The 55118-nt window shown below is 71.8% G+C and carries 54 protein-coding genes and 1 pseudogene (1 of these 55 cut by a window edge); 28 read left to right on the top strand and 27 right to left on the bottom strand.

The genetic code is table 11. From position 1 onward, the window contains the following. On the bottom strand, window positions 1-1066 hold the 5' portion of the coding sequence (locus ACH4DZ_RS06710; RefSeq protein WP_398285850.1) for a glycoside hydrolase family 43 protein. The gene continues 50 nt to the left of window position 1, outside the view; only the first 1066 of its 1116 coding nucleotides appear in the window; it begins with the start codon at window positions 1064-1066; its stop codon lies beyond the left edge, outside the window. 125 nt (window positions 1067-1191) lie between these two features. Between ACH4DZ_RS06710 and ACH4DZ_RS06705 the strand changes: the two genes are divergently transcribed. Then, on the top strand, window positions 1192-1752 hold the full coding sequence (locus ACH4DZ_RS06705) for a GNAT family N-acetyltransferase (protein WP_398285849.1): 561 nt from the start codon (window positions 1192-1194) through the stop codon (window positions 1750-1752). 6 nt (window positions 1753-1758) lie between these two features. On the opposite strand, the gene ACH4DZ_RS06700 is transcribed toward ACH4DZ_RS06705, so the two are convergent. Next, entirely contained in the window at window positions 1759-1953 is a 195-nt protein-coding gene (locus tag ACH4DZ_RS06700) for a DUF397 domain-containing protein (protein WP_398285848.1), read from the bottom strand. A 3-nt stretch (window positions 1954-1956) separates the two neighbouring features. Then, window positions 1957-2835, bottom strand: a complete 879-nt coding sequence (locus tag ACH4DZ_RS06695; protein WP_398285847.1) for a helix-turn-helix domain-containing protein — start codon at window positions 2833-2835, stop codon at window positions 1957-1959. 271 nt (window positions 2836-3106) lie between these two features. Between ACH4DZ_RS06695 and ACH4DZ_RS06690 the strand changes: the two are divergent. Further along, window positions 3107-3436: pseudogene (locus tag ACH4DZ_RS06690) on the top strand (ATP-binding protein); the annotation flags it as partial. 63 nt (window positions 3437-3499) lie between these two features. Then, window positions 3500-3715: a hypothetical protein gene (locus ACH4DZ_RS06685; protein WP_398285846.1), complete on the top strand. Its 216-nt coding sequence runs from the start codon at window positions 3500-3502 to the stop codon at window positions 3713-3715. 193 nt (window positions 3716-3908) lie between these two features. On the opposite strand, the gene ACH4DZ_RS06680 is transcribed toward ACH4DZ_RS06685, so the two are convergent. Continuing rightward, window positions 3909-4499: a Uma2 family endonuclease gene (locus tag ACH4DZ_RS06680; protein WP_398285845.1), complete on the bottom strand. Its 591-nt coding sequence runs from the start codon at window positions 4497-4499 to the stop codon at window positions 3909-3911. Between the two features lie 236 nt (window positions 4500-4735). Further along, window positions 4736-5815, bottom strand: a complete 1080-nt coding sequence (locus ACH4DZ_RS06675) for a mechanosensitive ion channel family protein (protein ID WP_398285844.1) — start codon at window positions 5813-5815, stop codon at window positions 4736-4738. Between the two features lie 282 nt (window positions 5816-6097). On the opposite strand from ACH4DZ_RS06675, the gene ACH4DZ_RS06670 reads away from it, so the two are divergent. Next, the gene (locus ACH4DZ_RS06670) at window positions 6098-6634 is read left to right on the top strand and encodes an HNH endonuclease (RefSeq protein WP_107016193.1); all 537 of its coding nucleotides are present in this window, start codon (window positions 6098-6100) and stop codon (window positions 6632-6634) included. A gap of 83 nt (window positions 6635-6717) precedes the next feature. On the opposite strand, the gene ACH4DZ_RS06665 is transcribed toward ACH4DZ_RS06670, so the two are convergent. The 3 genes from ACH4DZ_RS06665 to ACH4DZ_RS06655 are packed head-to-tail and all read right to left on the bottom strand — an operon-like array spanning window position 6718 to window position 9391. Then, window positions 6718-8073: an FtsX-like permease family protein gene (locus tag ACH4DZ_RS06665; protein WP_398285843.1), complete on the bottom strand. Its 1356-nt coding sequence runs from the start codon at window positions 8071-8073 to the stop codon at window positions 6718-6720. Further along, entirely contained in the window at window positions 8070-8789 is a 720-nt protein-coding gene (locus ACH4DZ_RS06660; RefSeq protein ID WP_398286217.1) for an ABC transporter ATP-binding protein, read from the bottom strand. Before ACH4DZ_RS06660 ends, ACH4DZ_RS06665 begins: the two co-directional genes overlap by 4 nt. A gap of 32 nt (window positions 8790-8821) precedes the next feature. Then, complete coding sequence (locus ACH4DZ_RS06655) at window positions 8822-9391, bottom strand: PadR family transcriptional regulator (protein ID WP_398285842.1); 570 nt, start codon at window positions 9389-9391, stop codon at window positions 8822-8824. Between the two features lie 215 nt (window positions 9392-9606). On the opposite strand from ACH4DZ_RS06655, the gene ACH4DZ_RS06650 reads away from it, so the two are divergent. The 5 genes from ACH4DZ_RS06650 (at window position 9607) to ACH4DZ_RS06630 (ending at window position 15215) form a co-directional block, all read left to right on the top strand. Beyond that, entirely contained in the window at window positions 9607-9876 is a 270-nt protein-coding gene (locus ACH4DZ_RS06650) for a hypothetical protein (RefSeq protein ID WP_398285841.1), read from the top strand. Continuing rightward, window positions 9876-12335 carry a 4-alpha-glucanotransferase gene (gene malQ / locus ACH4DZ_RS06645; RefSeq protein ID WP_398285840.1) on the top strand — a complete coding sequence of 820 codons (2460 nt, stop codon included), beginning with the start codon at window positions 9876-9878 and terminating at the stop codon, window positions 12333-12335. The genes ACH4DZ_RS06650 and malQ overlap by 1 nt, the downstream gene beginning before the upstream one ends. Window positions 12336-12412: 77 nt before the next feature. After that, window positions 12413-12709 carry a hypothetical protein gene (locus ACH4DZ_RS06640; protein ID WP_398285839.1) on the top strand — a complete coding sequence of 99 codons (297 nt, stop codon included), beginning with the start codon at window positions 12413-12415 and terminating at the stop codon, window positions 12707-12709. 205 nt (window positions 12710-12914) lie between these two features. Continuing rightward, window positions 12915-14387, top strand: coding sequence for an FAD-dependent monooxygenase (locus ACH4DZ_RS06635; protein WP_398285838.1), 1473 nt, complete (start codon window positions 12915-12917; stop codon window positions 14385-14387). 222 nt (window positions 14388-14609) lie between these two features. Further along, window positions 14610-15215, top strand: a complete 606-nt coding sequence (locus ACH4DZ_RS06630; protein WP_398285837.1) for a response regulator — start codon at window positions 14610-14612, stop codon at window positions 15213-15215. A 13-nt stretch (window positions 15216-15228) separates the two neighbouring features. On the opposite strand, the gene ACH4DZ_RS06625 is transcribed toward ACH4DZ_RS06630, so the two are convergent. The 3 genes from ACH4DZ_RS06625 to ACH4DZ_RS06615 form a co-directional block, all read right to left on the bottom strand. After that, window positions 15229-16473: a sensor histidine kinase gene (locus ACH4DZ_RS06625; RefSeq protein ID WP_398285836.1), complete on the bottom strand. Its 1245-nt coding sequence runs from the start codon at window positions 16471-16473 to the stop codon at window positions 15229-15231. A 281-nt stretch (window positions 16474-16754) separates the two neighbouring features. Then, window positions 16755-19022 (bottom strand): TOMM precursor leader peptide-binding protein, encoded by a 2268-nt coding sequence (locus tag ACH4DZ_RS06620; protein WP_398285835.1) that lies wholly within the window; start codon window positions 19020-19022, stop codon window positions 16755-16757. Further along, complete coding sequence (locus ACH4DZ_RS06615; RefSeq protein WP_210882549.1) at window positions 19019-19198, bottom strand: hypothetical protein; 180 nt, start codon at window positions 19196-19198, stop codon at window positions 19019-19021. The genes ACH4DZ_RS06620 and ACH4DZ_RS06615 overlap by 4 nt, the downstream gene beginning before the upstream one ends. 265 nt (window positions 19199-19463) lie before the next feature. On the opposite strand from ACH4DZ_RS06615, the gene ACH4DZ_RS06610 reads away from it, so the two are divergent. After that, window positions 19464-20282 carry a BTAD domain-containing putative transcriptional regulator gene (locus ACH4DZ_RS06610; protein WP_398285833.1) on the top strand — a complete coding sequence of 273 codons (819 nt, stop codon included), beginning with the start codon at window positions 19464-19466 and terminating at the stop codon, window positions 20280-20282. An 18-nt stretch (window positions 20283-20300) separates the two neighbouring features. On the opposite strand, the gene rfbH is transcribed toward ACH4DZ_RS06610, so the two are convergent. Then, window positions 20301-21605, bottom strand: a complete 1305-nt coding sequence (rfbH, locus tag ACH4DZ_RS06605) for a lipopolysaccharide biosynthesis protein RfbH (protein WP_398285832.1) — start codon at window positions 21603-21605, stop codon at window positions 20301-20303. 162 nt (window positions 21606-21767) lie between these two features. Between rfbH and ACH4DZ_RS06600 the strand changes: the two genes are divergently transcribed. Beyond that, window positions 21768-22760 carry a Gfo/Idh/MocA family protein gene (locus ACH4DZ_RS06600; RefSeq protein WP_398285831.1) on the top strand — a complete coding sequence of 331 codons (993 nt, stop codon included), beginning with the start codon at window positions 21768-21770 and terminating at the stop codon, window positions 22758-22760. 79 nt (window positions 22761-22839) lie between these two features. Here the strand turns inward: ACH4DZ_RS06600 and rfbB are convergent, their stop codons facing one another. Genes rfbB through ACH4DZ_RS06575 form a run of 5 tightly spaced genes read right to left on the bottom strand, consistent with a single transcriptional unit; the run spans window position 22840 to window position 27877 of the window. Next, entirely contained in the window at window positions 22840-23811 is a 972-nt protein-coding gene (rfbB, locus tag ACH4DZ_RS06595) for a dTDP-glucose 4,6-dehydratase (RefSeq protein ID WP_398285830.1), read from the bottom strand. Beyond that, entirely contained in the window at window positions 23799-25145 is a 1347-nt protein-coding gene (locus ACH4DZ_RS06590) for an activator-dependent family glycosyltransferase (protein WP_398285829.1), read from the bottom strand. Before ACH4DZ_RS06590 ends, rfbB begins: the two co-directional genes overlap by 13 nt. Window positions 25146-25170: 25 nt before the next feature. Next, on the bottom strand, window positions 25171-26532 hold the full coding sequence (locus ACH4DZ_RS06585; protein WP_398285828.1) for a P450-derived glycosyltransferase activator: 1362 nt from the start codon (window positions 26530-26532) through the stop codon (window positions 25171-25173). A 37-nt stretch (window positions 26533-26569) separates the two neighbouring features. Beyond that, a complete protein-coding gene (locus ACH4DZ_RS06580) occupies window positions 26570-27397 on the bottom strand; it encodes an SDR family NAD(P)-dependent oxidoreductase (protein WP_398285827.1) in 828 nt (275 codons plus the stop codon). Window positions 27398-27442: 45 nt separating this feature from the next. Then, window positions 27443-27877 carry a nuclear transport factor 2 family protein gene (locus ACH4DZ_RS06575; RefSeq protein ID WP_398285826.1) on the bottom strand — a complete coding sequence of 145 codons (435 nt, stop codon included), beginning with the start codon at window positions 27875-27877 and terminating at the stop codon, window positions 27443-27445. 237 nt (window positions 27878-28114) lie between these two features. Here ACH4DZ_RS06575 and ACH4DZ_RS06570 point away from each other — a divergent pair, with 237 nt between their 5' ends. Both ACH4DZ_RS06570 and ACH4DZ_RS06565 read left to right on the top strand, forming a co-directional pair. Further along, complete coding sequence (locus ACH4DZ_RS06570; protein ID WP_398285825.1) at window positions 28115-28900, top strand: cyclase family protein; 786 nt, start codon at window positions 28115-28117, stop codon at window positions 28898-28900. Window positions 28901-28976: 76 nt separating this feature from the next. Further along, complete coding sequence (locus ACH4DZ_RS06565) at window positions 28977-29693, top strand: class I SAM-dependent methyltransferase (protein WP_398285824.1); 717 nt, start codon at window positions 28977-28979, stop codon at window positions 29691-29693. Window positions 29694-29723: 30 nt separating this feature from the next. On the opposite strand, the gene rfbA is transcribed toward ACH4DZ_RS06565, so the two are convergent. Next, window positions 29724-30599, bottom strand: coding sequence for a glucose-1-phosphate thymidylyltransferase RfbA (rfbA, locus tag ACH4DZ_RS06560; protein ID WP_398285823.1), 876 nt, complete (start codon window positions 30597-30599; stop codon window positions 29724-29726). 208 nt (window positions 30600-30807) lie between these two features. Between rfbA and ACH4DZ_RS06555 the strand changes: the two genes are divergently transcribed. Continuing rightward, window positions 30808-31917 carry a DegT/DnrJ/EryC1/StrS family aminotransferase gene (locus ACH4DZ_RS06555; protein ID WP_398285822.1) on the top strand — a complete coding sequence of 370 codons (1110 nt, stop codon included), beginning with the start codon at window positions 30808-30810 and terminating at the stop codon, window positions 31915-31917. A 100-nt stretch (window positions 31918-32017) separates the two neighbouring features. Here ACH4DZ_RS06555 and ACH4DZ_RS06550 read toward each other — a convergent pair whose 3' ends face one another. Genes ACH4DZ_RS06550 through ACH4DZ_RS06525 form a run of 6 tightly spaced genes read right to left on the bottom strand, consistent with a single transcriptional unit; the run spans window position 32018 to window position 38564 of the window. Continuing rightward, window positions 32018-33370, bottom strand: a complete 1353-nt coding sequence (locus tag ACH4DZ_RS06550; protein WP_398285821.1) for an NDP-hexose 2,3-dehydratase family protein — start codon at window positions 33368-33370, stop codon at window positions 32018-32020. A 51-nt stretch (window positions 33371-33421) separates the two neighbouring features. After that, window positions 33422-34318, bottom strand: a complete 897-nt coding sequence (locus ACH4DZ_RS06545; protein ID WP_398285820.1) for an NAD-dependent epimerase/dehydratase family protein — start codon at window positions 34316-34318, stop codon at window positions 33422-33424. Window positions 34319-34353: 35 nt separating this feature from the next. After that, complete coding sequence (locus ACH4DZ_RS06540; protein WP_398285819.1) at window positions 34354-34971, bottom strand: dTDP-4-dehydrorhamnose 3,5-epimerase family protein; 618 nt, start codon at window positions 34969-34971, stop codon at window positions 34354-34356. Beyond that, window positions 34972-36294 carry an activator-dependent family glycosyltransferase gene (locus tag ACH4DZ_RS06535; RefSeq protein ID WP_398285818.1) on the bottom strand — a complete coding sequence of 441 codons (1323 nt, stop codon included), beginning with the start codon at window positions 36292-36294 and terminating at the stop codon, window positions 34972-34974. 43 nt (window positions 36295-36337) lie between these two features. Beyond that, window positions 36338-37732, bottom strand: a complete 1395-nt coding sequence (locus tag ACH4DZ_RS06530; protein WP_398285817.1) for an SRPBCC family protein — start codon at window positions 37730-37732, stop codon at window positions 36338-36340. 46 nt (window positions 37733-37778) lie between these two features. Beyond that, entirely contained in the window at window positions 37779-38564 is a 786-nt protein-coding gene (locus ACH4DZ_RS06525) for an SDR family NAD(P)-dependent oxidoreductase (protein ID WP_398285816.1), read from the bottom strand. A gap of 318 nt (window positions 38565-38882) precedes the next feature. Here ACH4DZ_RS06525 and ACH4DZ_RS06520 point away from each other — a divergent pair, with 318 nt between their 5' ends. The 6 genes from ACH4DZ_RS06520 to ACH4DZ_RS06495 are packed head-to-tail and all read left to right on the top strand — an operon-like array spanning window position 38883 to window position 44431. Beyond that, a complete protein-coding gene (locus tag ACH4DZ_RS06520) occupies window positions 38883-39281 on the top strand; it encodes an antibiotic biosynthesis monooxygenase family protein (RefSeq protein WP_398285815.1) in 399 nt (132 codons plus the stop codon). After that, the gene (locus tag ACH4DZ_RS06515; protein ID WP_398285814.1) at window positions 39278-40549 is read left to right on the top strand and encodes a beta-ketoacyl-[acyl-carrier-protein] synthase family protein; all 1272 of its coding nucleotides are present in this window, start codon (window positions 39278-39280) and stop codon (window positions 40547-40549) included. The genes ACH4DZ_RS06520 and ACH4DZ_RS06515 overlap by 4 nt, the downstream gene beginning before the upstream one ends. Beyond that, the gene (locus ACH4DZ_RS06510; RefSeq protein WP_398285813.1) at window positions 40546-41811 is read left to right on the top strand and encodes a ketosynthase chain-length factor; all 1266 of its coding nucleotides are present in this window, start codon (window positions 40546-40548) and stop codon (window positions 41809-41811) included. Before ACH4DZ_RS06515 ends, ACH4DZ_RS06510 begins: the two co-directional genes overlap by 4 nt. A gap of 33 nt (window positions 41812-41844) precedes the next feature. Beyond that, the gene (locus ACH4DZ_RS06505) at window positions 41845-42120 is read left to right on the top strand and encodes an acyl carrier protein (protein ID WP_398285812.1); all 276 of its coding nucleotides are present in this window, start codon (window positions 41845-41847) and stop codon (window positions 42118-42120) included. After that, complete coding sequence (locus ACH4DZ_RS06500; RefSeq protein ID WP_398285811.1) at window positions 42120-43412, top strand: ketoacyl-ACP synthase III family protein; 1293 nt, start codon at window positions 42120-42122, stop codon at window positions 43410-43412. The genes ACH4DZ_RS06505 and ACH4DZ_RS06500 overlap by 1 nt, the downstream gene beginning before the upstream one ends. After that, complete coding sequence (locus ACH4DZ_RS06495) at window positions 43409-44431, top strand: acyltransferase domain-containing protein (RefSeq protein WP_398285810.1); 1023 nt, start codon at window positions 43409-43411, stop codon at window positions 44429-44431. The genes ACH4DZ_RS06500 and ACH4DZ_RS06495 overlap by 4 nt, the downstream gene beginning before the upstream one ends. 331 nt (window positions 44432-44762) lie before the next feature. On the opposite strand, the gene ACH4DZ_RS06490 is transcribed toward ACH4DZ_RS06495, so the two are convergent. Beyond that, on the bottom strand, window positions 44763-45623 hold the full coding sequence (locus ACH4DZ_RS06490) for a class I SAM-dependent methyltransferase (protein ID WP_398285809.1): 861 nt from the start codon (window positions 45621-45623) through the stop codon (window positions 44763-44765). Window positions 45624-45871: 248 nt separating this feature from the next. Between ACH4DZ_RS06490 and ACH4DZ_RS06485 the strand changes: the two genes are divergently transcribed. The 4 genes from ACH4DZ_RS06485 to ACH4DZ_RS06470 all read left to right on the top strand — a co-directional run bounded on the left by ACH4DZ_RS06485 (window position 45872) and on the right by ACH4DZ_RS06470 (window position 49424). Continuing rightward, a complete protein-coding gene (locus tag ACH4DZ_RS06485) occupies window positions 45872-46306 on the top strand; it encodes a SnoaL/DnrD family polyketide biosynthesis methyl ester cyclase (RefSeq protein ID WP_398285808.1) in 435 nt (144 codons plus the stop codon). A 46-nt stretch (window positions 46307-46352) separates the two neighbouring features. Continuing rightward, a complete protein-coding gene (locus tag ACH4DZ_RS06480) occupies window positions 46353-47195 on the top strand; it encodes a BTAD domain-containing putative transcriptional regulator (RefSeq protein ID WP_387334195.1) in 843 nt (280 codons plus the stop codon). 85 nt (window positions 47196-47280) lie between these two features. Further along, the gene (locus tag ACH4DZ_RS06475) at window positions 47281-47727 is read left to right on the top strand and encodes a nitroreductase family deazaflavin-dependent oxidoreductase (RefSeq protein ID WP_398285807.1); all 447 of its coding nucleotides are present in this window, start codon (window positions 47281-47283) and stop codon (window positions 47725-47727) included. A gap of 68 nt (window positions 47728-47795) precedes the next feature. Beyond that, window positions 47796-49424, top strand: a complete 1629-nt coding sequence (locus ACH4DZ_RS06470; RefSeq protein ID WP_398285806.1) for an FAD-binding oxidoreductase — start codon at window positions 47796-47798, stop codon at window positions 49422-49424. A 77-nt stretch (window positions 49425-49501) separates the two neighbouring features. Here the strand turns inward: ACH4DZ_RS06470 and ACH4DZ_RS06465 are convergent, their stop codons facing one another. Both ACH4DZ_RS06465 and ACH4DZ_RS06460 read right to left on the bottom strand, forming a co-directional pair. After that, on the bottom strand, window positions 49502-50215 hold the full coding sequence (locus tag ACH4DZ_RS06465) for a class I SAM-dependent DNA methyltransferase (RefSeq protein ID WP_398285804.1): 714 nt from the start codon (window positions 50213-50215) through the stop codon (window positions 49502-49504). Window positions 50216-50229: 14 nt separating this feature from the next. After that, the gene (locus tag ACH4DZ_RS06460) at window positions 50230-51126 is read right to left on the bottom strand and encodes an NAD(P)H-binding protein (protein WP_398285803.1); all 897 of its coding nucleotides are present in this window, start codon (window positions 51124-51126) and stop codon (window positions 50230-50232) included. Between the two features lie 263 nt (window positions 51127-51389). Between ACH4DZ_RS06460 and ACH4DZ_RS06455 the strand changes: the two genes are divergently transcribed. The 4 genes from ACH4DZ_RS06455 to ACH4DZ_RS06440 all read left to right on the top strand — a co-directional run bounded on the left by ACH4DZ_RS06455 (window position 51390) and on the right by ACH4DZ_RS06440 (window position 54635). Beyond that, entirely contained in the window at window positions 51390-51827 is a 438-nt protein-coding gene (locus ACH4DZ_RS06455) for an ester cyclase (protein ID WP_398285802.1), read from the top strand. A 198-nt stretch (window positions 51828-52025) separates the two neighbouring features. Next, the gene (locus tag ACH4DZ_RS06450) at window positions 52026-52640 is read left to right on the top strand and encodes a PadR family transcriptional regulator (protein WP_398285801.1); all 615 of its coding nucleotides are present in this window, start codon (window positions 52026-52028) and stop codon (window positions 52638-52640) included. A 163-nt stretch (window positions 52641-52803) separates the two neighbouring features. Then, window positions 52804-53784 carry an ATP-binding cassette domain-containing protein gene (locus ACH4DZ_RS06445; protein ID WP_398285800.1) on the top strand — a complete coding sequence of 327 codons (981 nt, stop codon included), beginning with the start codon at window positions 52804-52806 and terminating at the stop codon, window positions 53782-53784. After that, a complete protein-coding gene (locus tag ACH4DZ_RS06440; protein WP_398285799.1) occupies window positions 53781-54635 on the top strand; it encodes an ABC transporter permease in 855 nt (284 codons plus the stop codon). Before ACH4DZ_RS06445 ends, ACH4DZ_RS06440 begins: the two co-directional genes overlap by 4 nt. The last annotated feature ends 483 nt before the right edge of the window (window positions 54636-55118 follow it).

Raw genomic sequence — 55118 nt, 5'->3', positions numbered from 1 at the left:
CGTTGGCGCGGCTGTAGGTGGTGCTGCCCCACCAGACGGCCGTGCCGGTGTACCAGTAGCGGTTGGACCACGAGTAGGGCGTGCCCTTGGCGACGGCGTGGAACATCGTCGGGAAGCGGTTGCCGGACGGCGGCCCCGCGGTGGCGTCGCCGCGCGGCAGGACGAACGTGTGGTGGCCGGGGCCGTCGACGTACAGCGTGGGGTCCCAGCCCGACATCATGGTCGCGGCGTGCGAGCCGAAGAGGCAGCCGTTGCTCTTGTACCAGTCCCACACGTAGGTGGGATCGCCACCGGCCCGCAGCCGCAGGTCGGCGATGCAGTACTGGCTGCTCCAGCTGCCGTTCGCGGAGTACGCGATGTGCATCTGGCCGTTGGGGTCGACGATCGGCTGGGGCGCCTCGTTGATGTACGGGTTGCCCACGACCCGCTCCCAGGACTCGCGGGGCTGCGAGATGACGTACCGGTCGCCGGTGGACGTGGTGGGACCGCTCAGCCGGGCGACGTAGAGGTTCTGCTCGACGTTGGTGTCACCGGCCCAGCCGGACCACACGAACCAGCGTTGGCCGCCGAAGGTGAAGGGCGCCCCGTCGATGGCCCACTTGTCGCCGGGCAGGGCGACCTTGGTGGCGGCGGAGTAGCCGGTCGCCGGGCTGGCCGAGCTGATGTGGTACATCCGGTGGGCGGCGCCGGTGCCGGCGGCGAAGTAGATCCGGTAGGCGCCGTCGTGGTGCACGATCTCCGGCGCCCACACCTCACCGAGGCCGCCGGTGTCCCGCCACACCTGCTGCTTGGGTGCGGCGGCGATGCCCTCCAGGGTGGCCGCGGTCCGCACGGCGATCCCGCCGTCCACGGACTTGGCGGCGACGTAGAGGTCACCGACCTTGATGACGCTGGGGTCGGCGCCGGCGAGGGTGGTACGACCGAGGGTGGAGAACTGGCCGTCGGTGGCCGCGGTGACGGCCTCGGCGGGCCCGGCGGTGCTCGCGGCCTGCCCGAGGGCGAGGAGGAGGGCGGCGGCGAGCCCGAGCGGAATCAGGCGGGCGAGCTGGCTGCGGGTGGGAGACATCAGGTGGGTCCTCCTGATCGTGTCCACGTCAGAGAGCGCTCTCGGATCATCTCCGGGCGGGGGGTGGGCGTCAATATGGCGAACGAGTCCACGCGCTTCGCTGCGCGGGCGGTACGTTGCCCGCCATGAACGAACCACTGTCAGTTGCCTGGCCACCCGCCCCGTTCGGGACCGGGCGGCTCGTGTTCCGTGCGTCCGAGGCCCGGGACCGTGCGGCGTTCATCGAACTGCTCGCCTCGCCCGAGGTGCACACCTACCTCGGCGGCCCCCGGTCGCGCGACGAACTCGAACGCGAGCTGCCCGCGGTTCCCGAGCAGTGGCCCGGCAGCTTCGTCGTGGATCTGGACGGAGTGATGATCGGTCAGATCCTGCTGAGGACAGCGACCGGGAGCCACCGCCCGGCTGCCGAGGGCAAGGCCGATCTCGGCTACCTGTTCCTGCCGCGAGCATGGGGATGCGGGTACGCGGCGGAGGCGTGCGTGGCGGTACTCGACTGGTTCGACGGTGTCCGTCCCGGCGAGCCGGTGGTACTCGCCACGCAGACCGCCAACGCCGGCTCGATGCGCCTCGCGGCGAAACTGGGATTCACTGAGGTGGAACGGTTCCACGCGTGGGACGCCGAGCAGTGGCTCGGCCTACGGCCTTCGTCGAGCGAGCGGCTGCGGCAGGCGGCTCCTGGCGGCTGACGCGGCTCACCGTCGTCGTGCGTCGGCGAGTGCCTCTGCGGCGATGAATCCCGCCCACGCGGCTGGGGAGAGGTGGAGTATCGGGCCGTCGGGGGTCTTGGAGTCGCGGACGGCGACGGTGTGTGGAGTGTTGAGGGCGACTTCTACGCACTCGCCGCCCGAACTGCTGTAGCTGGACTTTATGAAGTTGGACTCGGGCACGGGTCAGATCTCCTGGCGGATGCGTTCGATGAGCTGGGCGGTGTCGTGCTGGGCGAGGCTGAGGCGGGCCGTACGGTCGAAGAAGTTGCTGTACGTGGCGCTCTCGGTCGGGTTCTCCACCCACACCGTAGAAGCGATGGCGTCCACATGGACCACGTCCACGGCTTCCGTCTCCACGAACGAGACGATGTTGAACGGGCCGGTGATGCAGGGGTGGCCGCCCGTACGGAACGGCAGTACCTGGAGTCGTACATTCGGAAGCTGAGCCACCTGCAACAGGTGCTCCAACTGGGCCCGCATCACGTCGGGTCCGCCGACCAGTTGTCGTAGTGCGGCTTCCCAGACGACCGCGTACACATTGAGCGGGTGTTCGCCGTGGAGGCGGGCCTGGCGCCGCATGCGGACCTCGACGATGCGCTCGATGTCGTCCGGGTCCTCCCACACGCCGTCGCTGACAGCGAGCGAGCGCGCGTAGTCCGCTGTCTGGAACAGGCCTGGGACGAGGGAGAGTTGCCAGGTGCGGACGCGGTCCGCCACATCCTCCATGGCGATGTACTCGGCCAGCGCGCCGGCGTTGGGTGAGTGCTGCCACCAGCCCCTGGCCTTGCGCCGCTCGCGGTCCAGCTTCGCCAGTTCCAGCAATCGAGCCGTTGCCTTGCCGTCGTGCTGTCCGTAGAACTCGCACAGCACACGGATGTCCGGGTCGCGCATGGGCACCCAGCCCCGTTCCATCTTCACGATCTTCGTGCCGGTCGCGTTGATGGACATAGCGGCCTGTTGCTGTGTCTTGCCCGCGGCGTCCCGCAGGGACAGCAGTTCGCTACCGAGCCTGCGGCCCAGGACAGTTGACGCCCGGTTGCCCGCGGCTTGAGTTGATCGCATCACGGTCACAGTGTGTCCCGAGTCCGTCACGCCGTGGACGCCCTTCACTCATTCGGGAAGAACTTCCCCAGATCTGTTGCTCCCAGAGCGCACGAGATACTACTTTCCGTGTTCAGTCGCTAACGCAGTGACATCGGATGTTGCATGAGAGGCGTATGCCCATGAATCAGCCCCTCCTCCGCGAGGACTCCCTCGACTACACCCCCTCGCCCACAGCGTCACGCTCGCCCGGCGGCGGGCCGCGCGGCTCGTCGGGGAGTGGGGGCATCCCGACCGCGCCGGGGATGGCGCCGTGGTCGTCTCGGAGTTGATGAGCAACGCCCTGCTGCACGGCAGCCTCCAGGACCGGCTGATCCGCGCGCGGATCTCACTCGGTGCCGTCGCGCTCCGCGTCGAGGTCGGCGACCCGCGAGGGGACCGACTGCCGTGGCCCCGCCCGGCGCAGGACGCCGACCAGTTCGGACGCGGACTGCTGCTCGTCGCGGCCCTGGCCGACCGGTGGGGCGTAGAGGTGCGCGGCGCCGACAAGACCGTGTACGCGGAGTGGGGACTCACCCTCACCCCGGCGGCTGACGATCGCCTCGTGAGCGTGAAGAAGTGACGGAAATGGCGCTAGGCGTGGGCGCGTGCCACAGGGGCGCTCGACGAGCAGAAGGGGCGGCCGATGACCACGCCGTACGCGGACCAGGACGGTCCGCTCATTTCCCGGCCTGAACAGTGGGGCGTCGTCGTCGAGATCGAGCGGTACCCCGCGACCGCGCGCAGTCTGCATGCCGCCGAGCAGGCGCTCAGCGGCCCCGACCCTGCGACTCGTGAGCGGGCGATCCGCGAGGCCGGGGAAATCGTGCGCGCGGCGCACCGTGAGGTCGCGGGTGACTGACTGGCAGTGGGAACTGTTCCAGGACGACCTGCTGGACGGTCTGCCGACGGCGGCATCACCGATGCGCGAGGCGAGTGGATCGCGCTGGTGCAGGTGAACTGGTTCGGCTGAGAGCCTGCCTGATCATGCCGGGCGACACTTGGCGAACCGTGCGGAGTTGCGCGTCGGGCACCGCGTTCGCCGACCGGCTCGGCTACTCCGGCGGCTCCAGGAAAGGGGCCGTCTCCAGTGTCGGGTACGGGGCCGGGAGCGGGAGTGCGCGGCCCAGTTCGACCTTGACCTCGGTGGCGTAGTACGCCTCGGTGGGATCGTCGCCGGGGGTGATCGGGTCGGAGTGGCAGTGGGCCGTCTTCTGATGACGGTTGATCAGGATGTAGAAGGGGACGTCGGCGGAGGCGTAGGTGCGCAGCTTGGGGCCGGTGTCCGTCTCGTGGTTGGTGGAGGTCACCTCGCCGACCAGGGCGATCATGTCGATGGGGTACCAGCCCTTGTGGGCCCTGCGATACGACTCGTCCAGCTCCGTCGCCTTGCGGCGGCGTACATAGAAGTCGGGGATGAGCAGGGCCATGGTGCGGCCGTCCTTGTGGGCTGCCCGGTAGCCGTTGCCCATGCCCACAAGGCGTAGTCCGGCGGCGCGGAGCTGGTAGGTCAGCTCCCCCACGGCGTGGTTGTGGGCGTCGGGCGGTCTCGACGGCACGATGGCCGCCCCTTCGGCGTACTCGGGTCGAATCGGAGTCTCGGATGCCTCCTCGAACGCGATCAGCAGATCGGCAGGGTCCTGCATCGATGCTCCTCCTTCTCCACGCTGCTCCCCGGCCGTGCTCGTTCCGGGTGGTGCCACGGCGGAACCATGAGGCACCCGGGCCCCTGTGACCTGCGAATGCCGCAGGCGTTCACTCGAACGAGCGTGCCGAACCGTTACGGCGGTCGCGCCGGGCCCCAGACGCGTGCGGGGCGGCTCCGGATCGCTTCCGGAACCGCCCCGCACGCGCACGAGCCCGTATGAGAAACCTCTCGCCCCTACTTGGCTCCACTCGACGGAACGACCGCCGGAGGCGTCAGTGGGGACGCCGCCTGCGACTGCGCCGAGCCCGTGTTCGAGTACGCCGACGGGGCCGCCATGCCCGCCGTCGGGTCGGCGGCGGCCTCGTCCGGCGGGGCCGGGAGGCCGCCCACGATGCTGATGTCCGCGCGGTCGAAGGCCTGCTTGATGCGCCAGCGCAGTTCGCGTTCGACGGAGAGGGCCTTGCCCGGCATCGTCTTCGCGCTGACGCGGACCACCATCGAGTCCAGGATGACGCTGTCGAGGCCCAGCACCTCTATCGGGCCCCACAGCCGCTCGTTCCAGGGCTCGTCCTTACTCATCGCCTCGCCGACCTCGGCCAGCACCGAACGGACGCGGTCGAGGTCCTCGTCCGAGCGGACCGTGACGTCGACGCCGGCCGTGGCCCAGCCCTGGGAGAGGTTGCCGATGCGCTTGACCTCGCCGTTGCGGACGTACCAGATCTCGCCGTTGTCGCCCCGGAGCTTGGTGACCCGCAGGCCCACCTCGATGACCTCGCCGGAGGCCACCCCCGCGTCGACCGTGTCCCCTACGCCGTACTGGTCCTCCAGAATCATGAAGACGCCGGAGAGGAAATCCGTCACGAGGTTGCGGGCGCCGAAACCGATCGCCACACCCGCCACACCGGCGGAGGCCAGCAGCGGCGCCAGGTTGATCTGGAACGTGCCCAGGATCATCAGCGCGGCCGTGCCCACTATCAGGAAGGACGCGACCGAGCGGAGGACCGAACCGATGGCCTGGGAGCGCTGACGACGGCGTTCGACATTGACCAGGAGGCCGCCGAGCGCCGTGCCGTCGACCGCCTGGGCCGTTCGGTTCATCCGGTCGATGAACTTCGTGATGGTCCGCCGGACGGCCACTCTCAGCACCACCGCGATGATCACGATGAGCAGCACGCGCAGTCCGATGCTGAGCCAGGTGGACCAGTTCTGCTCCACCCAGCTGGCGGCGTTGGTGGCGCTTTCCTGGGCGTCCTGGAGCGTCGGTGACGTCGGTTCCTCGGTGGGATCGGCGACCGACAGGACGGACAAGAACACGGCAGGTACCTCCAGGCGTAGCGGCCCGCCCGTGGCAGGGGACAAGGGGACATTTGGTGGGATGCCTACGGGCGGAAACACCACACTAACGGGGCACCGTGTGCGGATCGTTGCAATGTTCGAGGGAGAGACTGTGCTCACGTGGGGATGAAGGAGATGTGGTCGAAAACACTCCCAGCCCGTTACCGGGACATGGTGGCGCTTCCACCAGGCATGAGGGGAGACTGACTGCAGATCGTCCCGGCGCGAGCCACGCGCCGCCGGCGTACAAGGAGGCCGTCCGTGCCGCATGTCCTGGTCCTCAACGCGTCGTACGAGCCCCTCGGCGTCGTACCGCTCCGCCGCGCGCTCGTCCTGGTTCTTGAGAACAAGGCAGTTTCTCTGGAGGAATCCGGCGCCTTCATGCACAGTGCCACCGTCACTGTCCCCGCGCCCAGCGTGGTCCGGCTGAAACGGTTCGTGCGGGTCCCTTACCGGGGGCCCGTTCCACTGACCCGCCGGGCGCTGTTCGCCCGGGACGGCGGCCGGTGCATGTACTGCGGTGGCGTCGCAACCAGCGTCGACCACGTCATCCCGCGCAGTCGCGGGGGTCAGCACGTCTGGGACAACGTGGTGGCGTCGTGCCGCCGCTGCAACCACACCAAGGCCGACCGCCACCTGGTCGAGATCGGCTGGCGCCTGCGTCATAAACCGGCCCCGCCATCGGGGCTCGCTTGGCGCATCATCGGAACCGGGCACAGGGACCCGCGTTGGCTGCCCTACCTGCAGCCGTACGGCGCGGAGGACGCGATGGCTCGGATCGACGGCATCTCCGCCTGACGATCCGGGCCTTTGGTTTGCCCCGGAGGACCGGCCCCGGAACCGACCGTTCCGGGGCCCGTTCCCGCGCGGCGCGGCTCCGCCTACGTGAAGCGCAGCTCCGCCGGGCGGACCGTACGGCGCAGCAGCGGCAGGGTCGTGGCCGCGGCCAGCAGACAGGCCGCGTACACGGCCACGGGGACGAGCAGCGGAAGCAGCACCGGTACGACGGCGGCGTCCGTGGCCCTCCCGTACGCGAGGTGCACCGCCGTGCCGCCTGCGCCCGCGAGCAGCATCGCCGGGGCCAGCGGCAGCGCGGTCTCCAGGAGGAGCGCCCGCCCGAGCACCTTGCGCGGTACGCCCGCGGCGGCCTGGGCGGCCAGTCCCCGGCGCCGGGTGGCGAGCGACTCGGCGGTGCCCACGGCGAGTCCGCCCAGGCTGATCAGCAGTGCCAGCAGGACGGCCGCGCCCGCCAGATCGACGCCGGTGGTGTAGAAGGCCACGTCGTAGGCGTCGTGCGGCAGACCCTCCCGCGGGTGGTGCACGGCGTCGAGGAACACCTCGCGTACGCCCGTGAAGCCGACGCCCACGACGGCCACCAGGAGCACCGCGGCGTGGGTGCGCGCGGTGGCCCACGGGTCGCTCCGGAGCCGTTCGGCGGCGAGCAGGACCGCGGGGCTGCCGGTCCGGGCGGCGAGCCGCCCGCCGACGGCACGCGCGGTGAGCCCGGCGACCGCCACGGCCCCCGTACCGGTCAGCGCCACCGCGGCGAACACCAGCGGGGGCAGCGCGGTGGCCCCCGGCCCGGTGTCCCGCATCACGATCAGTAGCGCGGCGAGCCCCACCAGCACCGCCGGTACCACCAGGGCGAGCGTGGCGGTCCGGCCGTGGTCCGGCCGGACCCGGCGCACCCAGCCGAGCGGCGAGGCCACGACCCGGCGCAGCGCGAGCACGCTCACCAGCACGGCGAGGAGCGGCACGGCGAGCGTCACCAGGACGAAACCGGCCCAGGCCGACAGCGGAAGCCCCTGCCGCAGCAGACTCACCATGAGGAGCGCGCAGAACACCGCGGCGACCGCCGCCCCCAGGAGGCAGGCCAGGCCCGACTCCAGGGCCGCGACGCGCCGCACCTGCCGCGGTGTCGCCCCGGCGAGGCGCAGCCCGGCCAGCCTGCGGTCACGGTGCACGGCACCGATACGCGCGCACTGGCCGAGGAAGCCGAGCACCGGCACCCACAGGAGCAGCAGCGTCACGATCACTCCGGCGCGCTGCGAAGGCTGGTTCAGGAGCCCGTGGAAGTACGAGGCGGACACCTGCCCGTCCACCGAGGCGACCGCGACCGCCGCTACCCCGAGGCCGGTGGCGAGAGCGGCCCCCACCGCCGTCAGCGCCACCCGCCACCACTCCCGGCGGTCCGAACCCCGCGTCAGCAGCCAGGCCAGCCCGAGGTCCCCGGTCATCGGGTCACCTCCAGGGCCGCCGCGTCCTCGGAGACGGCCCCGTCGCGCAGCCACACCTCACGGTCCGCGTACGCCGCCACCTGCGCGTCGTGCGTGATCAGCAGCACCGCCGTGCCGGTCTCCCGGGCCGTGTGGACCAGTGCCGTCATCACCTGCTCGCTCGCCAGGGAGTCGAGCGCGCCGGTGGGTTCGTCGGCGAAGACGACCTTCGGTCCTGTCACCAACGCCCGTGCCAACGCCACCCGTTGGGCCTGGCCACCGCTCATCTCGCCGGGCCGCAGCGCCTCCTGGCCGCGTACGCCGAAGCGCTCCAGCCACTCGCCCGCCCGCTCGTGGGCGTCCTTGCGGGAGGCGCCGGCGAGCAGCAGCGGCAGCGCCGCGTTGTCGAGCGCGGTCAGTTCGGGGATCAGCTGCCCGAACTGGAACACCACCCCGAACTCCGTACGCCGCAGTTCGCTCAGCCGCTCCTCCGGCAACTGGTCCACGCGCTGCTCGGCGTAGACGACCGAGCCCTCGTCGGGCCGGACGATCCCGGCGAGGCAGTGGAGCAGCGTGGATTTACCACTGCCGCTCGCGCCCGTGACCGCGAGGATCTCTCCCTCGTACAGCTCGACGGAGGCGCCGCGCAGGGCCCGGGTCCCGCCGTGCGCCTTGGCGAGGCCCCGGGCCGCCAGGACCGGCACGGCCCTGTGCGTACTGCTCCCGTCGCCACCCATGTCGGCACTCACGTCGGCACTCTTGTCGGGACTCATGTCGGGTCGACCTCCGCGGTCAGAGTGGTGAGCCGGGCCGCGGTGGTGGTCATCCAGCGCAGATCGGCGTCGAGGTGGTTGAGTGCGTAGTCGGCCGAGAGGACCGTCGCGAGGTCGGCGCCCGGCGCGGTCTTGACGGCCGTCAGCTCCCTCATCCGGGTCATGTGCGCGGCGCGCTGGGCGATCAGATAGCGGGCCGGGTCGGCGCCGGACGCCAGGCCTGTGGCGGACGCCGGGCCGGCCGTGGCGAGGATCGCGCAGACGACCTTGGCGAAGATCTCGTTCGTCACGAAGGGTGCGGGCGGGGTGATCTCGGCCGCCCAGCCGGTCAGCTCCTTCGTGCCCTCGGCGGTGGACCGGTACAGCGTCCGCTCCGGACCGCCGTCCGAGTCGGTCCCGTCGACCTCGGCGAGACCGTCGCGGACCAGGCGCTGCAACGTCGTGTAGACCTGGCCGTAGGCCAGTGGGCGGGCCTGCGGGAAGCGTTCGTCGTGGCGTCGCTTGAGGTCGTAGCCATGGCTCGGCCCTCCCGCGAGCAGCCCCAGCAGGATGTGACGGGTGCTCATGCGCTCATTATGTACTCAATATATGTAGCGAGTGAATAGTAATTCCGGAGCGCGCTGGTGGTTGCTCAAGGTGTTCGCGTGGGCACTCTTGGTGATCTCGCCGATCCGGGACAGAATGTGAAGAGAAGCACGATGTCCTGGCTCTCACGTCTGCGGGCCCGCCTGCTGGGTAGGGGCTGCCCTGACCCGCCCGCACGACGACCAAGGAGGCCCTCGTGGCCGCATCGGCACAGCTCCTGCTCTCGGCCCTCTCCAAACGCCCGGCGGACGTGCCCGCCGACCCCGGATCCGAATCCCACCCGCTCTACTGCATCTTCAACGCCGGCGCCGAGGGCTCCTGCGCCGAGGCACCGCTCACCAGCGAACCGCCGCTGGCCGCTGCCGCGCCCCTCACCAGTGAACCTCCGCTCGCCGACGCCGCGCCCCTGACGAGTGAGCCGACTCCCCTGGGTGCCGCCGCCGGCCTGGACCCGTCGGGGGTCTGATGCCGCTCTCCCGGCTCGCCGCGCTGTACGGCGTCGCCACGTCCTACAGTCCGTCCCCGGACCGCACGGTCGCGGCCTCGGACGCGGCGGTCGTCGCCGCGCTCACCGCGCTGGGCGTGGCCGCGGGCACGCCGGCCGCAGTCCGCGGCTCCCTCGCGGCGCGCGAGACGGAACTCCGGGAACGGCTGCTGCCGCCGACGGTGGTGTGCTGGACCGGTACCGGGGCCAGGACCGGGGTCGACGCCGGGACCGCACCCGCGTCCCCGGCCGCGACGGACGCTGCGGCTGCGACGGACTCCCCGGCCGCCGGGACCGACGACGGGAACCCGGCCTCCAAGACCGAGACCGAGGCGGCCGAGGCCGAGGCCGAGGCCGTGACCGATGGCGGCGACTCGCGATCCGCCTCCGCGGACAGCGGCCCGACGCCGGTCTCCGCGCCCGCCTCCGCGTCCCCGTCCGCCGACCACGGCCCGGGAGCCGCCTTCGGCGGGGGCGGGGCCGCCGCCGAAGGCGAACCGGCGGACGCCGCTGCCGAAGGCGGCCCGGGAAGCGGCGCGCCGCCCGGCCCCCCGGCCGGCTCCTCGCTCGAAGCCGCCCTCGCCGCCCTGCCCCACGGGACCCGGTTGCGGGTTCGGACCGAGCAGGGGGAGGTCCGGGAATCCGTCGAGCGGCTGCCGCACGGGGTGCACGAGCTGACCGCCACCGCCCCCGACGGACGCACCGCGCGGGCCCATCTCGTCGTCGCCCCGTCGAGGCTGCCCGCGCCTCCGGGGCGTACGTACGGGCTGCTCGTGCAGGTCTACTCGTTGCTGTCCCGGCGCTCCTGGGGCATGGGCGACCTCGGGGACCTCGCCGAACTGACGGCCTGGGCGGGACGCGCGCTCGGGGCCGGATTCGTACAGGTCAACCCGATGCACGCGGCCGTGCCCGGCGCGCCCACCGACCCCTCCCCGTACCGGCCCTCCTCGCGCCGCTACCCCGACCCCGTGTACCTGCGCGTCGAGGACGTCCCGGAGTTCGCCTACGTCGACGAGGACGACCGCGACCGGGTCCGGACGCTCCTGGAGCGGGCCGCCCGGCTACGCGAATCCGTGCTCGACAAGGGCGAAGCCGCGCTGATCGACCGCGACGCCGTGTGGGAGCTGAAGCGCGAGGCCCTTGAGCTGGTGCGGGAGGTGCCGCTCGGGCCCGGCCGCCGGGCCGCCTACTGCGACTTCCTCGCCCAGGAGGGCGAGGCGCTGGAGGACCACGCCACCTGGTACGCCCTCGCGGAGGTGTACGGCTCCGACTGGACGCGGTGGCCGCAGGGCCTGCGCGACCCCCGCTCGGCCGAGACCGCCCGCGCCCGCGCCGAGTTGATGGACCGCGTGGACTTCCACAGCCGGCTCGCCTGGCTGACGGACGCCCAGCTCGCCGCCGCCCAGCGCAGCGCCCGCGACGCCGGCATGGACGTGGGGCTCGTGCACGACCTCGCCGTGGGGGTCCACCCGGGCGGTGCCGACGCCTGGGCGCAGCAGGAGGTCTTCGCGGCCGGCATGTCGGTCGGCGCGCCCCCGGACGCCTTCAGCGTCCAGGGCCAGGACTGGGGGCTGCCGCCCTGGCGCCCGGACCGGCTGGCCGAGTCCGGCTACGCCCCGTACCGCCGCCTCCTGCGCGCCCTCTTCCGGTACGCGGGCGCCCTGCGCATCGACCACGTCATGGGGCTCTTCCGCCTCTGGTGGGTCCCGCAGGGCCGCCCGGCCACCGAGGGCACCTACGTCCGCTACGACGCCGAGGCCATGCTCGCGATCCTCGCCCTGGAGGCCTCCCGCGCCGGCGCCCTGGTGATCGGCGAGGACCTCGGCACCGTGGAACCGGGTGTGCGCGAGACCCTCCAGGAGCACGGCGTGCTCGGCACCTCCGTCCTCTGGTTCGAACGGGACTGGGACGGTACGGGCCTGCCGCTGCCCCCCGAGAGCTGGCGCGCCGACTGCCTCGCCACCGCCACCACCCACGACCTGCCGCCCACCGCGTCGCGCCTCACCGGCGACCACGTCGAACTCCGCGACCGGCTGGGCCTGTTGACCCGCCCGGTGGGGGAGGAGCGGGCCGAGGCGGCGGCGGACGTGGGGGAGTGGCTGGCGCTGCTCGCCCGGCTCGGACTGCTGCAAGGGGGCGCGGGGGGTGTCTCGGAGCAGTCGGAGGAGGCGGAGATCCAGGCCGTGCACCGCTTCCTGCTGCGCACCCCCGCCCGGCTCGTCGGGGTCTGGCTCCCGGACGCCGTCGGCGACCGCCGCCCGCAGAACCTGCCGGGCACCTGGGACCAGTACCCGAACTGGCGCCTGCCCGTCGCGGACGCCGAGGGCCACCCCGTCACCCTGGAGGAACTCGCCGCCTCGCCCCGGCTGCACGCCCTCATCGAGGTGCTGCGCGAAGACCGGGCGGGCCGGGCCACCGGCGACCACGGACCCTCCGCGTGAGGCCCCGGAACCCGTACCGCACCCCGTACGGCACCCCCGGGCGCGCGGCCGCAACAGGAGTTCGCTACGTTTGCACCGTGGACAAGAAGAACGCCCTGCGCGCCGGCGCCCTGGCTGCCGGTACGACGCTGATGATGCTGATGATGTCGTCCCCCGCGCTCGCGCTGACGCGCGACGACGGCGACGACCCCGCGCAGAAGCTGAGCGTCATCGAGACGCTGGGACTCTATGTCGCGGCGCCGATCGGACTGTTCGCGCTGATCGCCGGCCTGGTCTGGGTGCTCGACGGTTCGACGGACCGCGAGCCGAGGCGCAAGCCGGGAGGCAAGGGCCAGGGCAAGATGCAGGGTCCGGACCAGGTACGCGCTTCCTGATCCCGGTCCCCACCGAGTTCCGGAGTCTCTTCGAGGGCACCGCCCACGCACCCGTACGCGACCGATGTCGCCCGGGGGCGAGGACGGTGCCCTCGGCATGTCCGGGGCGGCGCCCTATGGTTGCGGACAGACCTCGGCCGACGAGTGCGGGCAACCAGCCGTCGGCCGACACCCCGACCGGAACCGCCGGCATCAGGAGGCCGCCATGAACGGCAGGAACCGTGAAGCCACCGCCGCCCCCGGCTCCCGCGACGTCATCGTCGTCGGCGCGGGTCCCACCGGGCTGCTGCTCGCCGGTGACCTCGCGACCGCCGGCGTCCCCGTCACCCTCGTCGAGCGGCGGACGCGCGGGATCAGCAACCTCTCCCGTGCCTTCGTCCTGCACGCCCGCACGCTGGAGCAGCTCGACGCGCGGGGCCTCGCCGACGAGCTGGAGGCCAAGGGGCAGACCCTCGACCGGCTGCGGCTCTTCGGCCGGCTGACCGTCGACCTCACCACCCTCCCCTCCCGCTTCAACCACCTGCTCGTACTGCCGCAGTACGAGGTGGAGAAGGCGCTGGAGCGGCGGGCCGTGGAGGCCGGGGTGCGGTTCGAGTACGAGACCGGGGCGACGGGTCTCGTACAGGACGCGGACGGGGTGACCCTGCGGGTGCGCGGGCCCGGCGGGGAGGCCGGGGAGTCGCGGGCCGCGTACGTCGTCGGGACGGACGGGATGCGCAGTGCCGTGCGGGAGGCGGTGGGGCTGCCCTTCCCCGGGCGGTCGGTGATCCGTTCCGTCGTCCTCGCCGACGTCAGGCTCGCCGAGCAGCCCGAGACGCTGCTGACCGTGAACGCGGTCGGGGACGCGTTCGCGTTCCTCGCGCCGTTCGGGGACGGCTACCACCGGGTGATCGGCTGGCACCGGGGCCGCGATGTCGCCGACAGCGAGCCCCTCGGACTCGACGAGGTCAGGGAAATCACCCGGCTCGCGCTCGGCCGTGACTTCGGTATGCACGACGCCCGTTGGATGTCCCGCTTCCACAGCGACGAACGGCAGGCCCCTGCGTACCGGGTGGGCCGCGTGTTCCTCGCCGGGGACGCCGCGCACGTGCACACCCCGGCCGGCGGCCAGGGCATGAACACCGGCCTCCAGGACGCCGCCAATCTGAGCTGGAAGCTGGCGGCGGTGATCGAAGGGCACGCCGGCGCGGGCCTGTTGGACACCTACCAGTCCGAACGCCACCCGGTCGGCAGGTCCGTGCTGCGCAGCAGCGGCGGGATCGTACGGCTCGCGATGGCCAAGCGCCCCTGGACACTGGCGGGACGCGCCCTGCTCACCACGTTCCTCGACCACGCCCGCCCGGCCCGCACCCGCATGGTCGGCCAGGTCACCGGGATCGGCTACGCGTACCCGGCTCCGCGCGGCGCCCACCCCCTGGTCGGCAGGCGCGTCCCGGACGTGGCGCTGCGGGAGGGCCGCCTGTACGAGGCCCTGCGGGACGGCAGGTTCGTCCTCGTCACCCCCGCCACCCGAACCGGCGCCCCCGCCCGCAAGGACCGGCTGGATGTGGTCACTTGGGCGAGCGACCGGCGTACGAGCCTGCTGGTCCGGCCGGACGGATACGCGGCCTGGGCGGCGGAGTCGGCGACCGCCGAGGAGACCGAGGCGGCGCTGACCGGGGCCGTCGGACGGGACTGAACGACCCGCCCACCGTGGCATTACGCCGTTCGCGGGGCCGCTTGAAAGAAGAAATCGGCGGGGTTTACAGGGGTGATTGAATCTGTGACTTCCTTTCGGAAACGGAACCCCGGCGGGAAGTCGACCGAAAGGCAAGGAACTTGGCGCTTCGAAGCCTTGTTCTGGCTTTCCGGATGAGAGTATGAGGCGCGGGCGACCTGTGTGCGGTCGATGTGGGGGGCCATGATAAAGATTCTGATCGCCGAGGACATGGCGATGCTGCGCCGGGCGCTGGCCGAACTTCTGTCGCTGGAAGCGGACTTCGAGGTGGTGGCCGAAGTCGACCGCGGGGACGAGATCGTTCCGAGGGCGCGGGCCCTGCAACCGGACGTGGCCGTGCTCGACATCGGCCTGCCCGGTATGGACGGCATCTCCGCCGCCGCCGCGCTGGGCACCGCCGTGCCCGGCTGCCGGATCCTCATGCTCACGGGCCTCGGCAACCCCAGCACGCTGCGGCGGGCGCTGGCCACCCGCGCCACGGGTTTCCTGCGCAAGGACGCCGACCCCACGCAACTCGTGGGCGCCATCCGCGCGGTGGCCGCCGGCAAGCGGGCCGTCGACCCCCAGCTGGCGGTCGCGGCGCTCGAAGACGTGACACAGCCGCTGGCCCCCCGTGAGCTGGAGGTCCTCCGGCTCGCCGCCGCGGGTGAGGGCACCACGGCGATCGCCCGCCGGCTGTTCCTGTCGCCGGGCACCGTGCGCAACTACCTGAGCAGCGCCGTGGTCAAACTGAGCGCCCGCAACCGCATGGACGCGGTACGGATCGCACGCGAGGGCGGCTGGATCTGACCCGCCCCGCGGCTCAGGCCACCGTCGCCGAGTCGCGCAGCTCGCTCTCCGGAGGGTGCGCCGGGGGGCGGGCGGGCGCGGCGGCGGTGCGCAGGAAGGGCCGCTTGGACTCGTGCGTACCGGCCGGAAGCGGAACGACCGCCGTCAGCGAGAACCACTTGTCGTCCATGATCTTGATGGTGAGCCTGCCTTCGACCGCTTCGATGCGTTCGCGAAGGTTGGTGAGTCCGCTTCCCGGCCGCGTACCGCCGACGGGGCCGGACGGACGCGCCGGAATTCCGTCGTTGGTCACGATCAGCCCGACGGCGCCCGGTTCGCGGCTGAGCTGGACGATGCAGGTCCCGACCCTGCTGTGCCGGAGCATGTTGGTGATCCCCTCGCGCAGGACCGTCGCCAGCGTGGTCTCTATATGGGGCGGCAGGGGCCCGGCGCCGCCACGGAAGACGGCGTGTATGCCCATGTCCTTGAGGGTCGCGAAGACGGTGTCGACCTCCGCGGTCAGTGACATGGCGCGGTAGGTCTGCGAGACGGCCCGTACGTCGGCGAAGGCCCGCTGGGTCGTGTCCAGGATCTCCGTCAGCTCCTGGTGGAGCCGGGCGTGCTTGGAGGGCGGCAGCCGTCGTGCCAGCTCGCACTTGAAGGCGATGGTGGTCAGGCTGATGCCCAGCAGGTCGTGCAGATCGCGGGAGAACCGCAGCCGCTCCGCCTCCAGGGCCATCCGGGTCAGCTCGTTCCGGGAGCGGTGGGCCTCCTGGACGAGGTGGGTCAGCTCGGAGAGTCCGTACACCACCAGGCCGGTCAGCGCGGTCGCCACCGTTCCGTACCAGATCGAACCGCGGCCCAGGCCGGTCTCCAGCACCAGCAGGCCGGCCGACGCCACGGCCGCCGTGTACGCGGGCCACTTCCAGCGGGCGGGAAGCACGAGCAGCGCGGAGCCGGCGAGAAAGCCGGGAGCGGCGAGCCAGGCCTCGGCGTAGACGAGAAACGGAAGATACGTGAGGAGCGCCTGGAACCCGAGGGTCCAGTACTGCCGGCGGGCCAGCCGGGGCGACAGATGGGGAAAGGAATGCGCCAGTTGGAGCCCGTAGACCAGGAGCAGGGCGGTGATGCCCGTACCCAGCCTGAGGGGGGAGGGGTGGCCCTCCACCAGGTAGGTCACGCCGATGCCGAAGAAGGCCACAAGCACTGCGAAGGTGATGGCGATGGAGGTGCCGCGGGCGAGGTGCCTGCTTCGCGCGTCCTCCTGTTCGACGCGCACACCATCATGCAGGGCAGAACCTTGCATCTCTTCCCCCCGGACGAACCGAACGAATAAATGAGTCAGGTTGTGCCGTGCCCACCCTCTCACGACATACCGGGAGGATGAGAAGTCGCCATCGATAGTAATCGATCGAAACAGTTCGGAAGTGAAGCTCGGTGGGGTGGCGTGTGCTTCGGACTCCCTTAGGGAAGGGGACCGTCGGCGAAGTGAAAAGGGTTGTTCGGGCGGGCGAAAACAAGTGGAGGATTTCATTCCGTAAAGAGGAGTACTTCCTTCCGTCACAGATGCAGGGGAAAGGGATTCAGTTCGGCGAAGTCCGTCGGCCGGGCCAGTCGGCCGAGTGCGACCGGTACGTCGAACAGTCGGCCCGGGCCGAATCCCGCCCAGTGCGGGCGCAGACCGGGTACCAGCACCTTGGCGACGGGCAGTTCCACATCGGGACGGGTCTGGTCGAGGACGAGTACGTCGAGGCCGTGCCGGCGCAACAGCTCGACCAGGGCCCCGGCCTGGGCCGCCGCGTCGGCGGGCGGGCGCAGCGCGGCGGGCGGCCGGGCGGACCGGCGGGCGGCGGGCAGCAGATAGGGCTGATTGACGGTCGTGGCGTGCCGGAACCAGGCGAGCGCCTCCGGGTCGTCACCGGTGTAGGCGGATCCCCCGCCGGCCGGCCCGCCCGTCAACGGCGGCAGCATCTGGTTGAGTTCGGTCAGCGCCCGACGCAGCGCGATCCGCGCGTCGAAGTGGGCGCCGAACCCCAGCACGACGTCCTCGGCCGGCTCGCCGATCCGGGCCGAGACGGCCGCGACCACGGGGATCCCGAGATCGGACGTGAGGTCGAGGGCCCACACCGACCTCCCCATGTCCCTGAGCGAGGCCCGGGTCCGGGCGATCCACTCGTCCCGCTGATCGAGGACCACACCGGGCTGCCGCGTGCGGTTGTACCACCACAGGGCGATCGCGTCCCGCTCCACCAGCTCCAGGCAGCCGTGTACGACGGCGTCCTCCAGACTGGTGCCGGCGGCGGCCCCGTTGGAGGTGGCCCGGCAGTAACGGGTCTCCGCGTCCGGGGCGTTGTAGTAGAGCAGGCTCGTGGGCGCCAGCCGCTGCCGCTCCTCGGTCAGTGACCAGACGGGCGTCCAGTCGAGCGGGGCGTCCTCGTCGAAGGGCTCGGTCACCTGGTGGAAGGGACCGTGCGCGCGGTTCCAGTCGGCCCGGTCCGCGAACTGCCGCCGGTCGAAGAGCTGGACGCCGTCCGGATGGACGGCGCGGTCCGCCAGGTCCCGGTAACTGCCGCGCAGGCGCGGCTCGTCGCCCTGAAAGTAACCGCTGTACCGCTCCAGCGCCTCGGCCAGGGCGCTCACCCTGGCGTGGGCCTCGGTGACACCCTTGCCCGAACCGGGGCTGCGCAACGGAGTGTGCAGCGCGGGCGGCGGCTTCGCGGGGTCCCAGGGCGGCTGGGCGCCCGCGTGGAAGCAGTTGAGGAACTCCGGCCCCCGCGGATCCCGGCGGATCTCGCCGACCAGACCGGTGACCGGGTCCACGAGATGCCCGTACCGGTCGAGGACCTCGTCGGGGCCGGCCGTCCGGTGGCCCCCTCCGCCGGTGTCGCGCACCGGCCGCGGGGACAGCACGACGGGGGCCGACACCCGGTCGCGTACGAGCAGGGGGTCGCCGCAGCGGGCGCACTGCGGGCGGCGCCGTACGGGATGGCGGCTGCTCCGCAGCGTGCGCGTGTCGAGCCGCCACAGGGTGCCCTGCTCGGGGTCGCGGTGCCCGGCCAGCCACTTCGCGGCCTCAAGGAGGGCCAGGTGCAGAGCCGCCGCCCGGCCCGTCGGCAGATACGACGGCCGGTGCTCGGCAGGTCCGCTGTGCCCTAGCCGGTGCTGGACGTACGCCTCGCTGCGCCGCCGCAGCCGCAGCCGGTCCGCGAGACAGCTCCAGCACGGGCCCTCGCCGGGGGAGAAGAACGGGCCCACCCACAGATGGGTGCCGCTCGCCCGCACGGGCAGCCAACTGCGGCCCGCGGCACGGTGTTCCGCGTCCAGGGCGCTCAGCCGCGGATCGAGGTAGTCGTGGCACAGCGCCAGCGTCAGGTCGGCGGGCCCGCCCGCGGCCGCGGTCCGCAGTCCGGCCGCCGACACGGCCTCGCGCAGGGTGCCGCCGGCGTCCTCGGTGAGGTCGACCGGGGCCAGCAGCCCGCCCCGGCCGCCACCGGGCCCCGCCGCGAGACCCGTGAGGGCCCAGTAGGCGCGCTCGGGCCCGGCGGGGCCGTCCGGCGGATAGGCGGACAGCAGACCCGCGTCCAGCAGCCTGGTCACGAGCCGTTCCGTGCGGTCGGGTGACAGTCCGGGTGCCGCGTCGGCGACGATCCGGGGCAGGTCGCGGCTGCCGTCGAGCAGCGGGGCGAGCAGCGCGACCTGCTCGCCGCCGAGCGTGGTCACGCGGTCCTCGGTCATCAGGAACACGGGCTCCCCCGGCGCCGATTCGACCCGCAGGTGCGGTGCGAACCCCAGCCGGGGGAGCCCGTCGTCCGGGGTCGGCCGGTTCATCGGGTCTGTCGGCCGCCGTCCGCGGAGGAACCGGCGCCGGCCCCGGGCATCCAGCAGATACAGATGCGGCCGTCGGTGGTGTCACCGGATTCGGGGCCGAATTCAGTGATCACGAGATCGTCGGCGCCCCTCGCGATCGCCGCGTCGCCGTCGAGCAGAGGCGTGATCCGTGACATGTGTGCTCCTAGTTCGGTGTCGGGACTTCGCTGGACGCGCAGGGCCCCGGCCGGGGCCCTGCGCGTTGCCGCCATCCTTACGGGCGTAACAGGTCGATACCAGTGCGTCACGCACAGGGCCCATATGAGAAATACACATCTTGCGCATAGGTTCCTCATATGCCTGGCCGGGCCCCTGGCACTGGTTGATACCGGAAGTAGCCAGCGAGACTCCCTGAGCAAGGAGCTCTTCGCGGTGCTCCGCGGACCACAGGGGGAGAGAAACATGGACATATGGTTGCTGGGACCGCTGACGGCCGAGGTACGGGGCCGGTCGATCGTGCCGACAGCGGCGAAACCACGCCAGATTCTGGCCCTGTTGGCGATTCACGCCAACCGCGTCCTGCCCGTCGGGACGCTGATGGAGGAGATCTGGGGCAGCGAGCCGCCCCAGAGCGCGCTGGCGACCCTGCACACGTACATCCTCCAGCTGCGCCGGCAGCTCACCGCGGCCTACGGCGCCGACGCCGGAGTGTCCGCCAAGGACGTCCTCGTCACCCAGTACGGCGGCTACTGCTGGCAGGCACCCACGGACGCCGTCGACGTACCGCGCTACGAGCGGCTGGTCGCCGCGGGCCGGGTCGCCACGGGTGAGGACCGGCAGGAGAGGGCGTCGGCGTACTTCCGGGAGGCGCTCGCCCTGTGGCGCGGGTCCGCGCTCGTCGACGTGCGCATCGGGCCCGTGCTGAGCATCGAGGTGGCACGGCTGGAGGAGAGCAGGCTCGGTGTGCTGGAGCGGTGTCTGGAGGCGGACCTGAGGCTGGGTCGCCACGCGGAGCTGCTGACCGAGCTGATCGAGCTGACCGGACGCCATCCGCTGCACGAGGGGCTGCACGCCCAGTGCATGACGGCGCTGTACCGGGCGGGCCGCTCCTGGCAGGCACTCGACGTCTACCAGAGGCTGCGCCGCCGGCTGGCGGAGGAGCTGGGACTCTCGCCCTCCCCGCGCCTGCAGCGTCTGCAGCAGGCGGTGCTCTCGGCGGAGCCGTGGCTGGACGTGCCCGGGTGCGGGGAGGACGCGATGCTCGACCGCATGATCGGCTGACCACCGCCCCCGGGCCGCTCAGCCGTTCTTGGTGACGAACTCGACTATGGACTCCCGCATGTAGTCGGTCATCTCCTCGGTGATGCCCGGGTACACCCCGATCCAGAAGCTCTGCTCCGTGATGATGTCGGAGTTGCGCAGGTCTCCCGCCACCCGGTGCGGGGTGCCCAGATACGCCGGGTGCCGGGTGAGGTTGCCGCCGAACAGCCGTCGTGTGCCGATGCGCCGCTCCTCCAGGAAGGCGATCAGGTCGCGGCGGGTGTAGGTGGCGTCGGGCAGCACGGTGAGGACGAAGCCGAACCAGCTCGGGTCGCTGCCGGGGGTCGCGGTGGGCAGCAGCAGACCGGGTACGTCCGCGAGGCCGTCGCGCAGCCGCTGCCAGTTGCGCCGCCGCGCCGCGCCGAACTCCGGGAGTTTCTTCAACTGGCTGAGGGCGAGGGCCCCTTGGAGGTCCGTCGCCTTCAGGTTGTAGCCGATGTGCGAGAAGATGTACTTGTGGTCGTACCCCTTGGGAAGGTCGCCCAGCTGGTAGTCGAAGCGTTTGAGGCAGGTGTTGTCCTCGCCCGGCTCGCACCAGCAGTCCCGGCCCCAGTCGCGGAACGACTCGACGATCCGGGCCAGTTCGAGGTTCCTGGTCAGGACGCAGCCGCCCTCGCCCGTCGTGATGTGGTGGGCGGGGTAGAAGCTGACGGTGGCCAGATCTCCGAAGGTGCCCGTCATCCGTCCCTGGTAGGTCGAGCCCACGGCGTCGCAGTTGTCCTCGATCAGGAACAGCTCGTGGTCGGTGGCCAGTTGCTGGATCTCGGCCACCTCGTAGGGGTTGCCCAGGGTGTGCGCGATCATGATGGCCCGGGTCCGGTCCGAGATCGCGGCCCGGACGCGTTCCGCCGTCGTGTTGTACGTGCCGAGTTCGAGGTCCACGAACACGGGCGTGAGGCCGTTCTGGAAGATCGGGTTCACCGTCGTGGGGAAGCCGCCGGCCACCGTGATCACCTCGTCGCCCGGCAGCAGCCGCTTCTCACCGAGCCGGGGTGAGGTCAGCGCCGACAGGGCCAACAGGTTCGCCGAGGAACCGGAGTTCACCAGGTGCGCCTTGCGTACGCCGATGTGGCGGGCGAACTTGCTCTCGAAACGCCGGGAGTACGACCCGGCCGCGATCCGCAGATCCAGGGCCGCCTCCACCAGAGAGACCCGGTCCTCCTCGTCCAGGACCGCCCCCGAGGAGAGGATCGGTGTCACTCCCGGTACGAAGTTCCCGGGCTCCTGCTGCCGGTGGTACTCGCGAACCTGCTCCAGGACCAGGGCCTTGGTGTCCGACGTCATAGCCGTCCCTCCTGTAAGGATTGCCTCGGGGCCATGCTCGCGCCGCTCGGTAGAGGAGCCATGGAGTCCCCGCGGAAAGGGCCTGCTCCAGCAGGTTTCCAGGGGCTTTCGACCCGCTCCGGCTAGCTTGTCGGGCGACGTATCCCACAGGTGAGGTGGCAGATGCCCGAGGACACTCCACGACCCGGACTCCGCATGGGGGTGCTGGGCTGTGCCGACATCGCGGTGCGCCGGATCCTGCCTGCGATCGTGGAGCACCCGTCGGTACGGCTGGTGGCCGTGGCGAGCCGGGACGGGGCCAGGAGCGCACGGCTCGCGGACCGGTTCGGCTGCGCGGCGGTGACCGGCTACCGGGCGCTCCTCGACCGGGACGACATCGACGCCGTCTATGTGCCGCTGCCCCCGGGCATGCACCACGAGTGGGTCGCCGAGGCGCTCACCGCGGGCAAGCACGTCCTGGTGGAGAAGCCGCTCAGCACCACGTACGAGCAGAGCGCCGAGCTGGTGGCGACGGCTGCCCGGCTCGGTCTGGCGCTCACCGAGAACTTCATGTTCCTGCACCACTCGCAGCACGCGGCGGTACGGGACCTGGCGCGCGGCGAGATCGGTGAACTGCGGGTCTTCTCCAGCTCCTTCGGAGTGCCGCCGCCCGATCCGTCGTCCTTCCGGCACGACGCGCGGCTCGGCGGGGGCGCCCTGCTGGACGTCGGTGTCTATCCGCTGCGCGCCGCCCAGCTCCACCTCGCGGGCGAACTCGACGTCCTCGGTGCCTGTCTGCGCGTCGACGAGGCCACCGGTGTCGACGTCGCCGGCAGCGCGCTGCTCTCCACGGCGGCCGGGGTGACCGCCCAGCTCGACTTCGGCTTCCAGCACTCCTACCGGTCGGTGTACGCCCTGTGGGGCAGCCGGGGGCGGATCAGCGTGCCGCGGGCCTTCACACCGCCCCGGGAGCACCGCCCGGTGGTCCGCCTCGAACAGCAGGACAGGACCACCGAGGTGACGCTGGCGGCCGACCACCAGGTGGGCAACGCGCTCGACGCGTTCGCGGCGGCGGCCCTGTCGGGCACCGGGCGGACGGCGCTGGGGGAGGCGCTGCTGCGGCAGGCGCTCCTGGTCGAGCAGGTGCGCAAGGCGGCGCGGGTCGTCAGCGTCTGAGACACGCTCGAACGCGCGACGAGAAGGGCCGGCCCCAGCGGGCCGGCCCTTCTCGTGTCGTGCTCGTGGCCGGGGCGGCTCAGACCCGTTCGGCCGTCACCGGCATCCGCGTCAGCCGGTCGCGGTACCAGTCGACGACCTCGCGCAGACCGTCGTCCAGCGACCGCAGCGGCCGGTAGCCGAGTTCGTCGCGGATCTTCGAGTCGTCCACCGCGTACCGCAGGTCGTGGCCCTTGCGGTCGGGCACCCGCCGGACCCGGGACCAGTCCGCGCCGCACAACTCCAGCAGCCGGGACGTCATCTCACAGTTCGTCAGATGCGTACCGCCGCCGATGTTGTAGATCTCGCCCGCCCGGCCGCCGGTCAGCACCGCGTGGACGGCCCGGCAGTGGTCGTCGACGTGCAGCCATTCGCGGACGTTGTCGCCCTCCCCGTAGAGCGGCACGGTCCGGCCGGCCAGCAGCTCGGTGACGAACAGCGGGATGAGCTTCTCCGGATGCTGGCGCGGGCCGTAGTTGTTGGCGCACCGGGTGGTGCGCACGTCGAGCCCGTGGGTGCGCCAGTAGGAGCGGGCGACGAGGTCGCTGCCCGCCTTCGACGCCGCGTAGGGCGAGTTGGGAAGCAGCGGCTCCTCCTCCGTCCAGGTGCCCTCGGCGATGGACCCGTAGACCTCGTCCGTCGAGACGTGCACGAAGGTGCCCACCCCGCAGCGCAGGCTCGCCTCCAGCAGCGTCTGCGTGCCCAGCACATTGGTGGTCACGAACTCCGCGGGCCCCGTCAGGGAGCGGTCGACATGGGTCTCGGCCGCGAAGTGCACCACCGCGTCGTGCCCGGGGAACACCTCCAGGAGCGCGTCGAGATCGCGGATGTCGGTCCGGTGGAAGTCCAGCCGCGGGTCCGTGAGCGGCAGGTTGTCCGTGCTGCCGGCGTACGTGAGCAGGTCGACGACGGTCACCCGGCTCGGCCGGGGCCCGGGCAGGACGCCGGACAGCAGGGAGCGTACGTAGTGGGATCCGATGAAACCGGCGCCGCCGGTGATCAGGACACGCATGACGCGGACGCACCTCCGAGACGTCGACGCCCGTGGGCGCGGTGCTGGGCGGTCAGCCGCTCCAGTACGGGGACGACCTCCGCCGGGGTCGGTTCGGACGCGGCCTCGGCGCGCAGCCGGGCGGCGGCCTCGGTGAACGAGGGCTCTTCCAGGAGCCGTACGAGCCTGCTCCGCAGCCCCTCCACCGTCACCTCGTGGGAGGGGAGGTGGAGACCGGCGCCCAGTTCCTGCTGGCGCCTGGCCCGTTCGATCGCGTCCCAGATCCAGCCCATGGCTATCTGCGGGACGCCCTCGACGAGCGCCGTGGACCAGGTCCCGGCACCGCCGTGGTGCACCACGGCCGCGCAGGTCGGCAGCAGCGCGTGCAGCGGTACGTGGTCCACCAGGCGCACGTTGTCCGGGACATGGGTGAGCAGGGCCCGCTCCTCGGCGTCGAGCGTGGCCACCACCTCGATGTCGAGCCCCTCGATCGCCTTGAGGACCAGGTCGACGGGGACCGCGTTCGGGAACTCGGAGGTCCGGGCCGTCAGCCCCAGGGTGACGCAGACCCGGGGACGCGTCGGCGGGACGCGGAGCCAGTCGGGCACGACGGCGGGCACCGGGCCGTTGTACGGGATGTAGCGCATGCCCACGGCCGGCCCGTCCGACGGCGGGCGGAAGCTGCGGGGCACCTGGTCCACCGACCACTGCCCCGTCACCGCCTCCTCGTCGAAGGGCAGGCCGTAGCGGCCGAGCGTCCACTGGAGCCACTGGCCCAGGGAGTCCTCGGGGTGCGCCGGCCCCCGTTCGCCGCCCGGGTCCGTGGAGCCGCCCGTCGCACCGGGGCCGAGCTGTGCGAGGAAGGCCTGCCGCATGGGCATGAACATGTCGGGGAACGACAGTACGCGCGCGTGGGCCGCGCCGGTCACCTTCGCGGCCACCGCCCCCGCGAACGTGAACGGCTCCCACAGGACGAGGTCCGGCTGCCAGTCGCGGGCGAACGCGACGAGTTCGTCGACCATCGGATCGTCGTTGACCAGGGCGAAGAAGGTGGCCGTCATCATCGTGTCCCAGCCCTTGAGGAAGGCCGGGGTGAGCTGACCGGGGGCGTCGGGGTCCAGCGACTGGTTGGCGTGGTGGGACAGCACGGAGTCGCCCACCCCCTTCACCATCGCGTCGAGACCGGGGTCGCCCCCCACCGGGACGGCGGTCAGCCCGGCCGCCGTGATGCTCCCCGTCAGCGCGGGCTGGCTCGCCACCCGTACCTCGTGCCCGGCGGCCCGCAGCGCCCAGGCGAGCGGCACGGACCCGTTGAAGTGCGCGTCCAGCGCGAAGGACGTCAGCAGAACCCGCATGGTCGGACCTCTCTCTTCTCTGCCGTCATGCGGAGGTGGTCAGGGTGAAGCGCAGCACTCCGCCCAGGACGGGGGAGCGCATCCGGCGCTGGACACCGTCGGCCGGGGCCAGCTGCGGGTGGCGCTCCCGCAGGGTGCGCAGCGCGGTCTCCGCCTGGAGCCGGGCGAACGCCCCGAAGAGGGAGGTGTGCGGGCCGGTCAGCGCCAACTGGCCCTGTCCGGTCGGCCGGGTGAGGTCGAAGTGGTCCGGGGCCAGGAACACCCCGGGGTCCCGGTTGGCCGCGCCGACATGGACGACGACCTGGGCGCCGGCGGGGATGTCCTGGCCGGCCAGGGTGAGGTCCTCGGCGGCGATCCGGCTCTCCAGCCGTACCGGCGGCGCGTGCCGCAGCGTCTCCTCCACCGCCCCGGCCACGAGCTCCGGGTTCTCGCCGAGCAGCGCCCACTGCCTGGGGTGTGTGAGCAGCGCCTCCACGGCGTTGTTGACGAGCCCGGCGGCGAACTCGACGCCCACCGCGGCGGTCAGCACCCCGACCGCGAGCGCGTCCTCGGCGGCGGAGGCCGTGGAGCCGCCGATGCCGTCGGTGCCGTCGGAACCGGCGCGCAGCACCGTGCTGAGCAGGTCGTCGCCCGGCTCGGCCCGCCGTGCCGCGACGAGATCGGCGACGAGGGCGCGTACGTCCTCGACCGCCTCGGTGAGCCGGCGGGTGACGGCGAGCGGCTGCGGGCAGAGCGCCGCGTCGAGCGCGACGCCCAGGGCCCGACACGCGTGGGCGAACCGCTCGCGCTGCGCGTCCGGGACACCGAGCAGCGCGGCGGCGGCCTCGGTGGCCGCGGGGCGGGAGTAGTCCGCCATGAGGTCGAAGGAGGCGCCGAGCCGGTCCGCGGTCTCCTGGTGGACGCGTTCGGCGTGCTTGCGGTGACCGTCCGCCGCGGCCCCGCCGAGCACCGGGGCCGCCGACCGCTCCCAGCGCGCGTGGTCGGTGGCAGAGGCGTGCAGGAAGGCCCGGTCCAGCGGGACGATGTGGCACAGCAGCGGATTGCTCCAGGCGTCCGAGAAGACGTGCCGCTGGAGGCCGGGCAGATCGGCGTGGCGCAGGCTCAGCCGCGGGTCGGCCAGCACCTCGGCGGCCACGGAGTGCCGGCCGGTGACCCAGGCCCCGGCGGCGCTCTGCCACAGCGGGGTCTCCGCCTCCCGTATGCGGCGGGCCAGCACCACCGGGTCGTCGCTCTCCGCGCGGAGCGTCAGGGCGTACGGGTCGCCGCTGGTCCCGTAGATCCAGTGGAAGCCGCGGGCGGTCAGCAGATGCCTGCCGAGTTCGCTGTCGGTCTGCTGGATCTGCTCGGGTGCGGTGGTGGTCGTCTCGTCGGTTTCCGTGTCGGTCACGGCAGTCTCCTTCGGGGCGGGGCACAGCGGACGTGGTTCAGGTGAGGGACAGGCCGCCGTCGACCGCGAGGACCACGCCGGTCGCGTAGGCGGCACGCGGGTCGGTGAGCTGGACCGCCCACCAGGCGATGTCCTCCGGGCGGCCGACCCGGCCGGCCGGCACGACGGTGGCGATGTGCTGGAGGAAGCCCGCGTAGGCCTCCGGCGTCATGCCGGCTCGTTCACCGATACCGGTGTCGATCACGCCCGGGGCGAGGCCCAGGACCCGGATGCCGCGGGGCGCCAGTTCCACGGCCCAGGTCCGGGTGAGGAAGTCGAGCCCGGCCTTGGCGGCGCCGTAGATCCCGTTGTCCGGCCAGGCGCGGCGGTACAGCGCGCCGGCCGAGCCGATGTTCAGCACGGTTCCGCCGCCGTCCGCCGCGAGGGCGTCCAGGGTCTGCCGGGTGAGCAGCAGCGGGGCCAGGAGGTTGGTGTCGAGCTGGTCGCGGGCCGCTTCCCGCTTGGTCTCGGCGAGGGCGGCGAAACCGCCGGAGGCCGCGTTGTTGACCAGCACGTCGATACGGCCGAACGCGTCCAGCGCCGCGTCGGTGACGGCCCGCGGAGTGTCCGGGGCGGTGAGGTCGGCGGTGAGGACGCCGATGCCGGGATACCCCTCGGCGGTCCGGGCGAGGGTCGCGGGCGTGCGGCCCACGACGAGCACACGGTCGCCGCGGTCGGCGAAGGCACGGGCCACGGCCTGCCCGATCCCGGTCCCGCCACCGGTGACGATCACGCCCCGGGGCGCTGTGGGGTCCTGTGCCGCGCCGGTGCCCTGTGCTGCCGCGCCGGTGTCCCGTGCCGCGTTGCTCTCCTGTGTCGCGCTCATGTCCGGGACCGTAGGCCGGGGCGCTCGATTCGCGGTCGACTCCCGCTACGGCCGGTCGTCACGGGTCACCACCCTGTCCCTGACCAGCAGTTCGCCCGCCTCGCGCACGAGGACGTCGCGGCAGACACACACCAGGTGCAGCCGGGCGGGGCCGCCCCGCGGCACGGCGACGATCGAGACCAGGCTCTCGGCGGTCAGCGAGCCGTCGTCCGCCGGGGTGACGGTGAGCATGCCGACGTAATGGCGGTGGGTCTCCCCGGCGGCGGCGAGTCCCGCGGCGGCCTGCCGGGCGCCCTCGGTGAGGGCCGGGCGACCGCGTACCGGCTCCGGGAGCGAGGGCGGCTTGAAGGCGCCGTCCTCGGTGAAGGTGCCGGCCCAGGTCTCGGCCTCGCCCGAGTCCAGGTCCCGCATCTGCCGTGCGTAGAAGTGCTGTACCTCGGCGTAGACGTCCGCCGGGGCCGTCGGGGCCTGTACTGCCATGCCGTGTTCCTTCCGCCGTTTCCGTGGACCGGGCGGGTGCGTTCCCGGCTCCCGAGGCTGAGGTCACGACGGTGGCAGCGGGCCCTCCAGGATCGGTCGAGCGCGGGGCGGGCGGGGGCGCTGGCGGCCGTTCAGCGGCGCTCCAACGCTTCTCTAGCCGTGCTGGTGAGCATGGGCGGGCCGGCATGCAGGAACGCCGGCGGAACGCTTGCGGAAACCCATCGCCGGGAGGCTCGTGTGCGCATCATCGACCTGTCCTCGCCCGTGGACGCGGCGGGTTTTGAACCCGACCCCGTGGTGCACGACGTCCTCGGCCCGAAGGAGGCCGCCACGCACATGAGTGAGGAGATGCGGGACCACTTCGGGATCGAGTTCGATCCGGCGGTACTGCCGGAGGGCGAGTTCCTCTCGCTCGACCGGCTCCAGCTGACGACCCACACCGGGACGCACATCGACGCGCCCTCGCACTACGGCACGCGCGCCTCCTACCGGGACGGCCCGCCCCGGCACATCGACGAGATGCCGCTCGACTGGTTCTTCCGGCCCGCGGTGGTCCTCGACCTGAGCGACCAGGGCACCGGCGCGGTCGGCGCCGACGTGCTGGAGCGGGAGCTGGACCGGATCGGCCACACCCTGTCGCCCATGGACATCGTGCTGCTGCGGACCGGCGCCGACGCGTGGTCGGGGACGCAGAAGTACTTCACGGACTTCACCGGGCTCGACGGCTCGGCCGTGCACCTGCTGCTCGACCAGGGCGTACGGGTGATCGGCACGGACGCGTTCAGCCTGGACGCGCCGTTCGGCGACATCATCGGCCGCTACCGGGAGAGCGGGGACCGATCGGTGCTCTGGCCCGCCCACATGATCGGCCGGGACCGGGAGTACTGCCAGATCGAACGGCTCGCCGGGCTGGAGCAGCTGCCCGTCTCCCGCGGCTTCCGCCTCGCGTGCTTCCCGGTACGGATCGCCGGCGCCGGCGCGGGCTGGGCGAGGGCGGTGGCACTGCTCGACGAGGACGAGTGAGAGGGCGGCTGAGCAGCACCGCGGCCGAGCGGACCGCGTGACACGCCCAGCAGGGCGACAACGGGAGGAGACAGACATGTACGGCCGGGAACTCGCGGACGTGTACGAGGCCATCTACCGCAGCCGGGGCAAGGACTGGGGGGAGGAGGCCGCGGACGTCTCGCGGCTCATCGCCGAACGCCGCCCCGGAGCCGACTCCCTGCTCGACGTCGCCTGTGGCACGGGCGCCCATCTCAGCGTGTTCGGCACGCTGTTCGAGGTCGCCGAGGGGCTGGAGATCGCGGAGCCGATGCGCCGGCTCGCCGAGCAGCGGCTGCCCGGCACCACGGTGCACCCGGGCGACATGCGCGACTTCTCGCTGGGCCGCACCTACACCGCGGTGAGCTGCATGTTCTGTGCCATCGGCTATCTGGAGACCCTGGACGACATGCGGGCCGCCGTCAGGTCGATGGCCGCGCACCTGGAGCCCGGCGGCGTCCTGGTCGTCGAACCCTGGTGGTTCCCCGAGAACTTCATCGAGGGCTATGTCGCGGGTGACCTGGCCCGTGAGGAGCACCGCACCGTCGCGCGGATCTCGCACACCACCCGCAAGGGCCGGGCCACCCGCATGGAGGTCCGTTTCACCGTGGGGGACGCCACCGGTATCCAGCAGTTCACCGAGATCGACGTACTGCACCTGTTCACCAGGGAGGAGTACGTCTCCGCGTTCACCGACGCGGGCTGCTCGGTGGAATTCCTGGAGGACGGCCCCACGGGTCGCGGTCTTTTCGTCGGCATACGTGAGAAGAACTGAGAGAAGCCGGGCGGGAAGAGGCCGGGATGCTCAGGGGGCCATTTCGCGGGCCACCGACATCACGTACTGGCCGTAGCCCGACTGCGACATCTTCTCGCCGAGCCGGTAGCAGCTGTCCGCGTCGATGAATCCCATCCGGAGTGCGACCTCCTCGACGCAGGCGATACGCACGCCCTGCCGTTCTTCGAGGGTCCGCACGTACTGGGCGGCCTGGAGCAGGGATTCCGGAGTTCCGGCGTCGAGCCAGGCGAAACCGCGGCCGAGGTCGACCAGCCGGGCTCGGCCGCGGGCCAGGTAATTCCGGTTGACGTCGGTGATCTCCAGTTCGCCGCGCGCCGAGGGGCGGAGATTCTTGGCGATGTCCACCACTTCGTTGTCATAGAGATAGAGCCCGGTGATGGCGAGGTCGGAACGCGGCCGGGCCGGCTTCTCCTCCAGGGAGACCAGGCGTCCCGACGCGTCGGTCTCGCCCACCCCGTAGCGCTCCGGGTCCTCCACGGGATAACCGAACAGCACACAGCCCTGTACGTCCCTGACGTTGCTCTGGAGCATGTCGTAGAAGTGGTAGCCGTGGAAGATGTTGTCGCCCAGGACCAGGGCCACGTCGTCGTCGCCCACGTGGTCGGCGCCGATGACGAAGGCCTCGGCCAGCCCGGCCGGCCGGTTCTGCACCGCGTAGTCGATCCGGACGCCGAGCTGCGAGCCGTCGCCCAGGAGCCTACGGAACTGGTCCAGGTCGCGCTCGGTGCAGATGAGCAGGATCTCCTTGATGTCCGCCAGCATCAGCACCGAAAGCGGATAGTAGATCATCGGCTTGTCGCCAACCGGAAGAAGTTGTTTCGACACGGAAACGGTTATTGGATGGAGCCTTGATCCCGAACCGCCGGCGAGAATAATCCCCTTCATGGGTATGCCCCTGTCCTCGATTTCTGCCCATGCTAACGACCGAATTCGTTCGGCAGCAAGCGGGAAAATGCCTGGTCCAGGGAAATTCGAGTGGTAATAGAGGGAAAGCAAGGGTTGTGGGGCGGCCCGGCAATGTGATGTGCTGCGAGGGGATGGTGACGCCCTGCGGCAAGGTGATAATGTCAGCAATGGGAGGGAAACGAATTCGATGACGACTCTCGTATGGGACTACCAGCAGGAATACGAGAACGAACGCGCCGATATTCTGGACGCCGTGGAAACGGTCTTCAACTCGGGTCAGCTCGTCCTCGGTGACAGTGTCCGCGGCTTCGAGCAGGAGTTCGCCGGCTACCACGGCGCGAGCCACTGCGTCGGCGTCGACAACGGCACCAACGCGATCAAGCTGGCGCTCCAGTCGCTCGGCGTCGGCCCCGGGGACGAGGTCGTCACGGTGTCCAACACCGCGGCCCCCACCGTGATCGCGATCGACTCGGTGGGCGCCACCCCGGTGTTCGTCGACGTCCACCCGGACAGCTACCTCATGGACACCGAGCAGGTGGCCGCCGTCCTCACCCCCCGGACCCGGTGCCTGCTCCCCGTCCACCTCTACGGGCAGTGCGTCGACCTCGCGCCGCTGGAGTCGCTCGCCGCCGAGCACGGCCTGGTCCTCGTCGAGGACTGCGCCCAGGCCCACGGCGCCCGCCGCGACGGACGCCTCGCCGGCACCACCGGGGACGCCGCCGCCTTCTCCTTCTACCCGACGAAGGTGCTCGGCGCCTACGGCGACGGCGGCGCCGTACTGACCTCCCGGGACGACGCCCACCGGGCCCTGCGCCGGCTGCGCTACTACGGCATGGAGGAGCGGTACTACGTCGTCGGCACCCCGGGCCACAACTCCCGGCTCGACGAGGTGCAGGCCGAGATCCTGCGGCGCAAACTGCGCCGCCTCGACACCTACGTCCAGGGGCGCCGAGCCGTCGCCCGCCGCTACGAGGAGGGGCTCGGCGACACGGGTCTGGTGCTGCCGCACACGGTCCCCGGCAACGAGCACGTGTACTACGTCTACACGGTGCGCCACCCCCGGCGCGACGACATCATCGAGGCCCTGAAGACGTACGACATCGAGCTGAACATCAGCTATCCCTGGCCGGTGCACACGATGTCCGGGTTCGCCCACCTCGGCTATCCGGCGGGTTCGCTGCCCGTCACCGAGGAACTGGCGGGCCAGATCTTCTCGCTGCCCATGTATCCGGCCCTCGCGCCGGACATCCAGGACAAGGTGATCAGCGCGGTGCGTGACGTGCTGGACAGCCTCTGAACCCGTGCGGCGGGCCCGCCCCGGCCCGCCCCGCGCACACCGAAGGCCCGGCGGAGGGATCCCGCCGGGCCTTCGGTGTGCGGGGAGTCACCCGGTGGGGTCACCCGGTGGAGTCGGCCGCCCGCAGGGCGCGCCAGCACGCCACCAGGCTCCTCGCCTGCACGTTGAGGTAGTGGCTGTGCCGGAGCAGCTGCGTCAGCTGGTCCATGGTCAGCCAGCGGAAGTCGGGGTGGCCGGGATCCTCGGGGACGTCGCTGTCCACGATCAGATAGCGGTTGCGGGCGTGGAAGAAACGGCCGCCCTCCTCGGAGAGCACGGCCTCGTAGCGGATGCGGCCGGGCCCGGCGGCCAGCACCTCGTCGAGGTGGCGGGGCCGGGCGGCGGGCGGCAGCCAGCCGTAACTGTCCGGTACGCACTGCACGGTCGGCGCCAGTTCCACCACGTCCGCGTAGCCCGGTTCGGTGCGGGCGTGCATCAGTACGTGCGGCACCCCGCCGATCTCCCGGGTCAGCAGGGCGATGACGCCCGTGCCGCGCGGCTCGATCATCGGCTGACGCCAGGTGCCGACCTCGCGTCCCGCGGCCGTCACGGAGACCCCGATGACGTCGAAGAACCCGCCGCTCTCGTGCGAGTACCCCATCTCGCCGTGGCGCCACTCGTCGAGCGCGTTGAGGGCGATCCGCTCGGTGTGGACCGAGGCCAGCGAACGGGCGCCGGCGATCCAGCTCAGCACATCGGTCATCCGGTGCAGGGCGCCGTCCGGCCGCGAGGCGTGCGGCAGACACGCCAGTACGGTGCGCGCGTCCATGTTGATGATGTCGTCGCGCGACAGCAGCCGGTACAGCTGCCCGAGCGTGAACCAGCGGAAGCCCTCCAGGACCTCCACCTCGGTGGTCGTCTCCACCACCATGTTGCGGTTGCGCTTGCGGTAGAACCAGGCGCCCTGCTCCGACTGCCGGACGTCGGCGAGCACCCGGTGCCGTGTCGTGTCCCGGAAGTAGTCCACGTACGGCACGGGCTTGCCCTTGTGGACGCCGGTGTAGTTGCTGCGGGTCGCCTGCACGGTGGGGGACAGCTGCAGTCCGCCGGGGTTGCCCGGTTCCGCCTTGGCCTGCATCAGGAAGTGCGGTACCCCGTCGAACTCCTTGATCAGGATGCCGAGGATGCCGACCTCGGGCTGGTCGATGATGGGCTGGTCCCACCAGGGCACCGCGTTCCCGGGATCGTGCACCCGAAGACCGTGGACCGTGAAGAACTTGCCGCTGCGGTGGCGCAGATCACCGGTGACGGGCGTCTGGTACCACTGGTCGAGGGCGGCCAGCGGGATGCGCTCGGCCGTCGTGTAGATCTGCTCCCCGTACTCGGCGAACCAGTCGTCGAATCCGGCGAGATCGGTCCGCGGGCTCTCCACCGCCGCGGCCGACCTGGCGATACGGGCCGTCACATCGGCCATCTGAACTCCTCATCCTGGATGGGGCACACGCGGCCCGTCGGGCGTGGTCGGTCAGTCGGCGGGGGTCTCCCAGGTCGCCCGCATCGCCTCGGCCAGCGGGATCCGCGGCTTCCAGCCGAGCAGTTCGCCGGCCAGCCGGATGTCGGCCAGGGTCCAGCCGCCGCCCTTGCTGGCGATGGGCCCGTCCTCGACCCGTATCGCCTGCGGCGGCAGCCCCGAGGCGGTGACCAGCAGGTCCACCAGCTCGCGCATGGCGGTGGCCTTCCCGCGGCCGATGTTGACGACCCGTCCGGTGGCCGGTGACGTCACGGAGAGGACCACGGCCTCGGCCAGGTCGCGCACGTCGATGAAGTCCCGCCGCGCGTCGGCGACCCGCAGCGTCACCGGGTCGCTCGCGTCCGCGGCCCGCAGCCGGTCGACGACGGCCCCGAGGAAACTGGCCCGGGTGGTGCGGGGTCCGCACACGTTCACCGCGCGCAGCACCAGCCCCGCCACCCGGCCGCCCCGGGTGGCGTCGAGCACCAGCTCGGAGCCGGCCAGCTTGGTCCGCGCGTACATCGTGGCCGGCCGGGGCTCCAGGTCCTCGCCGATGGCGAGCGGCTCGGACACCGGACCGTACTCGTGGATGGAGCCGACATGGATCAGCCGGGGGCGGTCGTCCATCAGCGTCACGGCCTTCACCAGCCGCTCGACCAGGGTGATGTGGGCGTACCGCATCTCCTCCTCGGTCGTGCCCCAGCCGCCCGTCACGTTGACCACGGTGCTCACCCGGTGCCGGGTGAGCAGCCGGGCGAGCTCGGCGGGCCCGGCCGCCGCCACGTCGAGGCCGGCGAAGACGTGCCCCGCCGCCGCGGGGCCGCCGCGCCGGGCGACGGCGAGCACCTCGTGCCCCTCGCGGGCCAGCGCGGCGCTCACACAGCGGCCGACGCAGCCGGTGGCCCCGAGCACCGCGACCCGGGATCCCTCGGCCGGCGGCCGACCGTTCAGGGCCGCCACAGTGCGGCCTCGATCCGACGGCACTTGTCGTACTCCGGCAGGCCGCCCTCCGCCCGCACCTGGGCGAGCAGGGGCGCGGCCGTGTCCCGTGCGGACAGCAGGGGCTCCACGTCCTGGGGGATCGGCAGGCCGAGCGCCGGGTCGAGCGGCGACAGGGACAGCTCGTGCTGGGCCTCGTAACTCCCGGAGAGCATGTACGACATCACCGTGTCGTCCTCCAGGGCGATGAAGGCGTGTCCGACACCGACCGGGAAGTACATGGCGCTGAAGGTCTCCTGGTCGAGCACGGAGGAGTCCCAGCGGCCGAAGGTGGGCGAGCCGACGCGGATGTCCACCACGATGTCGATGGCACGGCCCCGGGCGCAGTACACGTACTTGGCCACGCCCGGCGGGGTGACCGTGTAGTGGATGCCCCGCACGGTGCCGCGCCTGGACCTGCTGTGGTTGGACTGCGCGACGGGGAAGAGCGGATGCCCCAGGGCCTCCACGAACGCCGGCTCCTGGTACGGCGAGGTGAAAAGGCCGCGGTCGTCCTCGAAGACGGGCGGGTTGAAGGCGTACGCGCCGGACACGGCGAGTTCGCGGAACTTGACGTCGGTGGCCATCTACAGCTCCCCCCGGACGGTGTCGCCGGCCGTGGCGGTCGCGCGGTGTTCCGCCACGAGTTTCTCCAGCACCGGGACGATGTCGTTGGGGCTCGGCGTCCCCACCATCTCCCGGCGGATACGCGCGCAGTTCTCCGCGAACGACGGTTCGTCCAGCAGCCGCAGCACGTGGTCGCGCAGGTCCTGCGCGGTGTAGTGGTCGACGTCGTGCAGGTAGAGACCCGCGCCGGTCTTCTCCAGCTGCTTCGCCTTGTGGATGGTGTCCCAGACCATGTCGGGCACGATCAGCTGCGGGACGCCGTGCGCCAGCGCGGTCTGGAAGGTGCCGCTGCCGCCGTGGTGGATGACCGCGGAGCAGGTCGGCAGGAGCGCGTTGAGCGGGACGAAGTCCACGGCCCTGACGTTGTCGGGGAGTTCGAGACCGGCGAGCTGCTTCTCGTTGAGGGTCGCGACCACCTCGACGTCCAGCTCCGCCAGCGCCGAGACGAGTTCGCCGATGGAGGCACGGTCGCCGTCCAGCACCTCGCGGTGGGCCACGCCCAGCGTCAGACAGATCCGGCGCTTCTTCGGCGGCTCGTGCAGCCAGTCCGGTATGACGGCCTGCCCGTTGTAGGGGATGTACCGCAGCGGGACGAACGGCTGCTTCACCGGGAACCGCATCGACGGCGGCACCGGGTCGACGGTCCACTGGCCGACCGCCACCTCCTCCTCGAACTCGGCGCCGTAGCGGCCGAGCGTCCAGGTCAGCCACTCGCGCAGCGGATCGTCCCGCTGCTCGGGCAGCCGCTCCGCCTGGAGGTCGAGGAAGGTCTCGCGCATCCGCCCCAGCAGATCGAGCCCGAACAGCAGCCGGGCGTGGGCGGCGCCGGTGACCTGCGCGGCCACCGGTCCGGCGAAGGACAGCGTGTCCCAGACGACCAGGTCGGGCTGCCACTCGCGGCTGAACGCGACCAGGTCGTCGATCATGCGTTCCGGGCAGGAGTTCTGGAAGGCCATCGCCGTCATCGAGGTGAACACCCCGAGGACGTGATCCCAGGTCAGCATCTCGGGACGGGTCTCCGTCATGTCCATCCCGGCTTCCGCCTGGCTCTCCATGATCTCGGCGTCGTCGCCCAGGCCCTCGTTGACCCGCTGCATCTGCTCCTCAAGGAGCAGCGGCTCACCGACGCACACGGCGGTCAGCCCGGTGCGGGTGATGTCCTCCGCCAGGTCCGGCTGGCTGGCGACACGGACCTCGTGGCCGGCGGTCTGGAGGGCCCAGGCCAGCGGGACCTGGGCATGCATATGTGACTTCGCGGCGAACGTGGTGAACAGGACCTTCATCGATCTCCCTCTTCGCAGAGCAGATGGTGGCGTGCGGCGGTTCTCACTGCCCGTCGTGGCCGACGTACCGGTGCTTCACCAGCCAGCCGGCCCCGGTCCCGTCTCCGTCTCCGTCCTCGCCCTCGTCGGCGACGAGGACGTCCTGGCACGACGTGCTCAGCCGGATCTCCGGGGCGGCGCCCGCCGCGGTCGAGACGACCAGCGCGTCGTAGCCCGTGCGCACCGAACCGTCCGGGAACCGCCAGGCGGCCGGCAGGCCCAGCCAGTGCCTGCGGACCGTGCCGGCGGGCGCCGCGGGCCGGCCGCGCACCGCCGCCGCGATCGCCGCCCGACCGCGCACCGGCTCGGCGAACGAGCTCTGGTCGAAGGCCCCGTCCTCGGTGAAGGTGTCCGCCCAGGCGTCCCCCTCGCCCTCGTCGAGGAGACGCATCTGCCGGGCGTAGAACTGCTGGATCGAGGCGTACTCGGCGGGCGGCACCGGTGTGGCCTTCGCCCGCCGCTCCGCGTACTCCTTGGCGTGCCGCATGGTGATCGTGCTGTTGCCGCCGAGCGCGTCCCGGATGAAGGTGCGGGCGTCGGCGGTGGTGGCGTCGGCGCCGAGGACCCCGGCGACGGCCGCGCCGTTGACGACCACGGTGTGCCGGGAGACGGCCACGCAGCCGGACGGGATCTCCCGCACCGTCCACTCCCCGGTGTGCACCGACATCAGGGCCGGGGTCTGCAGCTGCTTGTACGAGATCCGCCCGTCCGGCAGGCAGATCCGCACCGAGGCCGTGGTGTGCGTCGAACCGTCGGGTGTGCGGGTGTCCATCTCCAGGTGCTGGACGTCGGGCGTGTCCTCCTTCAGCAGCACCCGGGCCACGTGCGGCAGCCGTTCCTGCCACTGGCCCGCGTCGTGCAGGAAGTCCCGTACCTCCTGGGCCGGTGCGTCGATGCGCACCGAGTCCTCGAAGGTGTACGGGGCCTCGTCGGTGCCGGTGCGCAGCGCGGCGGACTCCAGTGCGGCCAGCTCGGCGCCGCTGTTGCGCTCGATCGCCTCCAGGATCCAGGCGACGTTGCGCTCCAGGTCGTCGACCGCGCGGAAGTCGTGCAGCAGCCGCACCCGGCTGCCGCCGTCGGGGAGCGCCTCGACGATCCACTCCCCGCCCATCGCGGCGACGGGATCCTGGGAGACCTCCTGGCGGAACCGGATCCGCAGTCCGTCGCGGTCCAGGGTCCGCCGCGAGGTCCAGGACTTGACCTCGCCGTTGGCGGTGGCCCAGATCCGCAGCCGCTCCTCGTCGCCCGACCGCTCCAGATACTCCACGTGCAGGCTGGGCGGGAAGACGAACGGCCAGTCCTGCGCCCGCTCCACCAGGCCGAAGACGGCCTCCGGGGCGGCGGCCACCGTGATCGTGTGCTCGGTCGTGTGCACCTCGTGCTGCGTCTCGTGCGCCATGCTGGTCCCCTCTGTCTGCCCGGTCCGCCCGCGGCCGGGCCCGCTGTCAGTAGTTGCCGAGCCCGCCGCAGACGTTCATCGCCTGGGCGGTGATCGACGCGGCCGTCGGGGAGAGCAGATAGCCGACGAGCCCGGCGACCTCGTCGGGCGTGGAGTAGCGGCCGAGGGGGATCTTCGCCTCGAACTTCTCCAGCACCTCGTCCTCGGTGATGTCCCAGGCGCCCGCGTAGCCCTGGCGCACCCGCTCGGCCATCGGTGTCTCGACATAGCCGGGGCAGACGGCGTTGACGGTGACGCCCGTCTTCGCCAGCTCCAGGCCCAGGGCCTTGGTGAAGCCGACCACGCCGTGCTTCGACGCCGAGTAGGGCGCTCCCAGCGCCACGCCCTGCTTGCCGCCGGTGGAGGCGATGTTGACGATCCGTCCGGCGCCGCGCTCCAGCATTCCGCCGGTCGTCAGCACCTCCCGGGTCATCCGGAAGACGCTGTTGAGGTTGGTGTCGATCACGTCGAGCCACAGCTCGTCGGGTATCTGCGCGGTGTGGCCGCCGCCGCTGCGGCCGGCGTTGTTCACCAGGGCGCCGACGGGGCCGAACCGGTCCCTGGCCTCCTGGACGAAGGCGCGTACCCGCTCCGTGTCGCGTACGTCGCAGGAGGCGCCGTCGACGTCGTGGCCGGCCTCGCGCAGCTCCTTGACGGTGTGGGCGACCCGGTCGCCGTCGCGGGCGCAGATGAAGACCCGCGACCCGCCCTCGGCCAGGCTCCGGGCCACGGCGAGACCGATCCCGCTGGTGGCACCGGTGACGATGGCGACGCTCTCTGCTGCTGGCGGCATGACGGCTCCTCAGCGGTCCCTGCGGGGTCTTTGCGACAGGTGTCTGCGACGGACGTCCGTACGGGGTGTCCGTGGTGGGTGTCCGCTCCGGTCGTCGGACGACAGCGAGGGTTTCAGCGCCCGCTCGAATCGCGCTCGACCCGCGGCCCGGCCCGGGCTCCAGCGGCCTTCCACCCGCCTGCGAGACCAGGCACGCAGCGTGGAACGACACGAGCGATCGCACGATGTCAAGCGATGCCAGGTCACACGAACGGGTCAAAAACAGACCTGGCGACACCGGGCAATACCGGGCAACACCGTTGAACGAGGAGGCCATTGATGACGGATCACGAGCCAGACGCCAGGGAGGCCGGCGCCGTGACCTTCGTGAACACCTTCACCGTGCACGCCGAACCCGAGGTGTTCGAGAAGGAGTTCGCGCGGACGTCCGAGTTCATGGCGCGGCAGCCGGGCTTCGTCCGGCACACGCTCTCCCGGCACGCGGAGCGGCCCGGCCAGTACGTCAACGTCGCCGAGTGGCGGGACGTCGCCGCGTTCCGCGCGGCCGTCTCGCACGCCGACTTCCAGCCGCACGCCGGCGCGCTGCGCGCCCTCGCCGAAAGTCGGCCGGAACTGTACCTGGCACGGCTGCGCCGCGACGGCGGCGCGGCGCCCGGGGGACCGGCGTCGGAGGGCCCCGCGCTCGGCGGCGCGGCCCGCGCGGGGGAGAGGATATGACGGCCCGTCGGGTGGTGATCACCGGTCTCGGAGTGATCGCCCCGGGCGGTATCGGCACGAAGGCGTTCTGGGAACGCATCGTCTCCGGAGTCTCCGCGACCAGGACCATAACGGCCTTCGACCCGACGCCGTTCCGCTCCCGGATGGCCGCCGAATGCGACTTCGACGGAGCCCGCCACGGACTGTCGGCCCGCGACACCGCCCGGCTGGACCGCGCCTCCCAGTTCGCCCTGGTCGCCGCCCGCGAGGCGCTGGCGGACAGCGGCGTGGAGATCGACCGGAGCAACGCGCACCGGACCGGCGTCAGCCTCGGCTCCGCCGTCGGCTGCACGCTGAAACTGGAGGAGGAGTACGTCGCCCGGAGCGACGGCGGCAAGCAGTGGCTGGTCGACCACGCGGCGGGCACCCCGTACCTGTACGACTACTTCGTGCCCAGCTCGATGGCGGCGGAAGTCGCCTGGGAGGCCGGTGCCGAGGGCCCGGCCGCGCTCGTCTCGGCGGGCTGCACCTCCGGCCTCGACTCGCTGGGCCACGCCGTCGAACTCATCCGTGAGGGCAGCGCCGACATCATGATCGCCGGGGGCAGCGACGCCCCCATCGCGCCGATCACCGTGGCCTGCTTCGACGCCATCAAGGCCACCTCGCCGCGCAACGACACCCCGGACCACGCCTCGCGGCCCTTCGACCGCACCCGCAGCGGTTTCGTCCTGGGCGAGGGCGCCGCCGTCCTCGTACTGGAGGAGCGGGAGTCGGCCCTGCGGCGCGGGGCGCAGGTCTACGCCGAGATCGCCGGCTTCGCCGCGCGCGCCAACGCCCACCACATGACCGGACTGCGCCCCGACGGAGTGGAGATGGCCGCCGCCATCACCGGAGCGCTCGACGACGCCCGGATCGACCGCGAGGCCGTCGGCTACGTCAACGCGCACGGCACGGCCACCCGGCAGAACGACATCCACGAGACGGCCGCCATCAAGCACAGCCTGGGCGAGCACGCCCACCGGGTCCCGGTCAGCTCCATCAAGGCGGTCATCGGCCACTCGCTCGGCGCCGTCGGCTCCATCGAGGCCGCCGCCTCCGCCCTGGTGATCCGGCACGGCGTGATACCCCCCACGGCGGGCCTGCACGAGCCCGACCCCCAACTCGACCTCGACTACGTGCCGGTGACCGCCCGCGACCAGCCCACCGACACCGTACTGACGGTGGGCAGCGGCTTCGGTGGCTTCCAGAGCGCGATGGTGCTCACCGCATCCGAAGGGAGGCGCCCATGACCACCGCGCCCACGACCGCCGGGCCGACGACCACCGCGTCCAGGACCGCCAGGGCCGTGGTCACCGGGGTCGGCGTGCTCGCGCCCAACGGGATCGGGGCCGAGGAGTACTGGGCGGCGACCCTGCGCGGCCGGAGCGGCATCGCCCGGATCACCCGCTTCGACCCCTCCTCGTACCCCTCCCGGCTGGCCGGCGAGGTCACCGGGTTCTCGGTGCGCGACCACATCCCCAGCCGGCTCGTCCCGCAGACCGACCGCACCACGCAGTTCGCCCTCGCGGGCGCCGACTGGGCGCTCGCGGACGCCGGGCTGAGCGCCGACAGCCTGCCCGCGGACGAGCGCGGGGTGGTCACCGCCAGCGCCTCCGGCGGCTTCGAGTTCGGCCAGCGCGAACTGGGCCACCTGTGGGGCAAGGACCCCAAGCACGTCAGCGCGTACATGTCCTTCGCCTGGTTCTACGCCGTCAACTCGGGCCAGGTCTCCATCCGGCACGACCTGCGCGGGCCCACCGGAGTCCTCGTCACCGACCAGGCGGGCGGCCTCGACGCCGTCGCGCAGGCCAGACGCCGCATCCGCAAGGGCACCCCGCTCATGCTGACGGGCGGCATGGACGCCTCGCTGTGCCCGTACGGGCTCGCCGCGCAGATCTCCGCCGGGATCCTCAGCGAGAGCGAGGACCCGGCCCGCGCCTATCTGCCCTTCGACGCCGCCGCCGACGGCCATGTGCCCGGCGAGGGCGGGGCGATCCTCACCCTGGAGGACGCGGACCGGGCCCGGGAGCGCGGGGCACGGGTCCACGGGGAGATCAGCGGGTACGCCGCCACCTTCGACCCCCGGCCGGGCTCGGGCCGCCCTTCCAACCTGGAGCGGGCCGTCCGCGGGGCGCTGGCCGACGCCGGTCTGCGGCCCGGGGACATCGCCCTCGTCCTCGCGGACGGCGCCGGTGAACCGGAGCCCGACCGCGTCGAGGCACAGGCCCTGAGCGCGGTCTTCGGGCCCGGCGGCGTACCGGTCACGGTCCCCAAGACCATGACGGGACGCCTCTACTCGGGCGCCGCGCCGCTCGATCTGGTCACCGCCCTGTTCGCCCTGCGGGACGGCGTCGTCCCGCCGACGGTCCACGTCGAGGAGACCACGGGCCACGACCTCGACCTGGTGACCGGCGCTCCCCGCCCCGTCACGGGAGACGCCGCGCTGGTACTGGCGCGGGGCCGCGGGGGCTTCAACAGCGCCATGGTCGTACGCGGCCCCTCGGCGGCCTGAAACCCATCCACCACCACCCCACTTGGAGACGTCATGTCCGCTTTCACCACCGACGACCTGTTCAAGATCATGCGTGAGTGCGCGGGCGAGGAGGAGGCCGTCGACCTCTCCAGCGCCGCCGCGGACCAGGAGTTCGCCCTGCTCGGCTACGACTCGCTGGCCCTCATGGAGGCGATCAGCAGGGTCGAGCGCGGCTACGGGATCACGCTGCCCGAGGAGACGCTCGGCGAGGCGCTGACCCCCGCGGCGTTCGTCACCGCCGTGAACGCCGCGCTCGCCGACCGCATGCCCGCGGCGGGGGCCGCCTGATGACCGAGGCGGGCCTCGGCGCCGAGAGGGCTCCCGCCGTGGAGAGCCCGGCGCCGGACATCCGGATCGCGGGGTGCGCGGTCTGGCTGCCGCCCCGCACCCCGGTCGCGGACGCCGTCGCGGCCGGGCTGTGCGACGAGGCCCTGGCCAGGACCACCGGCATGCTGTCGGTGGCCGTGGCGCAGGACGAGCCGGCGCCCGAAATGGCGGCCCGCGCGGCCCGGACCGCCCTTGAGCGGTCCGGCTTCGGCCGAAGGGGCGTCGACTCCGGGACTCGGACCGGGACCGGGTTTGGGTCCGGACCCGGGTCCGGGTCCGGCACGGAGGCCGGGGCTGGGTCCGGATCGGGCTCGGGCACGGGGTTGGGTTCCGGTTCTGGTTCCGGGTCCGGCGACGTGTCGCTGATCCTGCACGCCAGCTTCTTCTACCAGGGCCACGACCTGTGGGCGCCCGCCTCGTACGTCCAGCGCACGGCCGTCGGCAACCGGTGCCCCGCGATCGAGGTCGGCCAGGTCTCCAACGGGGGCATGGCCGGACTCGGGCTCGCGGTCGACCACCTGCGGGCGGGCCCGGCGGCCGGCGAGCCGGACCGCCGGGTCCTGCTGACCACCGGCGACGCCTTCCGCCCGCCCGGCTTCGACCGCTGGCGCAGCGACTCGGGCACCTTCTACGGGGACGGGGGCACCGCCCTCGTGCTGTCCTCGCGGGAGGGCTTCGCCCGCGTCAGGGGCCTCGCCACCGTCTCCGCGCCGGAGCTGGAGGGGATGCACCGCGGTGACGACCCGTTCGGCAGCGCCCCGTTCAGCCACCGGCCGGTGGTCGACCTGGACGCCTGCAAGAAGGACTTCCTGGCCACCCACCGGGTGCCCCAGGTGATCGCGGCGAGCGGGGCCGCGCAGGACGCCGCCGTCGAGCAGGCCCTCGCCGCCGCCGGGGTCACGCTCGCCGACGTCGACCGATTCGTCCTGCCCCACCTGGGCCGCAAGCGGCTGCGGGCGGGGCACCTCGCCCGCTTCGGGATCGCGGAGGAGCGCACCACCTGGGAGTGGAGCCGCGGCATCGGGCACCTCGGCGCCGGTGACCAGATCGCCGGATTCGACCACCTGGTCGCCTCCGGGAGCCTCGGCGCCGGGGACCTCGTCGTGTGGATGAGCGTGGGCGCCGGGTTCACCTACTCCTGCGCGGTCGTCGAAATGCTGGAACGGCCCGCCTGGGCGGCTCCAGCACCCTCGACACCCACCTCGGCGACGGCATCCATCTCACCGACCACACCTGCAGGAGGCGTCGGATGACCGCTGAACGTCCGCTGCCCGTCGCCCTGTTGCTGCCGGGCCAGGGCTCCCAGCATCCGCGGATGGCCGCAGGGCTCTACGGGCACGAGCCGGTGTTCACCGCGGCCATGGACGAGTTCTTCGAGGCGGCGGGCGCCGAGGGCGGTCCGCTGCGCGCGGACTGGCTGGCCGAACGGCCCGCCACGGAACTGGACCACGTCACCCGCTCGCAGCCGCTGCTCTTCGCGGTGGACCTCGCGCTGGGCCGGCTGGTGCTGAGCTGGGGCCTGCGCCCGGCGGCCCTGCTGGGGCACAGCATCGGGGAGCTGGCCTCGGCGGTGCTGGCCGGGGTGTTCAGCCCGCGGGACGCGGTGGGACTGGTGCTCGACCGGGTCGGGCGGCTGGCGAAGGCCCCGCCGGGCGGCATGCTCGCGGTCGCCGCGTCCACGACGGAGGTGGCTCCGTACCTGAGCGCGGACGTGGTCGTGGGCGCGGTCAACGCCCCGCGCCAGACCATCCTGGCCGGCCCCGACGGCCCGCTGGCCGAGGCCGGCCGCGCGCTGGGGGAGGCCGGGTTCGTCTGCCGCCGGGTTCCCTCGCTCAGCGCCTTCCACAGCCCCATGCTCGAACCCGCCTGCCGGGGCGCGGCGGAACGCTTCGCCGCGGTGCGCCGGAACACGCCGTCCGTGCCGGTCCACTCCGCCTACACCGCCGCCCCGTTGACGCGGGCCGACATCGACGACCCGTCCTTCTGGGCGCGGCAGCCGGTGGCGCCGGTGCTCTTCTGGCCCGCGCTGCAGGGGCTGTTGGCGACGGGCGACCATCTGCTGGTGGAGGTGGGTCCCGGGCAGGGCCTGTCCCAGGTGGCCCGCCGCCACCCGGCCGTCCGGCGGGGCACCAGCACCGTGGTGTCACTGCTGCCGGCCCGGCCGGGGCCCCCGGAGGCGGACCGCGGCGCGGTGGAGGCCGCCTTGGCGCGCGTCGCGGAGGCGGGCCACTCGATCGCCCGGGGCGCGCCGTACTCGGCCCAGGCCGTCTGACGGCACGCCCCGCGCGGAGCACCGCGCACTCCGTACGGAGCCGTACACAACGGACGCCCCGCCCCCGGTCGTTGCACGGGGGCGGGGCGTCGGCTTCGTCACCTGCGGGCCGGTGGGGGCTGGTCGCGCAGTTCCCCTCGCCCCCATCAGGGGCGCGGGGAACTGCGCAATCTTTTCGCTTTGAGCGGCGCGGGGCAGCGGCGGCCGGCCCGGACGCGTGGCTGAGCGAGTAGCCGACGGGGCGGGGCGACTGACGCTCGTCCGTCGGCTGCGGGCCGGTGGGGGCTGGTCGCGCAGTTCCCCGCGCCCCTTGAGGGCGGGCCGGTGGGGATCAGGTGCGGGCCGTTGCCGTGACGTATCGCACCGGCGTGTCGATCATGAGCGGCCCGTCCCCGTCCCGCATCGCGTCGAGCGAGGTGATCAGCCGCTCCCGCAGCTGTTGCCGCTTGTCGTCCGCGAGGTGGTTCCAGAGCAGACGCATGCCCTGTGTGTGGGACCAGTCCACCCATGCGAGCCCCGACTCGGCCACCAGCTGGACCGACTCGTCGACGACCGACACGTCCTGGAAGCCGGCCTTCTCCAGGGTGCGGATCAGGTCGGCCGGGTCCGCGAGCCAGCTGTTGAAGCGCTGCTGCAGGCGCTCGGGCTGCCACTGCGGCGGCAGGTCGAGCAGCAGCTCGCGCGGGATGAGTTCGGTGAACACCGGCGGCAGGAAGGGGAAGGTGTCGTCGCTGAACACCGGGCTGGTGAAGGCGAGCCGCCCGCCGGGGGAGAGCAGCGGCGCGTAACGGGCCAGTGCCGCGGGCGCGTCGGGCAGGAAGATGACGCTGTAGCTGCCCAGGACGACGTCGAAGGAGCGCGGTTCGAAGTCGGGGTGCTCCCCGTCCATCACCCGCAGTTCGACCGTGTCGGCCTTGCGCAGCGCGGCCTCCTTCGCGGCCTCCTCGATCATCGCCTCGGCGACGTCGATGCCCACGACGCTGCCCGTCGGCCCCACCCGCTCGGCCGCGGGGAAGACACAGGCCCCCCGGCCGCAGCCGACGTCGAGGACCCGTGCGCCCTCGCCGGGGGCCGCGCGTTCCACCAGGCGCCGGCCCATCGGAGTGAAGAACTCCACGCCGAGCCGGTCGTAGGACGCCGCGGCGCTGTTGAAGGCCGCCGCCACTTCGGATTTGTACGTGGAGGTGTCCACTGGATCTCCCGCTCTCTCGGTGGATACACCACTTTTCCCCCTTGGTCTCGGGCACGGATGGAGAGGCCTTGGAGCGCCACTGGACTGCGGCTGGACAAAACGCAAAGAAGTCCCTGGAAGGGCGATCCGCTCTTGTTCCGGAGGATGCCGTCTCCTAAGAATTGATCCCGGAACGTACCGCCGCACCGGTTCAGGATCGACAGCGGGCGATTCGGAACCGATTTCGTGCCGATTCTGGAGGAGAAAACGTGAGCGACCAGATAGCGAGCGTCCGGCGCCTGGTGGAGGCGTACAACACCGGGAAAACAGACGATGTGGCCGACTACATCCATCCGGAATACATGAATCCGGGAACTCTGGAATTCACTTCGCTGCGCGGCCCGGAGCTTTTCGCGATCAACGTCGCGTGGGTCAAGAGGACGTTCTCGGAGGAGGCGCGCCTGGAGGAGGTGGCCATCGAGGAGAACGGCGACTGGGTGCGCGCCCGGCTGGTGCTCTACGGGCGGCACGTCGGTGAGATGGTCGGCATGGCGCCCACCGGGCGGCTGTTCTCCGGTGAGCAGATCCACCTCCTGCACTTCGTCGACGGGAAGGTCCACCACCACCGCGACTGGCCCGACTACCAGGGCACCTACCGCCAGCTCGGCGAGCCGTGGCCGGAGACGGAGCACCGCCGTCCGTGACGGCGGATTCCTCGAAGGCCGGCGAGCAGGAGTAGGGGGAAGCACGATGGAATTCGGTGTGCTGGGGCCGCTGTATGTCCGGGTGGACGGGGAGACGACCGCCCCGAGCGCCCCGAAGCTGCGCAACGTACTGGCGATGCTGCTCGTCCACACGGGGCAGGTGGTGCCCGTGCCCTCACTGGTGCGGGATCTGTGGGACGACGATCCACCCGTCAGCGGTCTGACCACGCTGCAGACGTACATCCTGAACCTGCGCAAGATGTTCTCCGCGGTCACCGGACTGACCACCGACGAGGTGGCCCGCGACATCCTGGTGACCCGGGCGGGCGGATACGTCCTGGCCGCCGAGGCGGGCGTGCTCGACCTGCACCGTTACCGCCGGCTGGTCACCTCCGGCCGGGAGGCGCTGGTGCGCGGCGACGACGCGGCCGGGGTACGGGACCTGAACGAGGCGCTCCTGATGTGGCGGGGCCCCGCGCTGGTCGACGTACCGGCCGGGCGGGTGCTGGAGAGCCGGCGCCGGCAGTTGGAGGAGTCACGGCTCGCGGCCTTCGAGTACCTGGTCGACGTGGAGCTGCGGCTCGGCATGTACCGCGAGGTGCTGGCCGAGCTGGCGGCCCTCACGGTGGAGAACCCGCTGCACGAGGGCCTGCACGGGCAGTACATGTGGGCCCTGCACCTCAGTGGCCGCAGGGCGCAGGCGCTGCAGGTCTTCCACCGGCTGCGAGGTGCGCTGGTCGCGGGCCTCGGCCTGGAACCGGGGCCCCAGGTGCAGCGGCTGCACCGGGCGGTGCTGAACGCGGACACCGACTTCGAACCCCGTTTCGCCGTGGGCCGGGCCCCGGTCGCGGTGCCGGCCAGTGCGTTCGGCGGGGCACGCCCTTACTGACGTACCAGTACTCAAATTTGATTGCGCCTCCGGGTCCCGCGTGACTAGGGTGGCAGCTAGACAAATTTGATTAGTTGGAGGGGTCATGCCGGAACAGCCGGAGGAGGCACCCGTCGACAGTCCGACGGGCTGGGTCGCGGCGCACATCCGCCGCTACGACCGCAGCGGCGGCAAGGAGGGGGCGAAGTGGTACGGGCTCGACACCCTGCTCCTGACCACCCGCGGCCGGAAATCGGGAAAGCTGCGCCGCACCGCGGTGATCTACGGCCGGGACGGCGACAACGTCGTCGTGGTCGGTTCGAACGGCGGAAAGCCCGAGCATCCGCTCTGGTATCTCAATCTCGTCGCCTCGCCCGAAGCGCATGTCCAGATTGGTGAGGAACACCTCGATGTGCGGGCCCGCACGGCGAACGCCGACGAGAAACCGGATCTCTGGAAGCTCATGACGGGTCTTTTCCCGCAGTACAAGAGTTACCAGAAGAAGACCACCAGGGAAATTCCCGTGGTGATCCTGGAGCCCGTCGAGACGTAACCGCGGGCGGTGCACGTCAGAAATTGCATGCAGGGAAATTGCGTGCAGGGAAAGGAAAGGTGTCTGTGTTGAACGAATTCACGCGCCGCGGATTCCTCGGCAGTGCGGCGGCGGTCGGTGGCGCCACGGTGGTGACCACGGCCGTCCCCGGTGCCGGGACCGCCGAGGCCGCCGTCCCGGAAGCGGCACAAGGCGGCGCGTGCGGCGCCAGGACCGGGCTCGTCCAGGTGGACCGGACGGACCGGCGCTACCAGGACCTGGTCAGCCGGGGGTTCAACGGACGGTTCCGCGGCAAGCCCGACGCCGTGTACGTCGTGCACACCGCGGACCAGGTCGTCGACGCGGTGAACCGGGCCCTGGACGCGGGCCAACGGATCGCCGTCCGCAGCGGCGGCCACTGCTTCGAGGGCTTCGTGGACGACCCCGCCGTGCGGGCCGTCATCGACATGTCCGAGATGCGGCAGGTCTTCCACGACTCGGCCAGGCGGGCGTTCGCCGTGGAACCCGGGGCCACCCTCGGGGAGGCGTACCGCACCCTGTACCTCGACTGGGGTGTGACCATCCCGGCCGGTGTCTGCCCGCAGGTGGGTGTCGGGGGCCATGTCCTCGGCGGCGGGTACGGTCCGCTCTCCCGCCGCGACGGAGTGGTGGCCGACCACCTCTTCGCCGTCGAGGTCGTCGTCGTGGACGCCTCCGGCAAGGCCCGCAAGGTCGTGGCCACCAGTGCGGCCGGCGACCCCAACCGTGAGCTGTGGTGGGCCCACACCGGGGGCGGCGGCGGCAACTTCGGCATCGTCACCCGGTACTGGTTCCGCACCCCCGGGGCCACCGGCAGCGACCCGTCCGGGCTGCTGCCCAAGGCGCCGAAGTCGACCCTGCGGCACATCGTGACCTGGGAGTGGTCCGCCCTCACCGAGAAGGCGTTCACCCGGATCATCGACAACCACGGGGCCTGGCACCAGCGCAACAGCGCCGCCGACACCCCGTACGCCAGTCTGCACAGCGTGTTCTACCTCAACAGCAAGGCCGCCGGACAGATCCTCCTCGACATCCAGATCGACGGCGGACTGGACGGTGCCGAGGGGCTGCTGAACGACTTCGTGGCCGCGATCAACGAGGGCACGGAGGTGGAGCCCACCGTCCAGCGGAGCACGGAGCCGTGGCTGCGCGCCACACTGGCCAACAAGTTCGACACCGGTGGCTTCGACCGGACCAAGTCCAAGGGCGCGTATCTGCGCAAGCCGTGGACCGACGCGCAGGCCGCCACCCTCTACCGGTATCTGAGCGCCGACACGCAGGTGTGGGGCGAGGTCTCGCTCTACTCGTACGGGGCGAAGGTCAACTCCGTTCCGGAGACGGCCACCGCCACCGCCCAGCGCGACTCCATCATCAAGGTGTGGATGTCGGCCACCTGGATGGATCCCACACAGGACGACGCCAACCTCGCCTGGATCCGGGAGATCTACCGCGACGTCTTCGCCACCACCGGCGGTGTCCCGGTGCCCGACGACCGTACCGAGGGCACCTTCATCAACTACCCCGACATCGATCTGGCCGACCCGGAGTGGAACACCTCCGGAGTGCCCTGGCACACCCTCTACTACAAGGGGAACTACCCGCGCCTGCAGAAGGTCAAGGCCCGCTGGGACCCCAAGAACGTCTTCCGGCACGCGCTGTCCGTGCGGCTGCCCGACTGACGACGGGACGGCTGGAAGCGCGGGAGGGGCGGTGGCCGCGGACGCGGCCACCGCCCCTTCGTCGTCCCTGACGTCGTTCAGGCGCGGTCCGCGAGGAACAGGCCGCGGCCCGACTGGATCCCCTCGACATAGGCGACCTTCAGGCCGGCCTGGGTGAAGGCCTCCTCGTACTCGGTCCGGGTGAAGAGCGTCAGGGTGTGGCTCTCCGCGAAGTGCTGCACACCGCTGTCGGGCTCCGCCACCACGTAGTGCACGACCATGTGCGAGGTGTGCCCCTGGCGCTCCGTGTGGGAGACGCGGGTCATCGTCCGCCGTCCCACGGTCACGGTGTCACCGCTCACATGGCGGTCGAGGGCCGTCTCCAGGAACCACCAGGGGTCCACCGCCACGACACCGCCCGGTGTCAGGTGCCCGGCGAACGACCGCAGGGTGGCGGTGAGTTCGGCGGTGTCCCGCAGATAGGCGATCGAGCCGAACATGCAGGTGATCGCGTCGTAGGAGCGCCCCAGGGAGAGGTCACGCATGTCGCCGCCGTGCAGGACGGCGGCGGGTACCGCGGTGCGGGCCATCGACAGCATCGCGTCGGACAGCTCAAGCCCCTCGACCTTGTCGAAGAGCTGGGCGAAGTGCCGCAGGTGCGCTCCGGTGCCGCAGGCGACGTCCAGGAGCGAGGCCGCCGCGGGGTTGCGGGCCCGTACGAGCCCCGCGACGGTGGCGGCCTCCACCCGGTAGTCCTTGCCGCGCGACTCGTGGAGCAGCTCGTAGATCTCGGCCATCCCGGGTCCGTACATGGCGACTCCCCTCGTCAGCTGGAACTGCTGGAACTGCTGGAACGGCCGGCACCGGTGGCGCCGGTGGCACTGCCCGCGCCGCCGAAACCGTCGGCGTGCTCCGCCGCCCAGCTCGCGAACGTGCGTGCCTCCCGGCCGGTGACCTGGCGCACCGCATCGGTCACCGGGCCGGGCGTGACGGCCGACTCGGCGAGGTAGTCGAGCAGCATCTCGACGACCGGCGGCGGCATGACCGCGCTCATGGCCTCCCGCCCGGCCTCCCGGCTCAGCTCCTCGAAGCGGATGTCCCGGCCGATCGCTTCCGCGATCACCGCCACCTGCTCGACCTGGGTCAGCGCCTGCGGCCCGGTCACCAGGTACCGGGCGCCCGCGTGACCGTCCTCCAGCAGCGCGGTCGCCACGACCGCCGCGATGTCGGCCTCGTGGACGATCGCGCGGGCGGCCTTGCCGTAGGGGGCGCGCACGACGCCCTCCGTACGGATCGAGTCGCCCCACTTCCAGAGGGTGTTGCCGGCGAACTCGTCGGGGCGTACGAAGGTCCAGTCCGCCCCGCTGTCCTCGACGGCCCGCTCCACCGTGCGGTGGTGCTGGTGGCTCGGATTGCTCTCGTCGTCGAGCACCGAGCTGGACGACAGGACGACGATGTGCCGGACTCCCGCCTTCCGGGCGAGCGCCGCGACCTCGTGGGCGGTCCCGGGCACCGGGAAGAGGTACATCCGGTCGATGCCCTCCAGGGCGGCGGGCAGGGTCCGTGGCTGCTCCAGGTCGCCCTCGACGACCTCGACGCCGGCCGGCAGCGCGGCGGCCCCGGGTGTCCGGGTGAGCGCCCGCACCTGGTGTCCCGAGGCCAGCAGGCTCCGGGTGACATGGCGTCCGACCTTGCCCGTGGCACCGGTCAGCAGGATGTTCAAGGCCCCTCCTCGGCGTACGAAACGGTGCTCCCCGGTGCGCTGCGCCTGCGTGCCGTGCCGCGCCGGGAAGGCGGTTCCAGACGGCAAGGCTGTCGCGCCGGGCTAGAGGACTCCGTGAGCCCCGATGGACTTCGGCGGGCCCCGGCGGGTATCGGGCGGCGTCCGGCGCCGCTCCAGCGGGACTGGAGGGATCCTGCAGCCGTTCTCAGGCGGGGGAGGGGCAGTCTGGCGTGACTTCGTCCGCGAGACTGTGAGGAATCGCCATGTCATTGGCCGAGCGCAAGGCCCTGTGTCTGGAAATGGTCGCCGCCTGGAACCGGTGGGACCTGAGCGGGATCATCAAACACTGGTCGCCGGACATCGTGCACTACTCCGAGGACAACGAGGTGAGTTCCGCCGACATGATCAAACTCATGGAGGGCGGGCTGCAGGCGTTCCCCGATCTCCAGCTCGAAGTGAAGAGCATCATGGCCGAGGACGACCGGGTCACCCTGCGGATCACCGTGACGGCCACCAACCGGCACGAGTTCATGGGCGTGCCGCCGACCGGTGAGCGCGTCAGCTGGCACCTGGTGGAGGAACTGCGCTTCGAGGGCGACAAGGTCGTCGAACACTGGGACGTCATCAACATGCGCCCGCTCCTGGTCGCACTGGGCAAACTGCCGGACGTCCCGAAGGTGGAACTGGAAACAACCGCCTGACCCGTACGGACGCCGTTCGCCGACTCGTGGGTACGGCGGCCGGGGCCCGGGGGCGCGGCGTGTTCCGTGCCCCCGGGCGCACAGACCCCCGGCGCGCGTGTCCCGGCCGTCCTCCGTCGCGCCCGGGGCGGCTAACTAAGCTGGCGCCCAGGCGCGCGGCGGACAGGTGAACGCCGCACCAGACGGAACGGGGTGACGATGTCGGCGACGCGGTTGCTGGTCCTCGGGGTGGTACGCGGGTTCGGCAGGACGCACGGTTACCGGGTGCGGGCCGAGTTGCTGTCCTGGGGGATCGACGACTGGGCCAACGTCAAACCCGGCTCGATCTACCACGCGCTGCGGCAGCTCGCGAAGATCGGCCTGCTGGAGGCCAGCGAGATCGCGCACTGGCCGGGGCGGGTGGACTACAGCGTGACCCCCGAGGGGGATGAGGAGTTCTTCCGGCTGCTGGTCGACGCCCTGGAACGGCCCGAGCACCGCGCCGACATGCTGAGCGCCGGCCTCGCCCTGATGCCCGCCCTCTCCCGCGACCGCGCCGTGGCGGCCCTCTCCACCCGCCTGGCCGTCCTGGAGGCTCAACGGGCCGTGCTGCGCAAGGAATCCGCCCCGGTCCACGCCGAGGGCCTGCCGGCGCATCTGGGCGAGCTGTGGACGATGCGTACGCGCTACGCCGACCTCGGCGTCGAGTGGACCCAGGACCTGCTGGAACGGGTCAGGTCCGGCGAGTACGAGATGGCCGGCGAGCACGGGCCCACCTTCGGGACGCCGGGATCATGGCGCGCCCTGATCGCGCCCGGCACGACGAGCCGTTGACGCGCCGAGCGTCTTCGCACGACCTACTAATCAAACTTGCATAGTTGGCCGTCCGTGCTCTAGCTTGGAGCAGTAATCAAATTTGATTACTGCTCTGCGTGTCGTTCGTTTCCTGCCATGGCGCACAGCCTCTCGTGGCGCATCAGGACCAAGGAGTCACAGATTGAGTTCGCAATCCACACTTGCCGTCGAGACGTCGGGACTCGTCAAGACCTTCGGTGAGACCAGGGCCGTCGACGGTGTCGACCTGGCCATCCCGCAGGGGGTCGTCTACGGAGTGCTGGGCCCCAACGGCGCGGGCAAGACGACGACGATCCGGATGCTGTCCACCCTGCTGACCCCCGACGGCGGCACCGCCCGGGTCCTCGGGCACGACGTGGTCAAGGAAGCCGGGGCGGTACGCAGCCGGGTCAGCCTCACCGGCCAGTTCGCCTCGATCGACGAGGACCTCACGGCCACCGAGAACCTCACCCTGCTCGCCCGGCTCCTGGGCTTCTCCCGAACCCAGGCCGCCGCCCGGGCCGAGGAACTGCTCGCGGCCTTCGACCTCACGGAGGCCGCCGGACGGCAGTCCAAGACCTTCTCCGGAGGCATGCGACGCCGCCTCGACATCGCCGCCAGCCTCGTCATCACCCCCGACCTGCTCTTCCTGGACGAGCCGACCACCGGACTCGACCCGCGCAGCCGCAACCAGGTGTGGGACAGCGTGCGGGCCATGGTGGAGCTCGGCACCACGATCCTGCTGACCACGCAGTACCTGGACGAGGCCGACCAGCTCGCCGACCGGATCGCCGTCATCGACCACGGCCGGGTCATCGCCGAGGGCACCACGGGCGAGCTCAAGTCGTCCGTCGGCACCGGAGCCCTGCACGTACGGCTCGTCAAGGCCGAGAACCGCCCCGAGGCCGCCCAGCTGCTCACCCGGGCCCTCGCCTCGCCGGTCTTCCAGGAGTCCGACCCGTTCGCGCTCTCCGTACGGACCGACGACCACGAGCGGGTCGCGGGAGCCCTCGCCGAACTCGCCCGCTCCGAGATCGCCGTCTCGGACTTCGCGTTCGGCCGGCCCAGCCTCGACGAGGTCTTCCTCGCCCTGACCGGGCGCCCCGCGGAGGACGGCACCACCGACCAGGAGGAAGCAGCATGACCCTCACATCCGAGACGACGGCCACCCCGGGCGTGCCCGACGACGCCCTGCGCAAGGCCCTCACCAGTCAGATCCGCCCCTCCCGCCCCAACCCGCTGACCGCCGTACGGGTCTCGGCCTGGCGGACGATGCGGAAGATGAAGCACTACGGCGTGGCCGTGCTGTTCGACGTCACGCTGATGCCCATCATCTTCCTGCTGACGTTCACCTACCTCTTCGGCGGCGCGTTCGCCGGCTCGACCAAGGAGTACCTCCAGTACTTCCTGCCCGGCGTCCTCGTGCAGACCGTCATCATGCCGACCGTCTACACCGGCACCGCGCTCAACATGGACATCACCCGCGGGATCTACGACCGCTTCCGGACCCTGCCGTTCTGGCAGCCGGCCACGATCGTGGGCAGCCTCCTCGGTGACATCGTCCGCTATGTGCTGGCGCTGACCACCACGATGGGCGTCGGTCTCGCGCTGGGCTTCCGGCCCGACGGCGGAGTGGGCGGCGTGCTGGCCGCGATGCTGCTCCTGCTGGTCTTCGCGGTGAGCGTCAGCTGGATCTTCGCCGCGCTGGGTGTGGTCGCCAAGGCGCCCGAGACGGTGTCCGGGACCAGCATGCTGGTGATGTTCCCGCTGGTCTTCACGAGCAACATCTTCGTGGAGCCGGAGACGATGCCGGGGTGGATGGAGGCGATCGTCAACGCGAATCCGGTCAGTAACGCGGCCACCGCCGTGCGGGGGCTGGTGCACGGGGATGCGAGCGGGGCGGACATCGGGTGGGTGTTGCTGGCGAGTGGGGTCATTACGCTGATCTTCGCGCCGCTGACGATGCACTTGTATCGGGCGAAGAGTCGGCAGTGAGCGGGGTGCCTCCGGCGGTTGTTCCTCGGGTGAGGGTGAGGGTGCGGGTGCGTCGTGGCTGGTCGCGCAGTTCCCCGCGCCCCTGAAAGCCGAAAGACTGCGCCGTTCCCCGCGCCCCTTGAGGGCTGCGCCCTCTGAAAGCCGAAAGACTGCGCCGTTCCCCGCGCCCCTTGAGGGCTGCGCCCTCTGAAAGCCGAAGGACTGCGCCGTTCCCCGCGCCCCTTGAGGGCTGCGCCCTCTGAAGGACGAAGGACTGCGCCGTTCCCCGCGCCCCTTGGGGGCTGCGGCCCCTGAAAGCCGAAAGGCTGCGCGCCTCCCTGAACGAGCCACGGCAGCCCGGCCGGTTGTCTCCCCCGTCGGCTGGTCGTGCTGCCGTGGCTCCCCCCTCCATACGGAAGCGGGGGGGGGGGGGGGGGGGGGCCGGGGGGGGGGGGGGCGCGCCCGGCCCCCCCCCGCCCGGGGGGGCGCCCGCGCCCGCGCGGG

Origin of the sequence: Streptomyces sp. NPDC017991, from assembly GCF_044328075.1 — a bacterium.
Lineage (GTDB): Bacteria > Actinomycetota > Actinomycetes > Streptomycetales > Streptomycetaceae > Streptomyces.
This window is presented reverse-complemented; position numbering and strand designations above follow the sequence as displayed.

What these genes read in the sequence shown, in the direction of transcription:
- ACH4DZ_RS06705 (WP_398285849.1), top strand. Translation starts at nt 1,192, where the DNA reads ATGAACGAACCACTGTCAGTTGCCTGGCCACCCGCCCCGTTCGGGACC.
- ACH4DZ_RS06695 (WP_398285847.1), bottom strand. Translation starts at nt 2,835, where the DNA reads ATGCGATCAACTCAAGCCGCGGGCAACCGGGCGTCAACTGTCCTGGGC.
- ACH4DZ_RS06685 (WP_398285846.1), top strand. Translation starts at nt 3,500, where the DNA reads ATGACCACGCCGTACGCGGACCAGGACGGTCCGCTCATTTCCCGGCCT.
- ACH4DZ_RS06680 (WP_398285845.1), bottom strand. Translation starts at nt 4,499, where the DNA reads ATGCAGGACCCTGCCGATCTGCTGATCGCGTTCGAGGAGGCATCCGAG.
- ACH4DZ_RS06665 (WP_398285843.1), bottom strand. Translation starts at nt 8,073, where the DNA reads ATGACCGGGGACCTCGGGCTGGCCTGGCTGCTGACGCGGGGTTCGGAC.
- ACH4DZ_RS06660 (WP_398286217.1), bottom strand. Translation starts at nt 8,789, where the DNA reads ATGGGTGGCGACGGGAGCAGTACGCACAGGGCCGTGCCGGTCCTGGCG.
- ACH4DZ_RS06655 (WP_398285842.1), bottom strand. Translation starts at nt 9,391, where the DNA reads ATGAGCACCCGTCACATCCTGCTGGGGCTGCTCGCGGGAGGGCCGAGC.
- malQ (WP_398285840.1), top strand. Translation starts at nt 9,876, where the DNA reads ATGCCGCTCTCCCGGCTCGCCGCGCTGTACGGCGTCGCCACGTCCTAC.
- ACH4DZ_RS06635 (WP_398285838.1), top strand. Translation starts at nt 12,915, where the DNA reads ATGAACGGCAGGAACCGTGAAGCCACCGCCGCCCCCGGCTCCCGCGAC.
- ACH4DZ_RS06630 (WP_398285837.1), top strand. Translation starts at nt 14,610, where the DNA reads ATGATAAAGATTCTGATCGCCGAGGACATGGCGATGCTGCGCCGGGCG.
- ACH4DZ_RS06620 (WP_398285835.1), bottom strand. Translation starts at nt 19,022, where the DNA reads ATGAACCGGCCGACCCCGGACGACGGGCTCCCCCGGCTGGGGTTCGCA.
- ACH4DZ_RS06615 (WP_210882549.1), bottom strand. Translation starts at nt 19,198, where the DNA reads ATGTCACGGATCACGCCTCTGCTCGACGGCGACGCGGCGATCGCGAGG.
- ACH4DZ_RS06610 (WP_398285833.1), top strand. Translation starts at nt 19,464, where the DNA reads ATGGACATATGGTTGCTGGGACCGCTGACGGCCGAGGTACGGGGCCGG.
- rfbH (WP_398285832.1), bottom strand. Translation starts at nt 21,605, where the DNA reads ATGACGTCGGACACCAAGGCCCTGGTCCTGGAGCAGGTTCGCGAGTAC.
- ACH4DZ_RS06600 (WP_398285831.1), top strand. Translation starts at nt 21,768, where the DNA reads ATGCCCGAGGACACTCCACGACCCGGACTCCGCATGGGGGTGCTGGGC.
- rfbB (WP_398285830.1), bottom strand. Translation starts at nt 23,811, where the DNA reads ATGCGTGTCCTGATCACCGGCGGCGCCGGTTTCATCGGATCCCACTAC.
- ACH4DZ_RS06590 (WP_398285829.1), bottom strand. Translation starts at nt 25,145, where the DNA reads ATGCGGGTTCTGCTGACGTCCTTCGCGCTGGACGCGCACTTCAACGGG.
- ACH4DZ_RS06580 (WP_398285827.1), bottom strand. Translation starts at nt 27,397, where the DNA reads ATGAGCGCGACACAGGAGAGCAACGCGGCACGGGACACCGGCGCGGCA.
- ACH4DZ_RS06575 (WP_398285826.1), bottom strand. Translation starts at nt 27,877, where the DNA reads ATGGCAGTACAGGCCCCGACGGCCCCGGCGGACGTCTACGCCGAGGTA.
- ACH4DZ_RS06565 (WP_398285824.1), top strand. Translation starts at nt 28,977, where the DNA reads ATGTACGGCCGGGAACTCGCGGACGTGTACGAGGCCATCTACCGCAGC.
- rfbA (WP_398285823.1), bottom strand. Translation starts at nt 30,599, where the DNA reads ATGAAGGGGATTATTCTCGCCGGCGGTTCGGGATCAAGGCTCCATCCA.
- ACH4DZ_RS06555 (WP_398285822.1), top strand. Translation starts at nt 30,808, where the DNA reads ATGACGACTCTCGTATGGGACTACCAGCAGGAATACGAGAACGAACGC.
- ACH4DZ_RS06550 (WP_398285821.1), bottom strand. Translation starts at nt 33,370, where the DNA reads ATGGCCGATGTGACGGCCCGTATCGCCAGGTCGGCCGCGGCGGTGGAG.
- ACH4DZ_RS06540 (WP_398285819.1), bottom strand. Translation starts at nt 34,971, where the DNA reads ATGGCCACCGACGTCAAGTTCCGCGAACTCGCCGTGTCCGGCGCGTAC.
- ACH4DZ_RS06535 (WP_398285818.1), bottom strand. Translation starts at nt 36,294, where the DNA reads ATGAAGGTCCTGTTCACCACGTTCGCCGCGAAGTCACATATGCATGCC.
- ACH4DZ_RS06530 (WP_398285817.1), bottom strand. Translation starts at nt 37,732, where the DNA reads ATGGCGCACGAGACGCAGCACGAGGTGCACACGACCGAGCACACGATC.
- ACH4DZ_RS06525 (WP_398285816.1), bottom strand. Translation starts at nt 38,564, where the DNA reads ATGCCGCCAGCAGCAGAGAGCGTCGCCATCGTCACCGGTGCCACCAGC.
- ACH4DZ_RS06520 (WP_398285815.1), top strand. Translation starts at nt 38,883, where the DNA reads ATGACGGATCACGAGCCAGACGCCAGGGAGGCCGGCGCCGTGACCTTC.
- ACH4DZ_RS06515 (WP_398285814.1), top strand. Translation starts at nt 39,278, where the DNA reads ATGACGGCCCGTCGGGTGGTGATCACCGGTCTCGGAGTGATCGCCCCG.
- ACH4DZ_RS06510 (WP_398285813.1), top strand. Translation starts at nt 40,546, where the DNA reads ATGACCACCGCGCCCACGACCGCCGGGCCGACGACCACCGCGTCCAGG.
- ACH4DZ_RS06505 (WP_398285812.1), top strand. Translation starts at nt 41,845, where the DNA reads ATGTCCGCTTTCACCACCGACGACCTGTTCAAGATCATGCGTGAGTGC.
- ACH4DZ_RS06500 (WP_398285811.1), top strand. Translation starts at nt 42,120, where the DNA reads ATGACCGAGGCGGGCCTCGGCGCCGAGAGGGCTCCCGCCGTGGAGAGC.
- ACH4DZ_RS06495 (WP_398285810.1), top strand. Translation starts at nt 43,409, where the DNA reads ATGACCGCTGAACGTCCGCTGCCCGTCGCCCTGTTGCTGCCGGGCCAG.
- ACH4DZ_RS06480 (WP_387334195.1), top strand. Translation starts at nt 46,353, where the DNA reads ATGGAATTCGGTGTGCTGGGGCCGCTGTATGTCCGGGTGGACGGGGAG.
- ACH4DZ_RS06475 (WP_398285807.1), top strand. Translation starts at nt 47,281, where the DNA reads ATGCCGGAACAGCCGGAGGAGGCACCCGTCGACAGTCCGACGGGCTGG.
- ACH4DZ_RS06465 (WP_398285804.1), bottom strand. Translation starts at nt 50,215, where the DNA reads ATGTACGGACCCGGGATGGCCGAGATCTACGAGCTGCTCCACGAGTCG.
- ACH4DZ_RS06455 (WP_398285802.1), top strand. Translation starts at nt 51,390, where the DNA reads ATGTCATTGGCCGAGCGCAAGGCCCTGTGTCTGGAAATGGTCGCCGCC.
- ACH4DZ_RS06450 (WP_398285801.1), top strand. Translation starts at nt 52,026, where the DNA reads ATGTCGGCGACGCGGTTGCTGGTCCTCGGGGTGGTACGCGGGTTCGGC.
- ACH4DZ_RS06440 (WP_398285799.1), top strand. Translation starts at nt 53,781, where the DNA reads ATGACCCTCACATCCGAGACGACGGCCACCCCGGGCGTGCCCGACGAC.